Source organism: Mesorhizobium sp. M0184, from assembly GCF_040322215.1.
GTDB lineage: Bacteria > Pseudomonadota > Alphaproteobacteria > Rhizobiales > Rhizobiaceae > Mesorhizobium.
In genome coordinates this window covers 1-55,349 of the sequence record NZ_JAMYSZ010000021.1, presented here as the reverse complement: position 1 = coordinate 55,349, position 55,349 = coordinate 1, and the positions used below count along the sequence as shown (strand labels likewise).

At 62.5% G+C, this 55,349-nt stretch carries 55 protein-coding genes and 1 tRNA gene (1 of these 56 running past the window's edge); 34 read left to right on the top strand and 22 right to left on the bottom strand.

The window, feature by feature from the left end:
• The 3 genes in view from NKJ23_RS23085 to NKJ23_RS23075 are tightly spaced (at most 40 nt apart) and all read right to left on the bottom strand, a layout consistent with a single transcriptional unit that may run on beyond the window.
• A protein-coding gene (locus NKJ23_RS23085) for an NAD(P)/FAD-dependent oxidoreductase (protein WP_352682684.1) crosses the window boundary here: on the bottom strand, nt 1–1,022 show its 5' portion. Its footprint begins 208 nt before the window's first position; 1,022 of the gene's 1,230 nt are visible here — the first part of the coding sequence; its start codon is at nt 1,020–1,022; the stop codon falls past the left edge of the window.
• 2 nt (nt 1,023–1,024) lie between these two features.
• On the bottom strand, nt 1,025–1,339 hold the full coding sequence (locus NKJ23_RS23080) for a MocE family 2Fe-2S type ferredoxin (RefSeq protein ID WP_352454826.1): 315 nt from the start codon (nt 1,337–1,339) through the stop codon (nt 1,025–1,027).
• Between the two features lie 40 nt (nt 1,340–1,379).
• Nucleotides 1,380–2,510, bottom strand: coding sequence for a fatty acid desaturase family protein (locus NKJ23_RS23075; RefSeq protein WP_352682620.1), 1,131 nt, complete (start codon nt 2,508–2,510; stop codon nt 1,380–1,382).
• 134 nt (nt 2,511–2,644) lie between these two features.
• Here NKJ23_RS23075 and NKJ23_RS23070 point away from each other — a divergent pair, with 134 nt between their 5' ends.
• From NKJ23_RS23070 to NKJ23_RS23040, 7 genes are all read left to right on the top strand, one after another.
• Nucleotides 2,645–3,676 (top strand): LacI family DNA-binding transcriptional regulator, encoded by a 1,032-nt coding sequence (locus tag NKJ23_RS23070; RefSeq protein WP_023677522.1) that lies wholly within the window; start codon nt 2,645–2,647, stop codon nt 3,674–3,676.
• Between the two features lie 309 nt (nt 3,677–3,985).
• Nucleotides 3,986–4,927 (top strand): sugar ABC transporter substrate-binding protein, encoded by a 942-nt coding sequence (locus NKJ23_RS23065; protein ID WP_352451673.1) that lies wholly within the window; start codon nt 3,986–3,988, stop codon nt 4,925–4,927.
• 114 nt (nt 4,928–5,041) lie between these two features.
• Nucleotides 5,042–6,118: an ABC transporter permease gene (locus tag NKJ23_RS23060; protein WP_292655972.1), complete on the top strand. Its 1,077-nt coding sequence runs from the start codon at nt 5,042–5,044 to the stop codon at nt 6,116–6,118.
• A gap of 2 nt (nt 6,119–6,120) precedes the next feature.
• Nucleotides 6,121–6,888 carry an ATP-binding cassette domain-containing protein gene (locus NKJ23_RS23055; protein WP_254815918.1) on the top strand — a complete coding sequence of 256 codons (768 nt, stop codon included), beginning with the start codon at nt 6,121–6,123 and terminating at the stop codon, nt 6,886–6,888.
• 68 nt (nt 6,889–6,956) lie between these two features.
• Complete coding sequence (iolG, locus tag NKJ23_RS23050) at nt 6,957–7,958, top strand: inositol 2-dehydrogenase (protein WP_352682618.1); 1,002 nt, start codon at nt 6,957–6,959, stop codon at nt 7,956–7,958.
• Nucleotides 7,959–7,981: 23 nt separating this feature from the next.
• Nucleotides 7,982–8,776: an SDR family oxidoreductase gene (locus NKJ23_RS23045; RefSeq protein ID WP_352682616.1), complete on the top strand. Its 795-nt coding sequence runs from the start codon at nt 7,982–7,984 to the stop codon at nt 8,774–8,776.
• A 502-nt stretch (nt 8,777–9,278) separates the two neighbouring features.
• Nucleotides 9,279–10,370 carry a 3-deoxy-7-phosphoheptulonate synthase gene (locus tag NKJ23_RS23040; RefSeq protein ID WP_352682614.1) on the top strand — a complete coding sequence of 364 codons (1,092 nt, stop codon included), beginning with the start codon at nt 9,279–9,281 and terminating at the stop codon, nt 10,368–10,370.
• Nucleotides 10,371–10,584: 214 nt separating this feature from the next.
• Here the strand turns inward: NKJ23_RS23040 and NKJ23_RS23035 are convergent, their stop codons facing one another.
• Nucleotides 10,585–11,694, bottom strand: a complete 1,110-nt coding sequence (locus NKJ23_RS23035; RefSeq protein ID WP_352682612.1) for a Gfo/Idh/MocA family protein — start codon at nt 11,692–11,694, stop codon at nt 10,585–10,587.
• Nucleotides 11,695–11,847: 153 nt separating this feature from the next.
• On the opposite strand from NKJ23_RS23035, the gene NKJ23_RS23030 reads away from it, so the two are divergent.
• Nucleotides 11,848–12,693, top strand: a complete 846-nt coding sequence (locus NKJ23_RS23030) for a MurR/RpiR family transcriptional regulator (RefSeq protein WP_352682682.1) — start codon at nt 11,848–11,850, stop codon at nt 12,691–12,693.
• On the opposite strand, the gene NKJ23_RS23025 is transcribed toward NKJ23_RS23030, so the two are convergent.
• On the bottom strand, nt 12,690–13,580 hold the full coding sequence (locus NKJ23_RS23025) for an AraC family transcriptional regulator (RefSeq protein WP_352682610.1): 891 nt from the start codon (nt 13,578–13,580) through the stop codon (nt 12,690–12,692). The two genes, NKJ23_RS23030 and NKJ23_RS23025, sit on opposite strands and share 4 nt — an antisense overlap.
• Nucleotides 13,581–13,718: 138 nt before the next feature.
• Between NKJ23_RS23025 and NKJ23_RS23020 the strand changes: the two genes are divergently transcribed.
• From NKJ23_RS23020 to phnN, 9 genes are all read left to right on the top strand, one after another.
• Entirely contained in the window at nt 13,719–14,447 is a 729-nt protein-coding gene (locus NKJ23_RS23020; RefSeq protein ID WP_352682608.1) for an SDR family oxidoreductase, read from the top strand.
• 200 nt (nt 14,448–14,647) lie between these two features.
• A complete protein-coding gene (locus tag NKJ23_RS23015) occupies nt 14,648–16,582 on the top strand; it encodes a bifunctional 5-dehydro-2-deoxygluconokinase/5-dehydro-2-deoxyphosphogluconate aldolase (RefSeq protein WP_352619344.1) in 1,935 nt (644 codons plus the stop codon).
• A gap of 34 nt (nt 16,583–16,616) precedes the next feature.
• Entirely contained in the window at nt 16,617–18,461 is a 1,845-nt protein-coding gene (iolD, locus tag NKJ23_RS23010) for a 3D-(3,5/4)-trihydroxycyclohexane-1,2-dione acylhydrolase (decyclizing) (RefSeq protein WP_352682606.1), read from the top strand.
• A gap of 44 nt (nt 18,462–18,505) precedes the next feature.
• Nucleotides 18,506–19,423 carry a myo-inosose-2 dehydratase gene (gene iolE / locus NKJ23_RS23005; protein WP_352682604.1) on the top strand — a complete coding sequence of 306 codons (918 nt, stop codon included), beginning with the start codon at nt 18,506–18,508 and terminating at the stop codon, nt 19,421–19,423.
• 27 nt (nt 19,424–19,450) lie between these two features.
• Nucleotides 19,451–19,669, top strand: coding sequence for a DUF3329 domain-containing protein (locus tag NKJ23_RS23000; protein ID WP_352682602.1), 219 nt, complete (start codon nt 19,451–19,453; stop codon nt 19,667–19,669).
• 2 nt (nt 19,670–19,671) lie between these two features.
• Nucleotides 19,672–20,484, top strand: coding sequence for a 5-deoxy-glucuronate isomerase (iolB, locus tag NKJ23_RS22995; protein WP_352682600.1), 813 nt, complete (start codon nt 19,672–19,674; stop codon nt 20,482–20,484).
• Between the two features lie 148 nt (nt 20,485–20,632).
• Nucleotides 20,633–21,340: a DUF1045 domain-containing protein gene (locus NKJ23_RS22990; RefSeq protein ID WP_352619339.1), complete on the top strand. Its 708-nt coding sequence runs from the start codon at nt 20,633–20,635 to the stop codon at nt 21,338–21,340.
• A gap of 79 nt (nt 21,341–21,419) precedes the next feature.
• A complete protein-coding gene (locus NKJ23_RS22985) occupies nt 21,420–22,559 on the top strand; it encodes an alpha-D-ribose 1-methylphosphonate 5-triphosphate diphosphatase (RefSeq protein WP_352464729.1) in 1,140 nt (379 codons plus the stop codon).
• On the top strand, nt 22,556–23,185 hold the full coding sequence (phnN, locus tag NKJ23_RS22980; protein WP_352464731.1) for a phosphonate metabolism protein/1,5-bisphosphokinase (PRPP-forming) PhnN: 630 nt from the start codon (nt 22,556–22,558) through the stop codon (nt 23,183–23,185). Before NKJ23_RS22985 ends, phnN begins: the two co-directional genes overlap by 4 nt.
• A 91-nt stretch (nt 23,186–23,276) precedes the next feature.
• On the opposite strand, the gene NKJ23_RS22975 is transcribed toward phnN, so the two are convergent.
• The 4 genes from NKJ23_RS22975 to NKJ23_RS22960 form a co-directional block, all read right to left on the bottom strand.
• A complete protein-coding gene (locus NKJ23_RS22975; protein WP_352682598.1) occupies nt 23,277–23,807 on the bottom strand; it encodes a DUF2231 domain-containing protein in 531 nt (176 codons plus the stop codon).
• 153 nt (nt 23,808–23,960) lie between these two features.
• Nucleotides 23,961–24,956: an ABC transporter permease gene (locus NKJ23_RS22970; protein WP_023677502.1), complete on the bottom strand. Its 996-nt coding sequence runs from the start codon at nt 24,954–24,956 to the stop codon at nt 23,961–23,963.
• A gap of 23 nt (nt 24,957–24,979) precedes the next feature.
• Entirely contained in the window at nt 24,980–26,524 is a 1,545-nt protein-coding gene (locus NKJ23_RS22965; RefSeq protein ID WP_352682596.1) for a sugar ABC transporter ATP-binding protein, read from the bottom strand.
• A 112-nt stretch (nt 26,525–26,636) separates the two neighbouring features.
• Nucleotides 26,637–27,599, bottom strand: coding sequence for a sugar-binding protein (locus NKJ23_RS22960; protein ID WP_352682594.1), 963 nt, complete (start codon nt 27,597–27,599; stop codon nt 26,637–26,639).
• A gap of 543 nt (nt 27,600–28,142) precedes the next feature.
• Between NKJ23_RS22960 and NKJ23_RS22955 the strand changes: the two genes are divergently transcribed.
• Nucleotides 28,143–29,165 carry a LacI family DNA-binding transcriptional regulator gene (locus tag NKJ23_RS22955; protein ID WP_502902563.1) on the top strand — a complete coding sequence of 341 codons (1,023 nt, stop codon included), beginning with the start codon at nt 28,143–28,145 and terminating at the stop codon, nt 29,163–29,165.
• A 69-nt stretch (nt 29,166–29,234) separates the two neighbouring features.
• Nucleotides 29,235–30,377 carry an alpha-hydroxy acid oxidase gene (locus tag NKJ23_RS22950; RefSeq protein WP_352682589.1) on the top strand — a complete coding sequence of 381 codons (1,143 nt, stop codon included), beginning with the start codon at nt 29,235–29,237 and terminating at the stop codon, nt 30,375–30,377.
• Nucleotides 30,378–30,424: 47 nt separating this feature from the next.
• Here NKJ23_RS22950 and NKJ23_RS22945 read toward each other — a convergent pair whose 3' ends face one another.
• The 3 genes from NKJ23_RS22945 to NKJ23_RS22935 form a co-directional block, all read right to left on the bottom strand.
• Entirely contained in the window at nt 30,425–30,739 is a 315-nt protein-coding gene (locus NKJ23_RS22945) for an antibiotic biosynthesis monooxygenase family protein (RefSeq protein ID WP_352455991.1), read from the bottom strand.
• Between the two features lie 638 nt (nt 30,740–31,377).
• A tRNA-Arg gene (locus tag NKJ23_RS22940) sits at nt 31,378–31,454 on the bottom strand.
• A gap of 325 nt (nt 31,455–31,779) precedes the next feature.
• The gene (locus NKJ23_RS22935; RefSeq protein WP_023677495.1) at nt 31,780–33,267 is read right to left on the bottom strand and encodes an ATP-binding protein; all 1,488 of its coding nucleotides are present in this window, start codon (nt 33,265–33,267) and stop codon (nt 31,780–31,782) included.
• A gap of 334 nt (nt 33,268–33,601) precedes the next feature.
• On the opposite strand from NKJ23_RS22935, the gene rpmH reads away from it, so the two are divergent.
• The 5 genes from rpmH (at nt 33,602) to yihA (ending at nt 37,377) form a co-directional block, all read left to right on the top strand.
• Complete coding sequence (rpmH, locus tag NKJ23_RS22930; RefSeq protein WP_008833937.1) at nt 33,602–33,736, top strand: 50S ribosomal protein L34; 135 nt, start codon at nt 33,602–33,604, stop codon at nt 33,734–33,736.
• Nucleotides 33,737–33,759: 23 nt separating this feature from the next.
• A complete protein-coding gene (gene rnpA / locus NKJ23_RS22925; RefSeq protein WP_352517615.1) occupies nt 33,760–34,113 on the top strand; it encodes a ribonuclease P protein component in 354 nt (117 codons plus the stop codon).
• A 13-nt stretch (nt 34,114–34,126) separates the two neighbouring features.
• Nucleotides 34,127–35,938 carry a membrane protein insertase YidC gene (gene yidC / locus NKJ23_RS22920; RefSeq protein WP_352517616.1) on the top strand — a complete coding sequence of 604 codons (1,812 nt, stop codon included), beginning with the start codon at nt 34,127–34,129 and terminating at the stop codon, nt 35,936–35,938.
• Nucleotides 35,939–36,082: 144 nt separating this feature from the next.
• On the top strand, nt 36,083–36,721 hold the full coding sequence (locus NKJ23_RS22915; protein ID WP_023677492.1) for a CatB-related O-acetyltransferase: 639 nt from the start codon (nt 36,083–36,085) through the stop codon (nt 36,719–36,721).
• Entirely contained in the window at nt 36,718–37,377 is a 660-nt protein-coding gene (gene yihA, locus NKJ23_RS22910) for a ribosome biogenesis GTP-binding protein YihA/YsxC (protein ID WP_031193748.1), read from the top strand. Before NKJ23_RS22915 ends, yihA begins: the two co-directional genes overlap by 4 nt.
• A 21-nt stretch (nt 37,378–37,398) precedes the next feature.
• On the opposite strand, the gene NKJ23_RS22905 is transcribed toward yihA, so the two are convergent.
• Nucleotides 37,399–38,148: a TetR/AcrR family transcriptional regulator gene (locus NKJ23_RS22905; RefSeq protein WP_352682587.1), complete on the bottom strand. Its 750-nt coding sequence runs from the start codon at nt 38,146–38,148 to the stop codon at nt 37,399–37,401.
• Between the two features lie 143 nt (nt 38,149–38,291).
• Between NKJ23_RS22905 and NKJ23_RS22900 the strand changes: the two genes are divergently transcribed.
• Nucleotides 38,292–39,470, top strand: a complete 1,179-nt coding sequence (locus tag NKJ23_RS22900; RefSeq protein ID WP_352682585.1) for an HlyD family secretion protein — start codon at nt 38,292–38,294, stop codon at nt 39,468–39,470.
• Nucleotides 39,471–39,537: 67 nt separating this feature from the next.
• A complete protein-coding gene (locus NKJ23_RS22895; protein WP_352682680.1) occupies nt 39,538–41,091 on the top strand; it encodes a DHA2 family efflux MFS transporter permease subunit in 1,554 nt (517 codons plus the stop codon).
• A gap of 126 nt (nt 41,092–41,217) precedes the next feature.
• Here the strand turns inward: NKJ23_RS22895 and msrB are convergent, their stop codons facing one another.
• The 4 genes from msrB to NKJ23_RS22875 all read right to left on the bottom strand — a co-directional run bounded on the left by msrB (nt 41,218) and on the right by NKJ23_RS22875 (nt 43,895).
• Nucleotides 41,218–41,718: a peptide-methionine (R)-S-oxide reductase MsrB gene (msrB, locus tag NKJ23_RS22890; RefSeq protein WP_352682583.1), complete on the bottom strand. Its 501-nt coding sequence runs from the start codon at nt 41,716–41,718 to the stop codon at nt 41,218–41,220.
• A gap of 174 nt (nt 41,719–41,892) precedes the next feature.
• Complete coding sequence (locus NKJ23_RS22885; RefSeq protein WP_352682581.1) at nt 41,893–42,450, bottom strand: fasciclin domain-containing protein; 558 nt, start codon at nt 42,448–42,450, stop codon at nt 41,893–41,895.
• 204 nt (nt 42,451–42,654) lie between these two features.
• Nucleotides 42,655–43,359, bottom strand: a complete 705-nt coding sequence (locus tag NKJ23_RS22880; RefSeq protein ID WP_023677485.1) for an anti-sigma factor — start codon at nt 43,357–43,359, stop codon at nt 42,655–42,657.
• Nucleotides 43,356–43,895, bottom strand: coding sequence for a sigma-70 family RNA polymerase sigma factor (locus NKJ23_RS22875; protein WP_023677484.1), 540 nt, complete (start codon nt 43,893–43,895; stop codon nt 43,356–43,358). The genes NKJ23_RS22880 and NKJ23_RS22875 overlap by 4 nt, the downstream gene beginning before the upstream one ends.
• Before the next feature lie 126 nt (nt 43,896–44,021).
• Here NKJ23_RS22875 and NKJ23_RS22870 point away from each other — a divergent pair, with 126 nt between their 5' ends.
• Together NKJ23_RS22870 and argB are read left to right on the top strand one after the other, a co-directional pair.
• Nucleotides 44,022–45,518: an amidase gene (locus NKJ23_RS22870; RefSeq protein ID WP_352682579.1), complete on the top strand. Its 1,497-nt coding sequence runs from the start codon at nt 44,022–44,024 to the stop codon at nt 45,516–45,518.
• A 96-nt stretch (nt 45,519–45,614) separates the two neighbouring features.
• Nucleotides 45,615–46,508: an acetylglutamate kinase gene (gene argB / locus NKJ23_RS22865; protein ID WP_023677482.1), complete on the top strand. Its 894-nt coding sequence runs from the start codon at nt 45,615–45,617 to the stop codon at nt 46,506–46,508.
• Nucleotides 46,509–46,527: 19 nt separating this feature from the next.
• Here argB and bchE read toward each other — a convergent pair whose 3' ends face one another.
• Nucleotides 46,528–48,066 carry a magnesium-protoporphyrin IX monomethyl ester anaerobic oxidative cyclase gene (gene bchE, locus NKJ23_RS22860; protein WP_352682577.1) on the bottom strand — a complete coding sequence of 513 codons (1,539 nt, stop codon included), beginning with the start codon at nt 48,064–48,066 and terminating at the stop codon, nt 46,528–46,530.
• 102 nt (nt 48,067–48,168) lie between these two features.
• Nucleotides 48,169–48,645, bottom strand: a complete 477-nt coding sequence (locus tag NKJ23_RS22855) for an Lrp/AsnC family transcriptional regulator (RefSeq protein ID WP_023677481.1) — start codon at nt 48,643–48,645, stop codon at nt 48,169–48,171.
• Between the two features lie 140 nt (nt 48,646–48,785).
• Between NKJ23_RS22855 and phhA the strand changes: the two genes are divergently transcribed.
• Entirely contained in the window at nt 48,786–49,619 is an 834-nt protein-coding gene (gene phhA, locus NKJ23_RS22850) for a phenylalanine 4-monooxygenase (protein WP_352682575.1), read from the top strand.
• On the opposite strand, the gene NKJ23_RS22845 is transcribed toward phhA, so the two are convergent.
• Nucleotides 49,614–50,114: a MarR family winged helix-turn-helix transcriptional regulator gene (locus NKJ23_RS22845; RefSeq protein ID WP_023677479.1), complete on the bottom strand. Its 501-nt coding sequence runs from the start codon at nt 50,112–50,114 to the stop codon at nt 49,614–49,616. The genes phhA and NKJ23_RS22845 overlap by 6 nt on opposite strands.
• A 93-nt stretch (nt 50,115–50,207) precedes the next feature.
• On the opposite strand from NKJ23_RS22845, the gene NKJ23_RS22840 reads away from it, so the two are divergent.
• On the top strand, nt 50,208–50,375 hold the full coding sequence (locus tag NKJ23_RS22840; RefSeq protein WP_352588558.1) for a hypothetical protein: 168 nt from the start codon (nt 50,208–50,210) through the stop codon (nt 50,373–50,375).
• A gap of 49 nt (nt 50,376–50,424) precedes the next feature.
• On the opposite strand, the gene NKJ23_RS22835 is transcribed toward NKJ23_RS22840, so the two are convergent.
• Complete coding sequence (locus tag NKJ23_RS22835; protein ID WP_023677477.1) at nt 50,425–51,186, bottom strand: GGDEF domain-containing protein; 762 nt, start codon at nt 51,184–51,186, stop codon at nt 50,425–50,427.
• Between the two features lie 161 nt (nt 51,187–51,347).
• On the opposite strand from NKJ23_RS22835, the gene NKJ23_RS22830 reads away from it, so the two are divergent.
• Nucleotides 51,348–52,055 (top strand): pyrimidine 5'-nucleotidase, encoded by a 708-nt coding sequence (locus tag NKJ23_RS22830; RefSeq protein ID WP_023677476.1) that lies wholly within the window; start codon nt 51,348–51,350, stop codon nt 52,053–52,055.
• 34 nt (nt 52,056–52,089) lie between these two features.
• Here NKJ23_RS22830 and NKJ23_RS22825 read toward each other — a convergent pair whose 3' ends face one another.
• Nucleotides 52,090–52,929 (bottom strand): LOG family protein, encoded by an 840-nt coding sequence (locus tag NKJ23_RS22825; protein ID WP_352588564.1) that lies wholly within the window; start codon nt 52,927–52,929, stop codon nt 52,090–52,092.
• A gap of 145 nt (nt 52,930–53,074) precedes the next feature.
• Between NKJ23_RS22825 and dapD the strand changes: the two genes are divergently transcribed.
• From dapD to NKJ23_RS22810, 3 genes are read left to right on the top strand one after another with little or no spacing between them, the layout of a single operon-like run.
• Nucleotides 53,075–53,929 carry a 2,3,4,5-tetrahydropyridine-2,6-dicarboxylate N-succinyltransferase gene (dapD, locus tag NKJ23_RS22820; RefSeq protein WP_023677474.1) on the top strand — a complete coding sequence of 285 codons (855 nt, stop codon included), beginning with the start codon at nt 53,075–53,077 and terminating at the stop codon, nt 53,927–53,929.
• Nucleotides 53,930–53,959: 30 nt separating this feature from the next.
• Nucleotides 53,960–54,337, top strand: coding sequence for a DUF805 domain-containing protein (locus NKJ23_RS22815; RefSeq protein ID WP_352455974.1), 378 nt, complete (start codon nt 53,960–53,962; stop codon nt 54,335–54,337).
• Between the two features lie 21 nt (nt 54,338–54,358).
• The gene (locus tag NKJ23_RS22810; RefSeq protein WP_352682573.1) at nt 54,359–55,147 is read left to right on the top strand and encodes a hypothetical protein; all 789 of its coding nucleotides are present in this window, start codon (nt 54,359–54,361) and stop codon (nt 55,145–55,147) included.
• Nucleotides 55,148–55,349 lie beyond the last annotated feature (202 nt).

Sequence of the window (55,349 nt, the reverse complement as noted above, 5' to 3'; positions counted from 1 at the left end):
ATGCTGCGGCCTTCGTCCGACAGGCCGGCGATCTGCAAGGTCAGGCCGTACTGATCCGACCAGAACCACGGCACCGCCGCATGGGACTCGCCGGCGCCAAGCATATTCCTTGCGGCGAGCGCGCCCTGCTCCTGTGCATTGCGCCAAGCTTCGAGCCGCACGCGCCGGCCGCCATAGATGGCGAGCGGAAACGAACAGCAATCGCCGGCGGCAAAGATATCCCGGTCGCTGGTGCGAAGCTCGGCGTCGACGGCGACACCGTTGTCGACGGTCAGCCCCGCCTCCGCGGCAAGTCCGGTCACCGGCACGGCGCCGATGCCGATCACGGCAAGATCGGCGACAATGTCGTGTCCACCGGCGAGCGCGATGCGCACTTCGGCGCCATCATCGGCAATGGCGGCGATGCCCTCGCCGCACAGGATTTTCACGCCTTCGGCTTCATGCGCCTGATGGATGATTTGCGCGATCTCGGCCGGCACGCCGCGCATCAAGATGCGCGGCTGCGCCTCGATAACTGTGACCGCCGCACCCAGTCTGCGTGCCGCCGCGGCAAGCTCAAGCCCGATGAAGCCGCCGCCAATGATGGCGATGCGATTTCCGGCGCTGAGATGGGCGCGAATGGCCAGCGCGTCGTTGAAGGTCCGGAGGTAGACGCAGCGCCCGCCAAGGCCCGGCATCGGCAGCTTGCGCGGCACCGAACCGGTCGCCAGCAGGAGCTTGTCGTAGGCCAGGACGGAACCGTCCGAGAGGCGCACGACATGCGCCGCGCGGTCGATCGCCACCGCCTGAATCGAATGGATATGTCTGATCGATCTTTCGGCCAGGATCGCGTCGGTGGCGATTGCCTTGAGCAGGGGCGCGTCGGCAACCATCGTGTCTTTCGACAGCGGCGGGCGCTCATAGGGCAGATGCGGCTCGTCGCCGACCAGCGTCACCGGTCCATTAAAGCCGAGCTCGCGCAGCGCAAGGGCGGCGCGCCCGCCGCATTCGCCGGCGCCAATGATTACCATTCCCTTCGTCATCATCAACCGATCCGGACAAGGACTTTGCCGGCGTCGACCTTGACCGGATAGGTCCTGAGATCGACGCAGACCGGCGCGCCCCTGGCAGCCCCTGTCTTGTAGTTGAAGCGGCCATTATGCTTCGGGCATTCGATGATATCGTCCATCACCAGCCCGTCGGCCAGATGCACCTTCTCATGCGTGCAAAGCCCGTCGGTGGCGAAATACCCGTCGTCGGGGCTGCGATAGATGGCAAAGGTGCGGCCGCCATGGTCGAAGCGCATCACGTCCTCTTCGTCGATGTCCTCGGCGTCACAGGCCTCGACCCAGTCGCTCATTTACGCGTCCCTCGATGTTTGGTGCCTTGGCATGGGCTTGTCATTCAGCAGCCACCGCAACAGCAGCGTTATCGCTGTGGAAATCCTCGCGATAGGGCCTCGCCGTCGGCGGCAGTTCGCGCTTGATGAAATAATCCTCAGTGCGCAGCTGGCGCAGGAAAGCCGGTATCATCTCGCGGTAGCCGGCCAGGATGGACGGTGTCGGCGTCGGCAGATCGTGCTTGATCAGTTCGTGCAGCCTGGGCAGCGCGTGATAGGGCACCATGGGAAACATGTGATGCTCGACATGGTAGTTCATGTTCCAGTAGATGAAGCGGCTTATCGGGTTCATGTAGACGGTGCGGCTGTTGAGCCGGTGATCGGTGACGTTTTCAGCCAGGCCGCCATGCTGCAGCAGGCCGACCATGACATGGTGCCAGGCACCGTAAAGCCTGGGCAGACCGACCAGCATCAGCGGCAGGAACGAGCCGGTATAGAGCGCCAGCGCAATGGTCGCGGCATAGATTGTCGTCCAGATGCGGGCAATGCGAATTGCCTTCGGCTGCTCCTGGTCGGGAATGAAGGTTCTTTCGGCCGGGCTGACGATGCCGGCTGCATTGCGCAGCATGTCGCTCATCGCGTGCCAGGCGTCGAGAATGCCGACGAAGTTGAGCCCCACGCGCAGAAGATCGGGCGGACGCATCACCGATATCTCCGGATCGCGGCCGACCATGATGGTATCGGTATGGTGGCGCGTATGGCTCCAGCGCCAGGTCACGGGATTGCGCATGATCATGAAGCAGGCGACCTGATAGACCACGTCGTTCATCCACTGCGTCCTGAAAGCGGTGCCGTGGCCGCATTCGTGCCAGCGTGAATCGGTGGAGGAACCGTAGAGGACGCCATAGACGAAGAAGAACGGCACGCACCACCAGCTGCCCCAGAACCAGGCGGCGCCGGCGCCGCTGAGAATCATGGTGCCGAGCCAGATGATGGTATCGCGGATCGCCGGGCCGTCGGAGCGCTGCATCAGCTCCTTCATCTGCTTGCGCGGCACGTCGGTGTGATACCACTCGGCCGCCGCCAGCCCGCTCTCGACGGCAAGCTTCGCGTCGCGGCCGATCAGGCTATAGTCGCGTCGGGACGCTGTTGCGGAACTCGTATTCCCGGTTCGGAGTCCAATATCCACCATAGCGAAGGCCTCGATCATATTCGGTCAGCGTTCAAAATAACGCCGAGCCCTGATAGGCTCAATATCACAAAGATAGTTTCTATCATTTTCCATCAGAATGGTGTAAAAGGGCCAAACAGTGGAGTAAGGCAGCGATGGCGAAACGGCCGACGATCACCGACCTGGCGCGCATTTCGGGGGTCAGCGTTGCCACCGTCGACCGGGTGCTGAACAACCGCTTGCCGGTGCGCGAGGAAACCGCGCGCCGCGTCTATGAGGCCGCGACCAGCATCGGCTATCACGCAGCCGGATTGATCAAGCAGCGGATGCGCCATGAATTGCCCGAATACCGGCTCGGGTTCCTGCTGTTGAGACGGGAGGACGTCTTCTACAGTGAATTTGCCCGCGAGCTTGAACTGGCGGTATCGCAGTCGCCGCGCTTTCGCGGCGTGGCCACCATCGACTTCGCCGCTTCGCTGGCGCCGGACGAGATCGTCGAGCGGATGCGCAAGCTGGCCGCCAAATCCAGGGCCGTCGCCCTGGTCGGGCCTGATCACCCGACGCTGACGGTCGCCGTCGAGGCTCTCAAAGCCAATGGCGTACCGGTGTTCTCCCTGCTTTCCGACTTTGCGTCCGGTATTCGCGAGGGCTATGTTGGCCTGGACAATCGCAAGGTCGGCCGCACCGCTGCCTGGATGATCTCGAAGGCCGCGAAGAGACCTGGCAAGGTTGCCCTCTTCGTCGGCAGCCATCGCTTCCATGGCCATGAGCTTCGCGAGATCGGTTTTCGCTCCTTCTTTCGCGAGCAGGCGCCGGAATTCACTCTCCTCGAGACGTTGGTCAATCTGGAAGCGAACCAGATCACGCATGATGCAATGATCGAGCTTCTGGCCCGCCACCCTGATCTCGCCGGTTGCTATGTCGCCGGTGGCGGCATGGAAGGCGCGATCTCGGCGCTGAGGGAGGCAAAGCCGGCTGAGATGCCGGCGGTCGTCTGCAACGAGATCACGCCCGACTCCCGCGCGGCGCTGGCAGATAATTTCCTGACCATGGTGATCTCGACGCCACTGGCGGCGCTTTGCCGCGAGCTTGTCGGGCTGATGGCGCATGCCATCGAGACCGGCGCTGCGAATGCGCCGGGCCAGACCTTTCTGCCCTTCGACATTTATCTGCCGGAAAACATCTGACGTCGCGGTCATCGGCGGCAGACATGATGTAATCTATCAGAACGCTTTCAGGCCTGGCTTGCGTTAGCGTCCGTCTAAAAGCGCTCGAAATGCCGAAAATCCATTCCTCATGGCGAAATCTCGCTTGACGCCCAAGCGAAATGGAATAAATATTTCACCAACTGAGAATTTTGGTTCTTTCGTTCCGGAAGATCTGTTTCAGGCAAATGCCTCCGGAACTAAAAATGGCAATCGGGAGAGAATTCCCTGCGAGATCGGGGATTCCGGGTAGATCGGTGCAGCCGGACACCAATGTGGAGGAGAAATAAAATGAAAAAACTGCTTTTGGGCGTCGCGTTCGCGGCGCTGATGAGTTCGTCCGCCTTTGCTGCCAAGATCGGCGTGTCGATGGCGTTGTTCGACGACAATTTTCTCACCGTGCTGCGCAACGGCATGATTGAACAGGCCAAGGGCATGGACGGCGTCGAGCTGCAGGTGGAGGATGCGCAGAACGACGTCGCCAAGCAACTCGACCAGATCAAGAACTTCGCCGCCTCAGGCGTCGACGCCATCATCGTCAACCCGGTCGACACCTCGGCGACTCAGGCGATGTCGGACGCAGCCGCCGCTGCCAAGATTCCACTGGTCTATGTCAATCGCGAGCCGGTCAACGTCGACACGCTGCCCGAAAACCAGGCCTTCGTCGCCTCGAACGAAGCCGATTCCGGCACGCTCGAGACCAAGGAGGTCTGCCGCCTGTTCAAGGAGGCCGGCAAGACTGAAGCCAACGTCTATGTGATCATGGGCGAGCTGTCGAACCAGGCAGCGGTGCAGCGCACCAAGGACATTGACGACGTGATCGCCACGCCGGAGTGCAGCTTCATCAAGATCATCGACAAGCAGACGTCGAACTGGAAGCGCGAAGAAGCGCAAAACCTGATGACCAACTGGCTGTCGACCGGCAAGCCGTTCGACGGCGTCATCGCCAATAATGACGAAAGCGCCATCGGCGCCATCCAGGCGATGAAGGCCGCCAACATCGACATGAAGTCGGTTGTCGTCGGCGGGGTCGACGCTACCCAGGATGCGCTTGCCGCGATGCAGGCGGGCGACCTCGATGCGACGGTGTTCCAGGACGCGGCCGGCCAGGGTGCCGGCGCGCTTGACGCAGCGCTCAAGCTGGCGAAGGGCGAGAAGGTCGAGCACAAGGTCTACATCCCGTTCCAGCTGGTCACGCCGGCAAACATCGACAAGTTCCTGAAGAAGAACTGAGGCGGACCTGTCCGATACGGAGCGGCGCGCCAAAGTAAGACAGCGCCGCTCCGCTTTTTCCCTCTCGGCCTGAACAGCGCCGAGTGGAGACCGTGGCTGACGGAGGAAGCACGATTGGCACAGACATCTCACGGCGTCGGCGGGCTCAGCTATGATGCGAAACGGCGCGCATGGCCGGCCGAATTCAACGTCTTCCTGGCGCTCGTCATCCTGGTCGGCGCTTTCGAGCTGATCGGCCGGGTTTTCCTGGGCGACAGCTTCCTGTTCAACACCCGCGACAATATCGATGCGATCTTCAACGAAGCGCGCCTGCAGATCATCATCCTGCAGGTGTCGATAGTCGGCATCATTGCCATCGGCGTGACGCAGGTGATCATTACCGGCGGCATCGACCTGTCCTCAGGTTCGATCGTCGGCGCCACGGCGATGATAGCCATGAGCTTCGCCCAGGTGGCGACCGTCAATGGCAACCCGAACCCGAAGGCGATGTTCATCGCCCAGGGCTGGACCGACCTGCCGGTGATCGTGCCCGTGCTGGTCGCGATCGGCTGCGGCCTGCTGGCCGGCCTGGTCAACGGCGCTTTGATCGCCTACACGCGCATCCCGCCGTTCATCGCCACGCTCGGCATGATGGTCACCGCGCGCGGCATCGCCAAATGGTGGTCAAAGGGGCAGCCGATCTCGTTTCCGACCGAGAGTTTCGCCGCCATCGGCAAGGGGCTGATGCCGGTCATCATTTTCATATCGCTCGCAGTGCTGTTCCAGCTGATCCTGAGTTACACCAAATATGGCAAGCACTGCTATGCAATCGGCTCCAATGAGGACGCCGCGCGCATGTCCGGCATCAACATCGCCAACCACAAGATCCTCGTCTACGTCATTGCCGGCGTCCTCGCCGCGCTCGCCGCCGTGGTGCTGAGCTCCAAGAATCTCACCGCCCAGGCCGGCATGGGTGTAATGTACGAGCTCGACGCGATCGCCATGGCGGTTATCGGCGGCGTCTCGCTGTCGGGCGGCCGCGGTTCGATTATCGGGACAGTGATCGGCTCGCTGATCTTCGGCGTCATCATCTCCGGCTTCACCTTTCTGCGCCTCGACGCCTATTATCAGGAGATGGTCAAAGGCGTGATCATCGTCGGCGCAGTCGTACTCGACCAGTGGCGCCAACGCCTGCGGGCGATGAGGGCTTGATCATGTCAGACATCGTCCTGAAGACCGAAAACCTCACCAAGTATTATGGCGGCGTCCATGCGCTGGAGGGTGCCAACTTCGAGCTGCGCAAGGGCGAGCATGTCGCCATCATGGGCGACAACGGCGCTGGCAAATCGACCTTCGTACGCCAGATCACCGGCGTCGAGCAGCGCACCAGCGGCAGGATGTGGTTCGACGGCAAGGAAGTGAATTTTGCCGGCCCCATCGAAGCCCGCGAGGCAGGCATCGAGACGGTGTTCCAGAACCTGGCGCTCGCCGACGACCTCGACGTGCCGTCGAACCTGTTCCTCGGCCGCGAGCGGGTGCTTTTCAATCTCGGGCCCTTCTCGATCCTCGATCGCAAGTTCATGCGCAAGGCGACCGAGGCAGCCTTGGTCCGGACAGCGGTCAAGATCCCCAATCTTTCCAATACTATCCGCCACATGTCGGGCGGCCAGCGCCAGTGCGTAGCAATTGCCAGAACCGCGACCTTTGCTTCCAAGCTCATCATCATGGATGAGCCGACGGCGGCACTCGGCGTGCAGGAGACGATGCAGGTCGAAAACATCATCCGCACGCTGAAGGAGAATGGCGAACCGCTGATCCTGATCTCTCACAACATGCGCCAGGTGTTCGACCTGGTCGACCGCATCGTCGTTTTCCGGCGCGGCCGCATCGTCGCCAATTTGCGCAAGCAGGACACCGACGGCAACGATATCGTCTCCTACATCACCGGCGCCAAGACCGGGCAGGCGGAACTTGCGGCGTAACGGCCAACGCCGAGCCACAGGCGCTGACGCGCCCTCCCTTCCGAACCATCCTCAAAGGAAAACTCTTCATGCCTCTTCGCTTTGCTCTTCTCGGTGCCGGCCGTATCGGCAAGGTCCATGCTCGCGCCGTCGGTTCCAATCCTGAGGCCAGGCTGGTCGCAGTTGCCGACGCCTTCGAGAAGGCGGCGACCGATCTGGCCTCTGCCTATGGCGCCGAAGTGCGCAGCATCGATGCCATCGAGAAGGCCGGCGATATCGACGCGGTCGTCATCTGCACGCCGACCGACACTCATGCCGACCTGATCGAACGCTTCGCCAAAGCGGGCAAGGCGATTTTCTGCGAAAAGCCGATCGATCTCGACGCCGGCAGAGTGGAAGAATGCCTGGCCGTCGTCGACAAGGCCGGCGCCACCCTGATGGTCGGCTTCAACCGCCGCTTCGATCCGCATTTTGCCGCCGTGCGCAAGGCGATCGACGACGGCGCCATCGGCACTGTCGAAATGGTGACAATCACCTCGCGCGATCCCGGCCCGCCGCCGCTCGACTATATCGGCCGCTCGGGCGGCATCTTCCGCGACATGACCATTCATGATTTCGACATGGCGCGCTTCCTGCTCGGCGAGGAGCCGGTGGCGGTCAGCGCGCATGCTTCGGTGCTGGTCGACAAGAAGATCGGCGAGGCCGGCGACTTCGACAGCGTCAGCGTCATCCTCGAAACTGCCTCCGGCAAGCAATGCGTTATCTCCAACTCACGCCGCGCCACCTACGGCTACGACCAGCGCATCGAGGTGCATGGCTCCAAAGGCATGATTGCGGCCGAGAACCAGCGGCCGGTGTCGATCGAACTGGCCAATGAGAAAGGCTATACGCGGCCGCCGCTGCACGATTTCTTCATGACCCGTTATCTCGACGCTTATGCCAACGAGATCGCTGCCTTCATCGCGGCAGCGACGTCAGGCAAGAAGGCGACGCCGAGCGGCAAGGACGGGCTGGTGGCGCTCAGGCTGGCGGATGCGGCGCTGAAATCGGCCAAGGAAGGCAAGACCGTCCGCCTCCACAAAACAATCTGACTATCAAGCACAGGAGCAAGGCGATGAACGGTTCAGCCGGTCGCAATTCCGAAACACGCGCCATCGTCACCGGCGGCGCACAAGGCATCGGCTTTGCCGTCGCCAAAGCGCTGGCCGATGAGGGTTGCCGGGCGCTGGCGCTGATCGGCCGCTCGCAGGAGAAGGGCGACAAGGCTGTCGCCATCCTTAAGGGGGCAGGCGTCGATGCCATCTTCATCAGCGCCGACGTCTCAAAAGTGGCCGACTGCAAGCGTGCGGTCGAAACGGCGATTGGCCATTTTGGTACCGTCAACGCGCTGGTCAACGCCGCTGCCACCTCGGCTCGCGGCTCGCTGGTCGAGACCTCCGAGGATCTGTTCGACCAGATATTCCAGACCAATGTGCGCGGCCCGTTTTTCCTGATGCAGGGCGTGGTGGCGCATTTGCTGGCGCGCCAGGTACCGGGCTCGATCGTCAACGTGCTGTCGATGTCGGCGCATTGCGGCCAGTCGTTCCTGGCGCCCTATTCGTCGAGCAAGGGAGCGCTGGCGACACTCACCAAGAATGTCGCCAATGCCTATCGCGGCAATCGCATCCGCTGCAACGCGGTGCTGCCCGGCTGGATGGACACCGAGGGCGAGGCGATCGTGCAGAAGAAATGGCATGACGCGCCAGACGACTGGTTGGAAAAGGCCGAAGCCGCGCAGCCGATGGGCCAACTGGTGAAGCCGGCGCAGCTTGCCCGGCTGATCAGCTATATGATCAGCCCGCAGTCCGGCGTCATGACCGGGTCGCTGGTCGACTACGACCAGAGTATCGCAGGGTCGTCACCGGAGTAGCATCAGTTGAAAACGTCGGGGCCTCAGGTCCGGTGTGCATTGTGCAACCCCGCCAACTCGACCTGAACGTCGGCCAGCTCTTGCTTCCAGTAGGCAATATCCTCCGGCGTAGCTGGCGTCCCGAAGGCGTTGGCCTCGTAGGCGCTCAACATAGCTTTGGCTGATCTTAGGCGTGCGTCTGCCGCCGCTCGCAGCAGCGCATAAACATCGACGGGTTCTTCGGGATCTTGGTCCATATCGTTGAGCGTATAAGAGTTCGGGCTGGATCGCGACGGGCAGGGCCGTCAAAATTCAAACTGAGGGGAGCGTGACAAGCACCTCGGCTTCGGCTATAGGGCTGGCATGATCAACCCGACCGCCTCGTTTTGGTACTTTAGCTACTCGCTGGCGGCGGGAGGATTGCGCTCGATCTGAAGATTGCAGCATCAACATCCGAACAGCCGCCAGACCTGGCGGCTTTTTTGTTTCAGCCGGCAGGTCTCCCAATCAGGAGCAGAAAGCCGTGTTGACCACCACAGATGATCTTCGGGTCAAGGAACTCAAAGAACTGAGCACGCCGGAAGAGGTGATGCGCGAGATACCGCGCACGCTGACGGCGACGCGCACCGTTACCGCCTCACGCAACGCGATCCATTCCATCTTGACCGGCGCCGCCGACCGGCTGGTGGTCATCGTCGGCCCTTGTTCGATCCACGACCCGGTCGCCGCCGTGGACTATGCCAGCCGGCTAGCGGCGCTGCGCGAGACCCTGTCGGACCGGCTGGAGATCGTCATGCGCGTCTATTTCGAGAAGCCGCGCACTACGGTCGGCTGGAAGGGCCTGATCAACGATCCCGACCTCGACGGCAGCTTCAACATCGACAAAGGACTGAGGATGGCCCGCAACGTGCTCTCGGCGGTCAACAATCTCGGCCTTCCCTCAGCGACCGAGTTCCTCGACATGACAACTCCGCAATACATCGCCGACCTCGTCGCCTGGGGCGCGATCGGCGCGCGCACGACAGAGAGCCAGATCCATCGCGAGCTCGCATCGGGCCTCTCCTGCCCCGTCGGTTTCAAGAACGGCACCGACGGCAATCTGCGGATTGCCGCCGAGGCGGTGAAGTCCGCCGCCCAGCCGCATCATTTCATGGCGGTGACGAAGGGCGGGCGCAGCGCCATCGCGACGACCACCGGCAACGAGGACTGCCACGTCATCCTGCGCGGCGGCATTGTGTCCAACTATGACGCGGCAAGCATAGCTGCTGCCTCAGCTGAGCTCGGCCGGATCGGCGTGGCACCTCGGCTGATGATCGATGTCAGTCACGCCAACAGCAACAAGAAGCCGGAAAACCAGCCGCTGGTGGCGGCAGACGTGGCGGGCCAGATCGCGGCGGGCGACGAGCGCATCATCGGCATCATGATCGAGAGCAACCTCGTCGCCGGCCGGCAGGACGTCGTGCCCGGCAAGCCGCTCGTCTATGGCCAGAGCATCACCGACGGCTGTATCGACTGGGAAACCACCGAAACGGTGCTGCACGGCCTTGCCGACGCCGTCGAGCAGCGCCGGTCGGTGCGACGCGCCATGATCGCTGGCCGTCCGGGAGCCGCCTGAGGCAGCCAATGCCGGCCCTGTCCCTTCTCCCCTTGTGGGAGAAGGTGGATCGGCGCGCAGCGCCGAGCCGGATGAGGGGTGCCGGAAGGATCTCGGCGCAAAAATATTGAGGGATTTGAAGCGCTTATTTCTTTGCTGTAGCGATCCGTCCAACACCCCTCATCCGACCGAGCTTCGCTCGGCCACCTTCTCCCACAAGGGGAGAAGGGGCTTATTACCGCACCTCCACCCAGCGCTGTTCCGCGAACGAGCGCGCCATCGCGTGCACCGTGCGCTCGATCTCCAGGCCTTCGTCGAAATCGATGATCCGCGCCGGCTTGCCGGCAAGTCGCGTCAACAGTTCCCGGCATTCGATAATCTTGAGGTCATTAAAGCCAAGGCCGTGGCCGGGCGCCGGCAGGAAGGCGTCATAAGGCTTATGATGCGGCGCCACCAGGATGGTGCGGTAGCCTTGCTCGGTCGGCCGGTCGGCCGTCAGATAGAGTTGGAACTCATTCATCCGCTCCTGGTCGTACAGGATCGAGCCCTTCGAGCCAAAAATCTGGATGGCGATCCGGCCTTTGCGGCCCCAGGCCGAACGGTTGACCAGCAGCGTGCCGGCGATGCCGTTTTCGAGATGCATCAGGATGCTGGCGATGTCGTAGGTCTCGACCGCGCGGCGCCCGCCCGAGGCGACGCGGCGGTCGGCATAGGGTTTGGCCATGTCGCACATGACGCGGGCAACGCGGCCGAACAGTACGGCGATGAGCGACAGCGGATGCACGGCGAAATCGTCGAGCGCGCCGTAACCGGACGCCGCCTCGTGCTTCCAGAAGAACAGCGCCTCCGGATCGGCCATGAAGTCCTCGTCCATCTCGATACGGAGATGGTTAACCTCGCCGATGATCTTCTCGTCGAGCAGCGCGCCGATATGGCGGATCGCTGGGTTCTGAATATAGTTATAGCCAAGCGCGGCCACCTTGCCGGACTTTTGGGCCGCCGCAGCCATTGCTTGCGCCTCCGCAAAACTTGGCGCCATCGGTTTTTCACACCACAGATGCTTGCCGGCTTCGAGGATGGCGATGGCCATTTCCGGGTGGAACTGGTTCGGCGTGGTCAGCGAGATGACATCGACATCCGGGTCGTCGACGACGGCGCGCCAGTCACCGGACGCCTTGGCGAAGCCGAATTCGCTGGCACGGCGTTTGGCAAGATCCTCGTTGACCTCGCCCAGATGGACCAGCCTTGGCTTGGCCACATCGGGAAAGACGGTGCCGACCGCGTTCCAGGCAATGGCGTGGCACTTGCCCATGAAACCCGTGCCGATAAGACCTACCCCGACCATCCGCTTGCCTCCCTGTGTGCAAAATTTGTGTGGATGAATTAGTCCATTTTGTCTGCAGATGGAACGCTTGTCTCATTTTTTATGGTGTTCTTGCACAGGCCCGCTATGATGGGGCACAGAGGGAACCAGACGATGAGCCTGGGCGGAGCGACGATGGACGAACGGGTGCCGCGCGATTTCGAGACGCTGCGGGCGACGATCCTGGAGCGGCGCCACAGCCTGCCGAAACGTATCGCCCAGATCGCCGCCTATGCGCTCGACAACCCAGACGATATCGCCTTCGGCACCGCTGCCAGCATCGCCGCTTCCGCCGGTGTCCAGCCTTCGACCCTGATCCGCTTTGCCCAGCAGCTTGGTTTTGATGGTTTCACCAGCCTGCAGTTGGTGTTTCGCGAGCGCCTGCGCGAGCGCAACTCATCCTATGATGAAAGGCTGGCGGCATTGCGCGCCAAGGCCGAGGAAGGCGCCGGCCACCGCGCGATTTTCGACGGTTTTGTTGCCGCAGCCAGTACCTCGCTCAACGACATTTCGCGCACGCTGAATGAAGACCATTTCGAAGATGCAATCACCGTGTTGGCCAAGGCCGAAACCATTTACGTGCTGGCCAAGCGGCGCTCCTACCCGGTCGCCTCCTATATCGCCTATGCATTGGGCAAGCTCAAGATCCGCAACCAGCTGATCGAATCGGCCGCCAGCCTCAATGCAGAGATGATCGGCTTTGCCTCTCCAAGGGACGCAGTGATCGCCATCAGCTTTTCGCCCTATGCCCCGGCCACCATCGAGGAGGCGCGCGTCATTTCGGAGCAAGGCGTGCCGATCGTGGCGATTACCGACAGCTCCTTTTCGCCACTCGCCCAATTCGCCAGGGTCTGGTTCGAGGTCGCCGAGGCCGATTTCGCCGGCTTCCGCTCGCTGTCGGCGACGATGGCTTTGGCTATGGCGCTGACCGTCGCGGTCGGCGAGAAGCGGCGCGATACTGGCAAGAAGCGCAAGCCTTAGATCACCTCTATTGCCGTTTCGCCTTCTGCCGAAAGCCGCGCTGCGTCGCGGACAGGCGGCGACCCGAACTGGCGGGCATACTCCCGGCTGAACTGGGAAGCACTCTCATAGCCGACGGCGAAGGCGACACGTGCGACGTTGCCCGGCTGGGCAATCAGCAGATGGCGGGCTTCCAGCAAGCGGATTTGCTTTTGATACTGGATTGGGCTCATGGCCGTCGCCGCCTTGAAGTGACGATAAAACGCAGCACTGCTCATACGGGCAATCTCGGCCAGATCGCCGACCCGGACCGGCTGATGGGGATGCGAACGGATCCAGGCGATCGCCCGGCCAATCCGGGACAGATGGCCATCGGCGCGCGCAAGTTCACGAAGCTTTCCGCCTTGGGGGCCTTGCAGGAGCCGAAACAGCATCTCTCGCTCGATCATGGTCGCGAGCACGGGAATCTCCGCTGGCCGGTCAAGCAGCCGCATCATTCGACGCAACGCGTCGAGCAGATCGTCATCAGCGGGAGAGGTGGAGAAACTGTCGCCACTGAGGGCCGGCGCGTGCTCGACGAGGAGCGCGGCGACGGCCTGCAGGTCAAGGGTCAAGCCAATGGCCAGGTAAGGACGCGCCGCGCTCGCTTCGATTATCTGGCTGATGGTGGGCGTCTCGACAGTATAGATGAAATAGCTGGCCGGATTGTAACGAAGAGCCCGGTCGCCGATCAGAACCGTCTTCGCGCCCTGCAATACGAATAAGATCCCCGACCCCCACACCCCTGGCATTGGCGCCGTGGCGACTTCGCTGCGGCCTATCGAAACGCGGGGAACCGCCGTTCTTGTTCGTCGCCCGCGCGCATGGCGGCTGGCGATCTCGATCAACTCCTGCAGCGCTTCGCTCATTGCGCCAGCATCGCGCATTCGCACCGGCGGCGCAACAGCGTGAGAGGATTAGGCAAGAGCCGGAGAATTTCCGGCGCGCAACCCCCGCTGCCTCGCACCATTTGTGGGTCTTCCACAAGAAAAATGGAGACACCGATTATGAGAACATCGAAAAGCGCGCTGGTGACCGGCGCCAACAAGGGTATAGGCCGTGAAATCGCCCGGCGACTGGCGACCATGGGCTTCAAGGTCTGGCTCGGCGCCAGGAGCGCCGAACGCGGCATGGCGGCGGCGCAGGCATTGCGCGCCGAAGGCCTCGACCTGGAGTGGCTTGAGCTGGACGTCACGCGGGATGACAGTGTGAAGGCGGCAGCCGAGGCATTCAGGCAGGCCAGCCCCTGCCTCGACGTGCTGGTGAACAACGCCGGCGTCGCCATCAATTACGACCTGCCGCCGAGCCAGCAGCGGATCGCCGACATCCAGGCCACCTACGACGTCAATGTCTTCGGCCCGATCCGCGTGACCCAGGCATTCCTGCCGCTGCTGCTAGCAGCACCTGCTGCCCGGATCGTGATGGTGAGCAGCTCCACCGGGTCCATCGGCCGGGCGCTCGATCCCGCCAGCGCGAATCACGCCGTCAACATTATGGGCTACGGCAGCTCCAAGACGGCCTTGAACGCCATCACCGTGGCCTTCGCCAGGGAGCTCGCGCCGCAAGACATCAAGGTCAACGCCGCGGCGCCCGGCTATACCGCCACCGATCTCAACGGGTATAGAGGTCACCGCACGGTGCAGCAGGCGGCCGAGATCGTCATTCACCTGGCGACCCTGGACGCCGATGGCCCGACCGCCGGGTTCTTCAACGATGATGGCCCGCTTCCTTGGTAAATCAGCTGGTTTCAGTGGTAGACACTTGACGTTCGTCTGACTTCAAAGTTTCTGAACGCGCGAGCCTTGCACAGCACTTTTCAGCCTTGGGAATGCTCGTTCCATATTGACTATGGATTGGAATTATTATTTCATATTGCCGGCGCCACGCTGCCGCTCGCGCGTGTTACCCAAGACAACAAAGCCGATGGGAGGTTCGAATGGGCGAAGCCGTGGAAGCGAAATATTCGCCGCTCGACATCATCACCATCGGCCGCGCTTCCGTCGATCTCTATGGTCAGCAGATCGGCTCGCGCCTCGAGGACATTACTTCCTTTGCCAAGTCAGTCGGCGGCTGTCCGGCCAATATCGCGGTCGGTACTGCCAGGCTCGGCCTGCGCTCGGCGCTGCTCACCCGCGTCGGCAATGAGCAGATGGGCCGCTTCATCCGCGAGCAGCTGACCCGCGAGGGCGTTTCGGTCCAAGGCCTCAAGACCGATCCGGAGCGGCTGACCGCCCTGGTGCTGCTGTCGGTCGAGGATGAAGGCGTCTCGCCGATGATCTTCTATCGCAGCGATTGCGCCGACATGGCGCTTTCGAAAGACGATATCGATGAGGCGTTTATCGCTTCGGCACGCGCGGTCGTCGTCACCGGCACGCATTTTTCACGGCCCAACAGCGACGCCGCCCAGCGTAAGGCGATCCGTGTCATGAAAGCCAAGGGCGGCAAGGTGGTGTTCGACATCGACTACCGCCCCAACCTCTGGGGTCTCGCCGGCCACGCCGAAGGCTTCGAGCGCTATGTGAAATCCGACCGCGTCTCGGCGCAGTTGAAGACGGTGCTGCCCGATTGCGATCTCATCGTCGGCACCGAAGAGGAAATCATGATCGCCTCGGGTGCAGACGATTGCCTGAGCGCGCTGAAAACCATCCGCTCGCTGTCGGCGGCAACCATCGTGCTGAAACGCGGCGCCATGGGCTGCATCGTCTATGACGGGCCGATCAGCGACGACCTCGAGGACGGTATCGTCGGCAAGGGATTTCCAATCGAGGTCTACAATGTGCTCGGCGCCGGCGACGCCTTCATGTCGGGCTTCCTGCGCGGCTGGCTCGGCGAGGAAGGCCTGGCGACGGCGGCGACCTGGGCCAATGCCTGCGGCGCCTTTGCCGTGTCGCGGCTGCTCTGCGCACCGGAATACCCGACTTTCGAGGAATTGCAGTTCTTCCTGAAAAACGGCAGCAAGCATCTGGCGCTGCGCAAGGACGAGGCGATCAATCACATCCATTGGGCGACCACGCGCCGGCGCGACATCCCCTCGCTGATGGCGTTCGCCTGCGACCACCGCGTCCAGCTGGAGGATGTCGCGGCAAAAGCCGGCGCCGATCCGTCGCGAATCCCAGCTTTCAAGGTGCTGACGGTCAAGGCTGCGGCCAAGGTCGCGGCTGGCCGCGCCGGCTACGGCATGCTGCTCGACGAAAAATACGGACGCGAGGCGATGTTCGAATTCGCCCACCATTCCTTCGCCTGGCTCGGCCGGCCGGTCGAGTTGCCGGGTTCGCGGCCGCTTCGCTTCGAGTTCTCGCAAGACATAGGTTCGCAACTGACCGAATGGCCGGTCGACCACTGCATCAAGTGCCTGTGCTTCTATCATCCCGACGATCCCGCGGCGCTGAAGAGCGAACAGCAGCAGAAACTGCGCGCTTTGTTCGAGGCCGCGCGGAAAGTGGGCAGAGAACTTCTGGTCGAGATCATCGCCGGCAAGCACGGCAGGCTCGACGACATGACCATCCCGCGCGCGCTCGAGGAACTCTACGCACTCGGCATCAAGCCCGATTGGTGGAAGCTCGAACCGCAGGCATCGGCCGGCGCATGGGCAAAGATCGAGGCGGTGATCCTGAAGAACGATCCGTGGTGCCGCGGGATTGTGCTGCTTGGCCTCGAAGCGCCGCAGGACGAATTGGAAGCGGCCTTTGCTGCCACCGCCAAGGCGTCTATCGTCAAGGGCTTTGCCGTCGGCCGCACCATCTTCATCAACGCGGCCGAACAATGGCTTGCCGGCAAGATGTCAGACGATGAAGCGGTTGCCGACATGGCATCTCGCTTCGAGAGACTGACAGAGGCATGGCTTGCGGCGCGCGGCCGCAAAGCAGCATAAGAAGGCGCGGCATAAGGACTGCGGAGGAACCGACATGACCAAGACAATCCGCCTGACGATGGCGCAGGCGCTGACCCGCTTTCTTGCTCGACAGATGACCGAGATGGACGGGAAGAAAGTGCCGATCTTCGGCGGCGTCTGGGCGATCTTCGGCCACGGCAATGTCGCCGGCGTCGGCGAGGCGCTCTACCAGGTTCGCGACGAACTGCCGACCTTCCGTGCCCATAACGAGCAGGCAATGGCGCATGCGGCGATCGCCTACGCCAAGGCCAATTTCCGCCGTCGCTTCATGGCCGCAACCACTTCGATCGGCCCCGGCGCGCTCAACATGGTGACCGCTGCGGCACTTGCGCATGTAAACAGGTTGCCTGTCCTGTTTCTGCCCGGCGACGTCTTCGCCAATCGCATTCCCGATCCCGTCCTGCAGCAGGCCGAGGATTTTTCCGACGGCACGGCGACGGTCAATGACTGCCTCCGCCCGGTGTCGCGCTATTTCGACCGCATCACGCGGCCGGAGCAGATCATGCCGGCGCTCAACCGCGCCATGCAGGTGCTGACCGATCCCGCCGAATGCGGCCCGGTGACGCTGGCGCTGTGCCAGGACGTGCAGGCCGAGGCCTATGACTACCCCGAAAGTTTCTTTGCCGAGCGACTCTGGACGCCGCGACGGCAGCGCCCGGACCGCAACGAACTGGCGGCCGCAGTCGCGGTACTCAAAGCGGCGAAAAAGCCGCTGGTGATCGCGGGCGGCGGCGTACTCTATTCGCAGGCGTCCGAGGAGTTGGCAAAACTGGTGCAAGGCGCCGGCATTCCAGTTTGTGAGACGCAAGGCGGCAAATCCTCGCTCCCGGACGATCATCCGTTGAATATGGGCGCGGTCGGCGTTACCGGCACTTCGGCGGCCAACAGGCTGGCCGAAGAGGCCGACGTCGTGCTTGCCGTCGGCACCAGACTGCAGGATTTCACCACCGGCTCCTGGGCATTGTTCAAGCATGCCGGCAGGACCATCATCGGGCTCAACGTGCAGCCTTTTGACGCCGGAAAGCACCAGGCGCTGCCGCTGGTCGCCGATGCGGCGGAAGGGCTCGCCGAACTCGCTGCGGCGCTGAAAGGCTGGAAAGCCCCTTCAGGCTGGACCGACAATGCGATCACGGGCAAGAAGAACTGGCAAGCGGATGCCGACAAGGTGACGGCGTCGACCAATGCCGCCTATCCGTCCGACGCGCAAGTGATCGGCGCAGTACAGCGCGCCATGGGCTCCGGCGTGGTACTGCTTCATGCCGCCGGCGGCTTGCCCGGCGAATTGCACAAGCTATGGCAGGCGGGCGCGCCCGGCTCCTATCACGCAGAATACGGCTTCTCGACAATGGGCTACGAAATCGCCGGCGGGCTTGGCGTCAAGATGGCCAAGCCGGACGAAGAGGTCGTGGTGATGATCGGCGACGGATCTTACCTGATGCTCAATTCCGAGATCGCGACCTCGGTGATGCTCGGCCTCAAGCTGACCATCGTGCTGCTCGACAACCGCGGCTATGGCTGCATCAACCGGTTGCAGATGGCGACCGGCGGCGCCAACTTCAACAATCTGCTGAAGGACGCCCGTCACGAAACCTTGCCCGAGATCGACTTCGCCGCGCATGCTGCGAGCATGGGTGCGATTGCCGAAAAAGTGCCATCGATCGCCGGGCTGGAAACGGCGCTGGCGCAAGCGAAGAAGAACACGCGAACGACCGTGCTGGTCATCGACACCGACCCGCTGGTTTCGACCGAGGCCGGTGGAAGCTGGTGGGATGTCGCAGTGCCGGAAGTCTCGGCACGGCCGCAAGTGAATGCGGCGCGCAAGAAATATGAGGAAGCGCTGAGCGGGCGGGTTCTTTAGCCATCCGCGAACGCGCCTCGAATGTCTGAAACTGGAGTGACGACTTGAAAGCCAAACTGGGCATGTCCCCCATTGCATGGTGGAACGACGATCTTGCCGAACTCAGCGATGATGTGTCGCTGGAGGAGTGCCTGCGCCAGTCGCGCTCGGCTGGCTTTACCGGAATGGAAATGGGCCGCCGCTTTCCCAACGATCCGCAAATCATGCTGCCGATCCTGAAAGAGGCCGACGTGACGCTTTGCGGCGGCTGGTTCTCGGGGACGCTGGTCGACGAAGACATGGCGAAGAACAAGGATCGTATCCAGCCGATGATCGACCTGTTCAAGGCGGTGAACGCGCCATGCATCGTCTATGGTGAAGTCGGCCGCTCCATCCAGGGCGACCGCTCGAAGCCGCTCGCCAGCAAGCCCAGGCTTTCGGACGAGGAAATGAAAGCCTACGCCCGGCGGCTCACGCAGTTCGGCGAATGGTGTGCAGAGCAAGGCATGCCGCTCTCCTACCATCATCATATGGCGGCGGTGATCGAGACCGAGCCGGAGCTCGACGCTTTCATGCGCTATTCGGGCGAAGGCATTCCGCTGCTGCTCGACGCGGGTCACCTGGCCTTTGCCGGCGGCGATGTGCTGCGCGCTATTGATAACCACCACCCGCGCATCAACCATGTGCATGTGAAAGATGTGCGCATGGAGGTGATCGCGGGACTGGATCGCGAGAAGCAATCGTTCCTCGACGCGGTGGCACTTGGCGCCTTCACCGTGCCGGGAGATGGCTCGCTGGATTTTGGCGCCATCGTCCAGAGGCTCGCCGACCATGGCTATGAAGGCTGGTTCGTGGTCGAGGCCGAGCAGGATCCGAAGAAGAACCCGCCGCTCAAGATGGCGCAGGTCGGCTACAAGGAATTGATGCGGGCTATGACGGCGGCCGGCTATACGGTGGAGACACAGGGCTTTCCCAATGCTTGAGAGTTCGCGAGGAAAGGTGTTGATCCGATGAAAGACTCCGAGCACCCGTTTTTCCGGCCGCTGTGGCGGCGCGTCGCCGTTGTCGCGGTCTGCCTGGTCTGGTCGGTGATCGAATTCGCCACCGGCACGCCGTTCTGGGGCGTGATCGCGCTCGGCTTCGCCGGCTATGCCGTCTGGCAGTTTTTCTACCTCTACAAGCCGGCTGACGAGGACGAGCCATTGGCAGACGCCAAACCGAAGGAATGACCATGTCGAAACTGCTCGTCAAAGCCAATAAGGGCCACGGCCGCATCGCCCATGTGACGCCGCAAAGCGCCGGCTGGACCTATGTCGGCTTCGATCTGCATCGGCTCAGGCCCGGCGAGAGCGCTTCCGGGCAAACCGCGGATCGTGAGGTCTGCCTGGTGTTCGTCACCGGCAAGGGCAAGGCCAAGGCCGGCGGCAAAGATCTCGGCTTGCTCGGCGAACGCATGTCGCCGTTCGAGGGCAAGCCGTGGTCGGTCTATGTGCCGCCGGGGTCGGAGTGGTCGGTGAGCGCCGATACCGATCTCGAACTTGCCGTCTGCTCGGCGCCAGGACTGGGCGGCGGTCTGCCGGTCCGTGTCATCGGGCCCGACGATCTCGGGCAGGAGGTTCGCGGCAAAGGCACCAACACGCGCTATGTCACCAACATCCTGCCGGAGGGCAAGCCGGCCGATTCCTTGCTGGTGGTTGAGGTCATCACACCCGGCGGCCACACATCGAGCTATCCGCCGCACAAGCACGACCAGGACAATCTGCCGGCTGAATCCTATCTCGAGGAGACCTATTACCACCGTCTCAACCCGCCACAGGGCTTTGCTTTCCAGCGCGTCTACACCGATGCCGACGAGAACGGTGCTCGTTCGCTCGACGAGACGATGGCGATCGAGGACGGCGACGTCGTGCTGGTCCCCAAGGGTTATCACCCCTGCGCAGCCTGCCACGGCTATGATCTCTATTATCTCAACGTCATGGCCGGACCGAAGCGGACGTGGAAATTCCATAACGCGCCCGAGCACGAATGGCTGATGAAGGCCTAACCACTTCCCCTTCGCCCCAACCGCTGGTCCAAGCGAAAAATCGTCGGCTAACGACCCGGCTGTGTGGTTTTGTTACCGAAAACGCCGCAAAGCTTCGTCAATTCGTCATGGAAATCACCTATGGCAGCGGGGCTGACGAGGACTTTCGATGCGCTACGCGATCTATTTCACCCCCCGACAAGACGAACCGCTGGCACGTATCGCCGCCAACTGGCTCGGCCGCGACCCATTCGGTGCCGCCACAAAGCCGGTCGAGGCTGCGGGCGAGTTGTCGGCGGCAGAAGTTGCCTTCCATACCGCCTCGGCGCGCCGCTATGGCTTTCATGCGACACTGAAGGCGCCCTTCAGACTGGCCTCCAACGAGACGGAAACGTCGCTTCGTGCAGCACTCGACGATTTTGCCGAGGCGACGCCGGTGGTTACGATCCCGCGCCTCATCGTCAGCCAGATCGACGGCTTCTTCGCGCTGTTGCCGGAAGCACCGCTGCCGGCGCTCAACCGCTTCGCCGACGACGTGGTGCGCGACTTCGACCGCTTCCGCGCGCCGTTGACGGAAGCCGAGATCGAACGGCGCAGCCCCGATTCGCTGAAGCCCGACGAGTTCCGCAATCTCTGCCAGTGGGGCTATCCCTATGTCTTCGAGACGTTTCGCTTCCATATGACGCTGTCCGGCCGGGTGTCGTCACAGGAAAGCCCTCGTCTTCGCCTAGCAATCGACAGCCTGTTTGCGGACGTGCTGCAACGGCCGGTGGCGGTGGACGCGCTGACGCTGTTTGTGGAAACTGAACCGGGCGCACCGTTCATGGTGCTGTCCCATCACGCGCTCGGGCGCCGCCCGGCCAGAAGAACTGCCTAAATGACTATTTGCTTTAACCGCATGGTGCGACGCCAATTCATTTTCAATTGGCTGCAAAATGCTGCAAGGACTGCCTGAAATGACTGCCGAGACCGTTCTTGACAATGCCCGTATTGTGCTGGCCGACCAGATCGTCGAAGGGTCGATCGTGCTGCGCGATGGGGTGATCGCCGCCATCGATCCCGGCGCTGGCCGCAGCGGCGAGGACATGGGCGGCGACTTCATCATCCCTGGCCTGGTCGAGCTCCACACCGACCATCTCGAAGGCCATTACGCGCCGCGGCCGAAAGTGCGCTGGAACCCGATCGCAGCTGTGCTCGCGCACGACGCGCAGGTGGCGACCGCCGGCATCACCACCGTGCTCGACGCCTTGCGCGTCGGCATGGACGAGGATGCCGACCTGACGGCCGCCGACATACGCAAGCTGGCCGACGCGATCGAGGACAGCGTGCAGCAGGACCGGCTCAGGGCCGACCATTTCCTCCATCTGCGTTGCGAGGTTTCGGCGCCGGACTGCCTCACGGCCTTCGCCAATTTCGACGGCGACGAGCGGGTCAGGCTGGCGTCGCTGATGGACCATGCGCCCGGACAGCGCCAGTTCGTCAATTTGGAAACCTACGCCTATTACTACCAGCGCAAGCTGAAGCTGACCGATCACGATTTCCAGAAATTCTGCGAAAAGCGGATGGCGGAATCGGCGAGGAATTCGAGCCCGAACCGCAGCTTCATCGCCGCTGCCTGCCAAGAGCGCGGCATCGTGCTCGCCAGCCATGACGACGCAACCGTCGGCCATGTCGACGAAGCGATCGAGCAAGGTGTGCGCGTCGCCGAGTTCCCGACCACTGAGGAGGCGGCGCGGGCTTCAAAAGAGGCAGGGCTCGGCGTATTGATGGGCGCGCCGAACGTCATGCGCGGCGCGTCGCATTCGGGCAATGTCTCGGCCCGCACGCTGGCCGGCGATGGCCTGCTCGATATCCTGTCGTCGGACTACATTCCCTTCAGTCTGATCCAGTCAGCCTTCTTCCTCGGCGACGTGGTCGAGGGCATTTCCTTGCCACAGGCGGTGGCGATGGTCTCGAAGAACCCGGCCGAGGCGGTCGGCCTCAGCGATCGCGGTGTCATCGAGCCCGGCCGGCGCGCCGATCTGGTTCGCGTGCGCGTCGACGACCATGTCCCGGTCGTCCGCACGGTCTGGCGGCAGGGACGCCGAGTCGCATGATGGTATCGGCATCGGTCGAGCGTGAATTGTCCGCTACGGGATTTCCGATCCGCGACGGTGTCTTCGTCGCCGTCGTCGGGCCGAGCGGTGCCGGCAAGGACACGGTGATCGGCTATGCGCGCGCCGTGTTTGCCGACGAGAGCCGGCTGGAGTTCGTGCGCCGGGTGATCACCCGGCCGAGCGATGCGGCCACCGAGGATCACGACACGCTCGCCGACGTTGCCTTCGTCGAGGCCGAAGCGGATGGCGCCTTCGCGATTTCCTGGGAGGCGCATGGCCTGCGCTATGGCATCCCGGCCGAAGTCGATTGGTCGGTCTCAAACGGCCGTGTCGCGATCGCCAACGTCTCGCGCGCGATCATCCCGGCGCTGCGGGAGCGCTACGCCAATCTGGCTGTCGTCGAGATCACGGCTACACCGGATATCCTGGCCGAGCGGCTGGCATTGCGCGGTCGCGAATCGCGCGGCGAAGTGCTGGCACGGCTGGCGCGCAGTGCCAATGTGGCGCTGTCCGGACCGGGTGTCACCTCGATCGACAATAGCGGCCCTCGTGAAGCCGCCGGCGAGCGCTTCGCCGAGGTGCTGCGCAAGGCCATGGCCTTCTCCGACATGTCGGGCCTTATCTAAAGTAGCGCCCATCCGATGCATTCGGTATGGGCGCTACTTGTCTAACCGATATCTTTTTGGAAACCGGTATCCACTTTTCGGGATTATGGCCTCATGCGGCGTGCCGGCCCCGACCAGCGTGACGAGTATCCGTGGCAGTGGTTGTCGAAGGCTTCGCTGGCGCATCCGCTGGTGTGTCCAGAACTGCAACGTGGTGCCGATACACCATCTCCCAGCCCTTCCAGCCGGTGAACAGCAGTATGCAGACCACTATGAACGACAAGAGCGCACCCCATGGGCGGACCGCGGCTTCGGCGCCTTGCGCATAGCGAAGGTAGAAATTGATCAGTGCCACAACGACCGCGGTCAAGTTGCCCAGCATGTGGTACCAGGCGTCGGACAAGGCGCGAATGCGCGGCTCGTTGAGGAAGTCGATAAAACCGGCTGTCGCAGCGAGAAGGGCCATTACTATGGCTGCCCCGATCAGCCACATCGATGCCCGTGCCCAGAAGGCATCGGCAGTCCCCCAGAAAACCAGGTCGGTGACAAACGCACCGACAAGAAACGCGACGGGAAAAGGTATCAGCATCGGGTGGAGGGGGTGAGTTCCTACTTTGGCGGTACTAACTGGATTCGTGGGCATGAAACGCCTCCGCGTAGCAAAGCTTAAATAAACGCTCAGATACGGGTTTCGTTCCAAATAGAGACCGACCTGAACTGCTGTCGCGAAGCTCCGGCTGACTCTTTCACGCCACCTGCCATGGCAGTCGGCGTATTTCATCCAGCTATTTTTGCGTCACTCAGCGGCAGCACCCGCCACGCCCTTGCGTGTGGCTTCCAGCATCCGCCGTCGCGCCCTGAACACGCCCCATTGCTGGTCGACCAGCACGCCGATGAGGATCACCCCGCCCATGACGGCGAAGTTGAGCGAGGACGGGATGCCGAGCAGGTTGACGAGGTTCTGCAGCTCCTGCAGCAGCACCGTGCCGAGCAGGACGCCGATCAGCGAGCCTTCGCCGCCACGCAACGAGAAGCCGCCGAGCACCGCGGCCGCGATGGCATAGAGCTCGTAGAACTGGCCGTGGCTCGCCGGCGAGATCGAACGTGTGTACATGGCGAAATAGATAGCCGACAGCGCCGTCAGCACGCCGCAGATGACATAGGCGGCCATGACGATGCGGCCGGTGCGGATGCCGGAATATTTCGCCGCTTCCTCATTCTTGCCGATGGCGTAGAGATAGCGCCCGAACACCGACCGGTGCAACACCACCCACATGACGACGGCGATGACGATCAGCGCGATGAAACTGTTCGGCACGCCCCAGGACCGCCCGGCCGTCAGGAACTCGAGTTCCGGGAAGTTCTGCCCAAAGGCAAAGCCGGCGGTGCCGTCGGCGGTGTAGAAGCGCGCCACGCCGCGATAGATCAACAGGCCGCACAAGGTCACCACGAAAGGCTGCAATTTGAGCCGGGTGATCAGCCAGCCATGCGCCAGCCCGATGATGCCGCCGAGCACCAGGATCAGCGGCAGGGCGACCGGCCAGGCCATGCCGCGCGTGGCGATGAAGTCGATGAACAGCACGCCGAGCAGCGCAACCACCGAGCCGACCGACAATTCGATGCCACCGGTGATGATGACGAAAGCCTGGCCAATCGACAGGATGCCGAACAACCCGATCAGGTTCGAGGTGTTGGCGAGATTGATCGGCAGCAGGAAGCGTGGGTTGATGATAGCCACCACCGCGCCGACCACCAGGATCAGGATCAGCAGGCCGAGATCTTTCTTGCTCATCGTCTTCTCCCAATGCCTGCGAACTACTTCGGCTGCTTGCCGACCGCCAGCAGCAGCACGTTTTCCTGGCTGAACCGGTCCTTGTCGAGAATGCCGGAGATCTGGCCTTCATGCATGACGGCGATACGGTCGGAAACGCCGATCACCTCCTCCATGTCGCTGGAGATCATCAGCACGGCGACGCCGGCATCGGCCAACGCCCGCATCAGCCCGTAGATCTCGGCCTTGGCGCCGATGTCGATGCCGCGGGTCGGCTCGTCGAGGATCATCACCTTCGGCTTCATCGCCAGCCATTTGGCCAGCACGACCTTTTGCTGGTTGCCGCCCGACAGCGTGCCGGTGCGCGTCTGGACGGAGGGCGCCCTGATGCCGAGATTGGTCTTCTGCTTCTCGGCGGTGGCGGATTCCGCGCCGGCCGAGACCAGCGAGCGCCGCGAATGCGCCGGCAGATTGGGTAGCGAGATGTTCTGGGCAATCGACAGGTCGAGCAGGATGCCGGTCAGCTTGCGATCCTCGGGGACGAGGAAAATACCGTTGGCCACTGCGTCCGCGGCCGAACCAAGAACCAGATCTTTTCCGTCAAGCTGGAACGAGCCGCCAAAGCTCTTGTCGATGCCGAACAGGACGCGCGCCAGCTCCGTCCGGCCGGAGCCGACGAGACCGGCGAGGCCGAGGATCTCGCCATGCCTGACATCGAGGTCGACGGGCCGGTCGGGATAGGCAGCGGTGCGAATGGCCTTGACCGACAGCGCGACAGAGCCCGGCGGGCGCGCCGATTCCGCGGCCTTCTCGCGCTCCTTCAGCATGCGGCCGATCATCAGCTTGACCATCTGGTCGTGATTGATGGCGCTCTTCGGCAAGGTTCCGGCGAGCATGCCGTCCCTGAGCACGACGACGCGGTCGGCGACGCGCTCGACCTCGTGCAGGCGGTGCGAGATGAAAATGACGCTGATGCCGTCTGCCTTCAGCGCCTTGATGACGCCGAGCAGCTTGTCGGTTTCGGCGATCGGCAGGCTCGATGTCGGTTCGTCGAGGATAACCAGCCTTGCCTCGATCGACAGCGCCTTGGCGATCTCGACCATTTGCTGCTGCGCCAGCGACAGCGCCGACACCGGCGTATCGGCCGAGAAATTGGCGCCCACGCGTTTGAGCAGCGGCGCCGCCTGCGCTCGCAGCCTGGCGCGGTCGACGAGCTTGAGCGGCCCGGCGCGCAGCGGTTCGCGGCCAAAGAAGATATTGGCGGCCACGTCGAGGTTTTCGAACAGGTTGAGTTCCTGGTGGACGAAAGCGATGCCCGAGCCGATGCTCGCCTCGACAGTCAGCCCGTCATGGGCGACGCTATCGACGGTGATGGTGCCGGTGTCCGGCCTGGTCACGCCCCCGAGGATCTTCATCAGCGTCGATTTGCCGGCGCCGTTTTCGCCGACCAGGCCGATGACCTCGCCGGGCCTTACGTCCATCGAGAATCCGTCCAGCGCGACGACGCCGGGATAGGTCTTGCGCACACCGTCGAGGCTCAGGAACGGAGCGTCCGTGGATGCAACGATGGATGGGTCGGAATAATTCATCACGCCTGACAGCAGCCGGTGAGCCGTTTGGTCTCAGACTGACGGGCCTCGCGAAGCCCGTCAATAGAACGCCGGCTCAAGGCGAACCTTGAGCCGGCGCAACCTAATTCGCTCAGTTTCCAGACATCGCCTTGAGGCTGGCGGCGTAGGCGTCAACATCGTCCTTGCCGATGATCTTGGTCGGGATGATGATCAGTCCATCGGCGGGAATGCCCGACTTGTCGCCCTCGAGATAGGCAGCCATCAGCTTCATGCCCTGATAGGCCCATTCGAAGGGTTGCTGCACGACGGTGGCGGCGACGGTACCTTCCTTGACGCCGCCCAGCGTGATCGGATCGTCGTCGAAGCCGACGACGGTGATCTGGCCGAGCTTGCCAGCATCGCGCAGCGCCTCATAGATGCGCGGCGTGTTGTAGGAATAGAAGCCGACCATGCAGGTGACGTCGGGGCTGGCGACCAGCGCGTCCTCGACGTTCTTCTTGGCGCGAGCCTGATCGATGTCGTCGCCACGCACGTCGACCAATTCGATCTTGGTGCCCGCGAGGCCGTCCTTCATGCCCTGGATACGTTCCTTAGCATTGTCGGCGCCGAGCAGGCCGACGAAGCCGAGGCACTTGCCGCCGTCAGGCATTGCCTTCTTGGCGATCTCTGCCGCCTGCTTGCCGGCATCGACATTGGAAGAGCCGATATAGGCGACACGCTTGGTCTGCGGTGCGTCGCTGTCGGTGGTGAACAACGCCGTTTCCGAGGCGATCTTGTTCAGCCCGTCGGTCGACGTCTTGGGATCGACGGCCGAGACCATGATCGCCTTCACGCCGGCCGTCACCAGATCGTCCATCAGGCGCTGCTGGATGGCGACCGAGGACTGCTCCGGATATTTGAGTTCCAGATTGTAATTGGGCAGTTCGCCTTGAGCCTTCTTGACGCCGGCTTCGGCCGCCTTCCAGAAATCGGAAGCGCCGTTGACGACGAAGGCCAGAGTCGGCTTGTCGTCGGCCCGCGCAATTGCGCTGGCGGAAAGGCCGAGCAGCAGGGCCGCAGCGGCGACGGACGCATTTCGTATCACAGATTTCATATTCAACCTCCCATTTTGACTCAGTAATTTTCGCTGATGATGAACGTGCCGGCGCGGCTTGGACGCCCTCCTCCTCAAGGGTTTCCGGCAGCGAAGAACGACGCCATTCCAGCCGCTATCGTCGACTTTAGAGACTCATTGGCCGTTCGTAAATAGTCCGATTTGTCTGACATTTCCCGGAGCGGCAGGCAAGCTTCGACTGACGAGAACCGTCCGATACCAGGCTGACTTGCGTTCCGAACATGCGCGGTCTGACGTCGTCCGGGCATGATGGATTGACGTTATAGGGATGCCAGATATTAGTAAAGAGTATTAGTTTGGTCGGGATTCTCGCCACAAACGAGAGAGGCCTCCCCAGTCGCAACCGTTTTGGATCGGGGACTAAATCGCCTAAGAGGGTCGATTATATCTATTAGTATCGCTTCGCCCTATAAATGCGAGATTCGAGGGACCAATGATATGAACGAACCACTGCGTGATCCCGTCCTTGAGGGTACCAGGCGGCGCAAGCTGTCCGGGAAAAACCCCAAGGGCCGCGTTACCATGACCGACATCGCCAGGGCCGCAGGCTGTTCGCAGGCGACGGTTTCGTTCGTGCTCAACAACACGCCGGGCATCAGGCTGTCGCAGCAAACCCGAGAGCGGGTGATCGAGACGGCGCGAACGCTGGGCTATTCGCCGCCCGTGTTTTCTGCCTTGCGAGCCCCGGTTGCCGCATTCGACGGGCTGGATGGCGTGATCGGCTTCGCCGTCGACCAGTTGGCGACCAGCCCGGAGGCGGTCGTCGCCATTGAAGGGGCGCGGCAAGCCTCATGGAACGCCGGCAATGTAGTGTTGGTGGCGCAGACCATGGGCGACGAGGTGATGGAGCCCCGGGCCATCGCGGCACTGACCAAGCGGGGCATTTCGGCGCTGATCTACATGACCATTTTCACCCGCGAGATCGTCGCGCCGGACTATCTCTACGGCCTCGACATTCCGGTCATCCTGCTCAACTGCTACACCGCCGACTATGCCTTCCCCGCCGTGGTGCCGAGCGAGATCGCCGGCGGCCAGAGCTCCACCCGCCACCTGATCAGCCATGGCCACAGACGTATCGCCACCATTACCGGCGAGCCCTGGATGCAGGCGGCGCAGGACCGCCTGAAGGGTTACCGCCGGGCGCTGGCGACAGCCGACATCCCGTTCGACCCGGCGCTGGTCGTCGAAGGCGATTGGTCGGCGAGCGCCGGCTATGCCGCGACCGTCAAGCTCTTGGCGCTGAAGGACCGGCCGACCGCCATCTTCTGCCAGAACGACCGCACCGCGATCGGCTGCTACGAGGCGCTAAAGGAGGCCGGCCTGCACATCCCCCGGGATATTTCGGTGATCGGTTATGACGACGAGGAGATCGCGCGGCATCTGTTCCCGCCGCTGACGACGTCGATCCTGCCGCATATGGCGATGGGACAATGGGCGATCGAGCAGCTCGAAGTCCCCGCTGCTCCCGGTCGTGGCCGCTATCCCATCACCAAGCTCGAATGCCCGCTGGTGGAGCGGGAGTCGGTTGGCGCTCTGGCGGGCTGAGGCGAGAGCGCCGGCGATCGACCATGGCACAGGCTTGACATCGGGCCCGGCATATACCCGATTGATTTCATGAGATTGCAAAGCTGCTACAATTTTCAGGACTTCCGCCGGCTGGCAAAACAGCGCCTGCCAGGTCCGATCTTCAATTATATCGATGGCGGCGCGGACGACGAGACGACGCTGCGGCGCAACACGGCGGCGTTCGAGGACTGCGATCTCGTCCCCAACGTCCTTGCCGGCGTCGGACAGGTCGACATGTCGGTCACCGTCATGGGCCAGAAGCTGGCGATGCCGGTCTATTGTTCGCCGACGGCTCTCCAGCGACTGTTTCACCATAGCGGCGAGCGCGCCGTCGCCGCGGCGGCGGCGAAGTTCGGCACGATGTTCGGCGTCTCGTCGCTCGGCACGGTCAGCCTGGAGGAAGTCCGCAAGCACAGGACGCCGCAGGTCTATCAGTTCTATTTCCACAGGGATCGCGGCCTGAACCGCGCCATGATGGAGCGCGCCAAGGCGTCCGGCGTCGAGGTGATGATGCTGACGGTTGACAGCGTCACCGGTGGAAACCGCGAGCGTGACCTGCGGACCGGCTTTTCAATCCCCTTTCGGCTTACGCTCGGCGGCATGATGCAGTTTGCGATCAAGCCGAGATGGGCTATCGACTATTTGACGCACGAAAAGTTCAGCCTGCCGCAGTTGGACGGCCATATCGATCTCGGCGGCGGAGCGCTTTCCATCAGCCGCTATTTCACCGAGATTCTCGAGCCGTCGCTGGATTGGAAGGACGTCGAAGACATGGTCCGTTTCTGGAACGGCCAGTTTTGCCTGAAGGGGATCATGAGCGTCGCCGATGCCAGAAAGGCGGTCGACATCGGCTGTACCGGCATCGTTCTTTCAAACCACGGCGGCAGGCAGTTGGACGGCTCGCGCAGCCCCTTCGACCAGTTGGCGGAGATCGTCGACGCGGTGGGCGACAAGATCGACGTGATCATCGACAGCGGCGTCCAGCGCGGCACGCATGTCCTGAAAGCCCTGTCACTGGGCGCCAAGGCCGTCGGCGTCGGGCGCTACTATCTCTTCCCGCTGGCCGCCGCCGGACAGGCCGGCGTCGAACGGGCGCTCGGCCTGATGCGAACCGAGATCGAACGCGACATGCGGCTGATGGGATGCAGGTCGGTGGCAGAGCTTTCGAGAGCGAATGTGCGGTTTAGGTGATAGAGCCGGGAAGTGGCGCACGGCATAAGCTTTTTCGAAGTGCGATACTATACCGACCTGCCGCCGCTCCTGCCGTCCGTTTCGAAGACAGTCTCGCCGGAAACAGCATCCGTATATCCGCCCTCAAGCTGCTGCAACGTATGGCGGAACCGATCAAGATTGCCCAGCATTTTGGGCCTGGCATCGACCATGTGCTGAAAAGTGTCCCACTCTCCAATCGAGAAGAAGGCGCCATCTCCCGATTTGATGAGAGCCATTTTTCGCAATCCCTCGAAATTGCGCGGAGCGCTGCTGAACAGGTCGATGAATTCATCTTCACTACCCGGCTTGACCCGGAAGCGGACGCTGTTGAATGCCGTCATGTACGTTCCCCCGTGAAAGAACTCGAATATGCGAGGCCCTAACGCACCTCGAACCCTTCGAACAGGTGTACAGGAAAATCGGAAGGTTGGCTTCAGTCACCTCTGGCCGAAAGCCCCGTTTCTGGCGCTATTTTGTCAGGAAGAGGACGACGCTCGATCTCAATCGGTACGCCTTTCCGACCGGCAATGAAACGCGCTGTTAACGCCGTTCGCGGGTGACAGGATGTTGGCCGCAGTTCGAAGGTATAATCTGCGTCTCGCTGTCAGTTGCGGAGGCGAAAATGAATTTGGTTCGGATTGCGCTCTTGTGCACGGCCATGATCGACCTTGGAATGCCGGCCGTTCGCGCTGAGGATCGGCCTGTGCCGCAGAACAATAAAGCCGCAACAACGCAGCCGCCCGTTCATTGTGAAGGCCAAAATTGTCTCCCGCCGGCGAAAGATCCCGTGCAGGAATGCACTGGCCAGGATTGCACGCCAGGCCCGCCGACTGAACCGGGCCCGGAGATTAAGCAGGCCGACTGAGCAGCATTAGCTGACGATCCCCTTTTTGGCATGGATGGCGCTCAGCCCTCGCGACTTTCCGGCCACCGGTGGTAGATTCTGCTACCTATGTTCCCGGGGTAGGCATGAGTTTAATGGCGCGCCCGAAGAGATTCGAACTCCTGACCCCCAGATTCGTAGTCTGGTGCTCTATCCAGCTGAGCTACGGGCGCGCAACAGGCCATGCTTTGCATAGCCCCGCGATCCGATCCTGGCGACCGGCCGCGAATGTGAGCTGTTCCCTAGCGACTGAATTTGCGAAAAGCAAGCCGATCCTGGCCAAAAGTTTTGCCGTCATGTTTTGCCCTCATGCGCCGGCCGGCGAAGGCAAGATCGCGTCACGCGGCGGCCGAGCCGATAGGTCGTCGTCTTGGATCAGTCATTTGCCAATCGGAACGGCCCGTAACGAAACACGCCGTTGCACAGCGGCCGAGCCGATGGCTCGTAGTCTCGGACCAACCATTTGCGAATTGAAACGGTCCGTAACGAAACGGTTCGTTACGCCGGGCGGCGCAGACCGTTGCGGGCTTGGTCGAGCCGGACCGGCTGGTCGGGAATGGTGACCGCGAATGTGGTGCGGCCGCCGATGCTTTCGACCAGCTCCACCGTGCCGCCATGGGCGCGGATCAATTCATGGGCGATCGCCAGGCCAAGGCCGGTGCCGCCGCTGCGGGCCGAGCCGCGAAATGCCGCGAACAGGTTTTCTCGCGCCTTTGGCGGCAGGCCGGGGCCGGTGTCGGTGACGACGATGCGGCTGACGCTGCCGATGCGCTCGGCCGATATGGTCAAGCGGCGCACCACGGCGCTCTCGGTATCGGCCGCCATCGCCTGCACGGCGTTGCGGCTGAGATTGGTGAGCACGCGGAACAGCTGGTCGGAATCGGCGTCGACCTCGAGCACCGGATCGACGGCGTTGACGAATTCGATGCCGCATTCGATGTCGAGCAGGCCCTGGACGTCCTCGACCAGCTGGCGCAGCCGCAGCCTGCGGCGCGACGGCGGCGGCTCCTGGGTGCGGCCATAGGCCAGCACGCCCTCCGAGTAGGACACCGCACGGTCGAGCGCGCGCAGCAGTTTTGGCGCGAAGGCCTGCACGGTCGGGTCCTTGACCTGGCGCAGGCGGTCCGACATCAGCTGCGCCGAGGCGAGGATGTTGCGCATGTCGTGGTTGATCTTCGACACGGCCAGGCCGAGATCGGCCAGGTGCTTCTGCTCGGTCAGCATCTTCTGCAGCCGCTCCTGCATCTGCGACAGCTCGCGTTCGGCGACGCCGATCTCGTCGGCCCGGGCGGCGGGGTGAATGATGCGGCCGGGATCGTCGGGCGCCTCCGAAAAGGACAGCATCGAGCGTGTCATCGTCCTGATCGGGCCGATCATGATCAGGTCTATCGCGGCATAGACCAGCATGGCGGTGAACAGCGAGATCAGCAGCGAGACGAAGGCGACGTTGCGCGAATAGATCAGCATGGCATTGCGCAGGCGGTGGTCGGGCATGATCAGCTCGAATTCTTTGTCGCTGTCGCCGACCGGCCCGAAAACGCGCAGCATCCGCTTGCCGCCGAAAAACAGCGTGTCCAGCGCGCCGGTCATGCCCTTGATCATGCCGACATTGGCGATATCGATATGCTCGTCGACCTGCGGCGGCATTTCGGCCACGACCAGAAGCCGCGAGACGCCGCCGTCGCGCACGGCGATCGCCTTGGCGCCGATCGCCATCAGTACGTCGTTCTGGGCGGCACGCGACAGCGAGGCAGGTTCGCCCTGCACCAGGACGATGGAAACCGCGGCGGCGGTGCTCAGCCTCTCCTTCAGCCAACTCAGCCTGTAGCTAGCGATCCAGGGCACGAAGATGAGGATTTCGGCCAAGAGCACGAAGACGATGGTGAGCAGCAGCAACTTGGTCGACAGGCCGCGCGCCAGCGGCACCCTGCGGGTGGCCGCCTTCGCCTGGGCGATGCTTTCGTCGGTTGCTGGGACTTCACTCATGCTCGTCGTCACGGCTGCCTGTCATCACGGCTGCTTGTCTTAGGGACTGCTCGTCTTCACGATCGCTTGATCGGGTGAGATTAGGCGATTGCGGCTTTTTTGCCAAATTCATCCTTGGCCGAAGCCGGACAAAGGGCCGCAAGACTCCGATGCCGGTCCGACAATGCCGGCCCGACACGCTGGATTGACTTCCAAAACCCTTCTTTCTATAAGCCCGCTCACGCTCGGGCCATTCGTCCCGGCGCGGTTTCGATCGCGCCAAAACCGGCCCGGCAAAGCTCCTGTTACAAAGTGACAGAATCAAGAAGGGCCGCACCCCGCGGTATTTAAACAAATGAAGCGTACTTACCAGCCGTCCAAACTCGTCCGCAAACGCAGGCACGGTTTCCGCGCCCGCATGGCCACCAAAGGTGGCCGCGGCGTCGTCGCAGCCCGCCGCAACCGCGGCCGCAAGCGTCTCAGCGCCTGAGCACCAAGCGAGAGACAAGATCGTTGCCCGCAACCGGCAAGCCAACGGGTGCCCATCCCAAGCGGCTTCTGAAGCGCGCGGAATTCCTGGCTGTCCGCCGCGGCGAAAAGCGCCGCGGGCGGCTTTTCCTCGTCGAGGTCGTGGGCCGCGGCGACAGCGAGGCGCCGCGCGTCGGCTACACCGTCACTAGGAAGGTCGGCAACGCCGTCGTTCGCAACCGCATCCGGCGGCGGCTCAGAGAGGCCGTGCGCACGCATGCCGCGGATGACATGGCGCCGGGCAATGATTATGTCATCGTCGGGCGCGAAGACGTGCTTACCACTCCGTTCGGCCAGTTGAAGGCCGAACTCTCCCGCAGATTGCGTGGAACACGATAGGCCAAGGGCTTCGATGGAAAACAACCGCAACTTCTTCATCACCATCGCACTGTCGGTGCTGATCCTGGCGCTTTGGCAATATTTCTATGTGATGCCGCGCAGCGAGATGCAGCGCGAAGCCGCCCGCATCGAAGAGCAGCGCGTGGCGGAGCAGAAGAAGGCCGCCCAAGGCACCAGTCCGGGCGCCAGCGAAACACCGGTGCAGCCCGGCGCCATTCCGAGCGCGCCTGGCGGCGAAGCCGTCGCCGCGGCTAGCCGCGACCAGGCGATCGCCTCGACCAAGCGCGTCAAGATCGACACGCCGAGCCTCGAAGGCTCGATCAACCTCACCGGCGCGCGTCTCGATGATCTCAAGCTCAAGCACTACACGGAGACGGTCGACAAAAACTCACCCAAGATCGCGCTGCTCAATCCTGAGTCGCTGCCGAACGGATATTTCGCCGAGATCGGCTTTGTTGGCGAAGACAAGGTGGGAACGCTGCCGGGACCCAAGACCGTTTGGAACGTCGACGGCAATCCGACGCTAACGCCGGCTACACCAGTGACGCTCACCTTCACCAACGACAAGGGCCTGACTTTCAAACGCACACTCTCGGTCGACAACGACTACATGTTCACCGTTTCCGACACCGTGCAGAATTCCGGTAGCAGCTCTGTCTCGCTGTTCAATTACGGCCGCATCACCCGCTTCGACAAGCCGGCGGTCGCCAGCACCTATGTGTTGCACGAAGGCCTGATCGGCGTCACCGGCAGCGAAGGCCTGCAGGAACACAAATACGCCGATCTCGAGAAAAACAAGCAGTACACACCGAGCAAGTCCAAGGACGGTTGGCTGGGCATCACCGACAAATACTGGGCGGCGACGCTGGTGCCGACAGAGGCGCAGGAGTTTCAGCCAAACTTCGCTTATTACGAGGACGGCCGTCATCGCTATCAAGCTGACTTCCGCACGGACGCGATTGCGCTGCAGCCCGGCGAATCCAAGACCATTGAATCGGAGATCTTTGCCGGCGCAAAGGAAGTCAACAAGATCAATGCTTACGAGAAAGATCGCAAGATAAGGCTTTTCGAAAAGCTGATCGATTGGGGCTGGTTCTGGTTCATAACTCAGCCGATGTTCTCGCTGATCGACACGCTTTACAAATTCTTCGGCAATTTCGGTCTGGCGATCCTCGCCACCACCGTCATTGTCAAGGCGCTGTTCTTCCCGCTCGCCAACAAGTCCTATGCGTCGATGGCGAACATGAAGAAGGTACAGCCCAAGATGCTCGAGATCCGCGAGAAATACGCGGACGACAAGATGAAGCAGCAGCAGGCGATGATGGAGCTCTACAAGACCGAGAAGATCAATCCGCTCGCCGGCTGCTGGCCGGTGGCATTGCAGATCCCGGTGTTCTTTTCGCTCTACAAGGTGCTCTACATCACCATCGAGATGCGGCACGCGCCGTTCTTCGGCTGGATCCAGGATCTGGCGGCGCCGGACCCGACATCGATTTTCAACCTGTTCGGGCTGATCCCCGTTACCTTGCCGCACATGCTGATGATCGGCGTCTGGCCGCTGATCATGGGCGTGACGATGTTCCTGCAGATGCGCATGAACCCGACGCCGCCGGACCCGACGCAGGCGGCGATCTTCACCTGGATGCCCGTGATCTTCACCTTCATGATGGCGGGTTTTCCGGCCGGCCTCGTCATCTACTGGGCCTGGAACAACACGCTGTCGATCCTGCAGCAGGGCGTGATCATGAAGCGGCAAGGCGCTAAGATCGAATTGTGGGACAATCTGGTCGCGCTGTTCCGCAAGAAACCGTCGCCGGCGGAATAGCCGGCGCTCCTAGGACGCGAAACCAAAAAGCCCCGGTTCGTCCGGGGCTTTTTGCACAAGCTGCCCGCCTGGATTAAGCGATTGGTACTGCCGGACGGATCGCGCTATTTTGACCTGGCTGGCAGTTGCCCGACGGAGCTCGATATGACCGGACCCAATCCATCGATCAAGCATCCGATCCCGTTGCACACACGCGTCGGCTTTCTGAAACCGCTGGTGACGGCGCCGAATATCGAGATCGGCGACTTCACCTATTATGACGACCCTGACGGACCCGACAAATTCGCCGAAAAATGCGTGCTGCATCATTATCCGTTCATCGGCGACAGGCTGATCATCGGCAAGTTCTGCGCCATTGCCGAGGGTGCGCGCTTCATCATGAACGGCGCCAATCACGCCATGTCCGGCTTTTCGACCTATCCGTTCAACATCTTCGGCCATGGCTGGGAGGAAGGCTTCGACCCGGCGACATGGTCGAAGGAGGTGCGTGGCGACACAATCGTCGGCAATGACGTCTGGATCGGCATGGAAGCGGTGATGCTGCCGGGCGTGAAAATCGGCGACGGCGCTATCGTCGCGGCAAAGTCGGTGGTGACGCACGATGTGCCAGCCTATGCGATTGTCGCCGGTAATCCGGCCAAGGTGGTGAAGATGCGCTTCGATGACAGGACCATCCGGCGGCTGCTGGCGCTGGCGTGGTGGCACTGGCCGGTGGAAAAGATCAGCCGCAATCTCGATGCCATTCGTGGCAGCAACATTTTTCTTCTGGAGGCAGCGGTTTGAACGCGTTGAACAAGACCACGATCGGCATCGAATTGTTCACGCGAGCCTGGATCTTCATCCGCGGCGTGCCGGCGATGAAATTCCTGCCGCCGGAGGGACCGCCCGAGATCGCCTTTGCCGGCCGCTCCAATGTCGGCAAATCGTCGCTGATCAACGCGCTGGTCAACCAAAAGGGGCTGGCGCGCACCTCCAACACGCCGGGCCGCACGCAAGAGCTCAACTATTTCGTGCCTGGCGGATTTTCGGGAGAAGGCGCCGATCTGCCGCCGATGGCGCTGGTCGACATGCCAGGCTATGGCTACGCCACGGCACCGAAGGAAAAGGTTGACGAGTGGACGAAGCTCGTGTTCGACTATCTCAAGGGCCGGGTGACGCTGAAGCGCGTCTACGTGCTGATCGATGCCCGCCATGGCATCAAGGCCAAGGACGACGAGGTGCTGTCGCTGCTCGACAAGGCGGCGGTGTCGTATCAGATCGTGCTGACCAAGACCGACAAGATCAAAGCGGCGGGGGTACCGCGGCTGATCGAGGAAACGCTCCAGAAGATCAAGAAACGCCCGGCGGCATTTCCCTTCGTGCTCGCCACGTCGTCGGAAAAGAGCGAGGGCCTCGAGGAATTGCGTGCGGCGATCGTGCTCGCCGCCAATGGCGGATAGGCCACCGACCCTGGCAGCCTGTCAGGCGGGGCTGGAGGCCCGTTCCTGCTCTGCCAGCTGTTCGGTGCCGTAGGCCTTCAGGAACACGTCGACGCCCGACCTGACGATGTGTTCGATCTCGGCCGCACTTGGCGCCTTGGTGCGATAGGCGAATATGCACTGGCGGAAAAGACCGGCCAGACACAGCTCGGTGAACTGATAGGCGGCAAGTTCGACGTCGTCGATCTTCAGCAGGCCGCGTTCGATAGCCATGTTGAGGAAAACGACGACCCTGTCATGGCCACGCTTCGGGCCGCGTTCGTAGAACCGGGCACCAAGCTCCGGAATGCGTTCCGACGCGCCGATCACCGTCCGCTGCGCCAGGATGACCCTCGCCGAAGTGATCTTCATGGACAGCACGACGCCGAACTTCACCAGCGTCTGGCGAAGGTCGCCAATCTGGTCGAGCACTTCATACATGTTCTTGAAAATCGTGCCGCGCTCTTCCTCGATCAGCGCTTCGAACAGCTCTTCCTTATTGGCGAAGTAGACATAGATGGTGCCCTTGGACACGCCGGCCTCGCGCGTAATGTCGTTCATCGACGCGGCTTCGAAGCCCTTGTCGATGAAGACACGGCGCGCACCCTCGATGATCTGGCTGCGCTTGACCGGGTCTTGCCCCGCGGCCGGGCGGCCGCGCGGCAGACTGTCCAGCAGATCGCACTGGTCCTTGCCGGCGCCGGGCAATGGGCCTGAATCAGGCAAAGGAGCGGCCTTGGGGGCTTCGGCCATAATGTCACACCTCGTAAAATAATTCGAACCATCCGGTTCGATTGCTCTTGATATGGGCCTCTTTAAGCGCTAAGTCAACGTCGAGATCGAACCGAACGGTTCAGTCTGACGAAATTCAGCGCCAGTTAATTTAGAGAGATATCATGTCCTCGAACGCGCCCACCAGTGCCGAAGTCCGCCCGTTCCCCAGTGCCAAGGTCCAGCCTGCGATCGAAGCGCCGGAAGCCCCTCTCAAGCCCGCCGACGTCACCCCGCTGGCTCCCGCCAAGAAGAAGCGCTCGATGCGCTCGATGTTGCTGCCCATCATCGGCCTGGCCCTGCTGGGCGCCGGCGCCTGGTATGGCTATGATTACTGGACCGACGGGCGCTTCATGATCACGACCGACGACGCCTATGTCCAGGCCGACACGGCGTTCATCTCGCCAAAAATCTCGGGTTATGTCGATCAGGTCAAAGTGACCGAGAACCAGCAGGTGAAGGCCGGCGACCCGCTGCTGATCGTCGATGACGGCGACTACAAGATAGCCGTTGCCCAGGCCGAGGCGCAGATCGCCACGTTGAGCAAGACGCTCGACCGCATCGATGCCCAGACCGAGGCGGCGCGCGCCTCGCTCAAGCAGGCGCAGGCGCAGAAGACCGCCGACCAGGCCGCGGCCGATAATGCGAAGCGAGCTCAGGTTCGTGCCGCCCAGTTGCTCAAGACCCGCGTCGGTACTCAGGCCCAGTTGGACGATGCCCAGACGGCGGTCGAGCAAGCCAATGCCGCACTAGCCGGCGCCGACGCGCAGATCGCGGCGGCTCAGGCGAATATCGGCGTGCTCCAGGCGCAGCGGGCGGAATCGGCAAGCACGCTGGCCTCGCTGCAGCTTGCCCACGACAAGGCGGTGCGGGATCTGTCCTTCACCGTGCTGCGCGCACCCTATGACGGCGTGGTCGGCAACCGCTCGGTCGAGCAGGGCGACCTGATCAGCCCCGGACAGAAGCTCGCCGTCATCGTGCCAATGGACAAGCTCTACATCGTCGCCAACTTCAAGGAGACCCAGCTTGCCCGGCTGGTGCCTGGTGAAAAGGTCAGAGTGTCGGTCGACGCGATCGACGGTCAGAACATCGAGGGTACCGTGTCGTCGCTGGCCCCGGCTTCGGGAGCAGTGTTCTCGCTGCTGCCGCCGGAGAACGCCACAGGCAATTTCACCAAGGTGGTGCAGCGTGTTCCGGTTCGCATCGACGTGCCCGCGGATGTGCTGAAGACGGGCAAGCTGCGCGCCGGCCTGAGCGTCGTCGTCGCCGTCGACAGCCGCACGGCGCCTGCGGCATCGAAGTAAAGCGGAACCGGGAGCAAAGGTCATGGCGACCGCAACCCTAACTGCAGGATCGGCGCCGACGCCAGCCATGCCGGCGCCGGTTGACCACATCTCGACACGCCGCGTCATCGCCTTCCTGGCAATGGTGTTCGGCATGTTCATGGCCATCCTGGACATCCAGATCGTCTCGGCCTCGCTGGCCGAGATCCAGGCGGGGCTGAGCGCCAGTTCGGACGAGATTCCGTGGGTGCAGACGGCGTATCTGATTGCCGAGGTGGTGATGATCCCGCTGTCGGGCTTCCTCAGCCGGATGCTGTCGACGCGGGTGCTGTTCACAATCTCGGCGGCAGGTTTCACCGCGGCCAGCGCGCTGGCGGCGACCGCAACCAATATCGACCAGATGATCGTCTACCGCGCCGTGCAGGGCTTCATCGGCGGCGGCATGATCCCGAGCGTCTTTGCAGCCGCCTTCACCATCTTCCCGCCGTCGCGTCGCGCCATCGTCTCGCCGATGATCGGCCTGGTAGCGACGCTGGCGCCAACCATCGGCCCGACCGTCGGCGGCTATATCAGCCATGCCATGTCCTGGCACTGGCTGTTCCTGGTCAACGTCGTGCCCGGCATTCTGGTGACGACGGCCGCCTGGTCGCTGATCGACTTCGACAAACCCAATCTCAAGCTGTTCAGCAAGTTCGACTGGTGGGGGCTTGCCGGCATGGCCGCCTTCCTGGGCTGCATGGAATATGTGCTGGAGGAAGGTCCCAACAACGACTGGCTGCAGGATCAGGCGGTGTTCATCTGCGCCGTCATCATGACCTTCGGCGCGGTGCTGTTCTTCTGGCGCGTGTTCACCGCCGAGGAGCCGATTGTCGATCTGAGGGCTTTCAGCAATATCAATTTTGCCTTCGGCTCGCTGTTCTCCTTCGTCGTCGGCATCGGCCTCTACGGTCTGACCTATCTTTATCCGGTGTTCCTGGGGCGGATCCGCGGCTACGATTCGATGATGATCGGCGAGGCGCTGTTCGTCAGCGGCCTAGCCATGTTCTTCACTGCGCCGATCTCCGGCATCCTGTCGAACAAGATGGACCCGCGCATCATGATGATGATCGGCTTCTTCGGCTTCGCCACGGGGACCTGGTGGATGACGCATCTCACCGCCGACTGGGATTTCTATGAACTGCTGATCCCGCAGATCCTGCGCGGCTGCTCGATGATGCTTTGCATGGTGCCGATCAACAACATTGCGCTCGGAACCTTGCCGCCGGAGCGGCTGAAGAATGCGTCTGGCCTGTTCAACCTGACCCGCAATCTCGGCGGCGCCGTCGGCCTGGCAGTCATCAACACCGTGCTGATCGACCGCAATGCCTTCCACTACGCCAGGCTCTCCGAGCACGTGCAATGGGGAAGTGCCGCTGCACAGCAGAAGCTGCAGAACATGACGCTCAACTTCGAGCAGACCGCCGGGCTCGACGCCTCCAAGGCGGCCATCTCCAAACTGTCAGGCATGGTCCAGCAGCAGGCGTCGCTGCTGTCGTTCATGGACGTATTCTTCATGCTGACGGTTTTGTTCGCGACGCTTGGGCTCTTCACCCTGGTGATCCGCAAGCCAGCCGCTCAGGGCGGCGGTGGCGTAGGCCATTGAGGCGCGCTGGATCCCCCGCCTGGCGCCCTCGCGCATGACCCCGAAAAGCGATTTTCGGGGTCATGCGCAAAATCAACCATTACGAAGTCCTCTCGCGCTCCGACAAAGTCAGGGTCGCAGCCGTCCTCACGCCGTCGCCGGCTTGAAGGTCAAGGCAACGCCATTGATGCAGTGTCGCAACCCGGTCGGCGGCGGACCGTCGTCGAATACGTGGCCGAGATGGCCGCCGCAGCGGCGACAATGGACCTCCGTGCGGGTCATGCCCAAAGACCTGTCCACGGTCTTGCCGACGGACTTCGGGATTTCCTGCCAGAAGCTCGGCCAGCCTGTGCCGGAATCGAACTTGGTCTCTGACGAATAGACCGGCAGGCCGCAGCCGGCGCAAGCGAAGATGCCTTTGCGGTGCTCGTTGAGCAGCGGACTGGTGCCCGGGTATTCCGTGCCCTCCTTGCGCAGCACATTGAAGGCCGCGTCGGACAGGATGGCGCGCCACTCGGCTTCGGTCTTGGTAACCTCGAAAGTCTCAGCCGCGCGTGCATCCTGGGCTCCGCCCATGCGCAGCGCGGTGGCGCCTGCGACAACGCCAATGGCTGCCGCACCACTCAAAAGAAGCTCGCGACGGTTCATGGCCATTCCTCCTGTCATTGCTTGTGCCAAATTCGACCGCCACACGGAAATCAAAAGCCGGTGACGATCGCTGTCCTCAAAGCGGGACTCCGCGCCTATCCACATCTTGCGTGAACGGCGCGGAGTGTGCGCAGGGAGGCCCTTAGCGATATCTTCGCCGGCAGCGTGCGTTTGTTACATCTTCGGCAGGAGAACCTTGTCGACGACGTGGATGACGCCGTTGGACTGCTCGACATCGGCGATCGTCACATTGGCGACGTTGCCGTTCTCGTCGGTCACGGTGACCTTGCCGCCGTCGGCCTTGAGCGACAGTTCGCAACCACCGACCGTCTTGACCTTGTGGGTGCCGCCGTCGTTCTTGACCATCTTGGCGACGTCGGCGGCCATCGCTTTGGCGCCGATGACATGGCAAGTCAGGATCTTGACGAGCTTGTCCTTGTTTTCAGGCCTGAGCAGCGTCTCCACCGTGCCGGCTGGAAGTGCCGCAAAGGCCTCGTTGGTCGGCGCGAACACAGTGAAGGGGCCAGCGCTTTGCAGCGTATCGACCAGGCCGCCTGCCTTGACGGCAGCGACCAGCGTCGTGTGGTCCTTCGAGTTGACAGCATTTTCGACGATGTTTTTCTGGGCATACATGGCGGCGCCGCCGACCATCGGATTTTGAGCATAGGCAATGGTGGCGAGCGCGGAAATGGCGACCGTTCCGGCAAGCAAAAGGGTGGCGGATTTACGCATGATTTCAATCTCCTCGGGTTATCGTTCCCCTCATTTGGGAACGCAAGGAGATACGCGATAGAAATGCTGGAGTTTCGTCCTCTCCGCAAAAAAATATTTGTCGCTGCAATTTGCCCGGCGCGGATCGACAGCCGCCAACAAGCTTTGCAGGCGTTTCAATCGCGGGAGATAGATTTCAGGTCTGCTTCCGGAGATGAGAAGCGGTCAGATGCTCTTCAGATCGCCCGCTGCGACCACCGGTCCAGTCGGCTGGCCGGTCGGTGAACCGCCGGCAGGCTCAACGCTGACCGCAAGCACGGCGCCTTTCGCCAATTTCTCCTGGACGGCGGGCGGGATGGCCAAATGCGCGGTCGCACCGGCCGGGATGACGCCCATCGACACCGGCGCCTTCTTGCCTTCGATCATCCACAGCTCGAAGTCCTTGCCGGCGGCCCGCTCGCCGGAAACGTGGGAAAGACCGACCTCGTGACGGGCGGCATCGTAGACGACGAGATATTTGACGTCGCTGCCTTCGGCCGCCAGCGAGGCGACAAGCCGCGCCTGCGGCGGTTCGGTGGACGGGCGGAAGTAAGGCACGGCGATGTAGATCGCCAGCGCCGCAATGGCGGCGGCGGCAAGACCGCGCCAGAAGCCAAGGCTCGACCACAGGCCGGCGCGCGGCTCTGCAGCGAACAGCCGGCGGTCCAATGCTTCCTTGACCCTGATCGGAGGCTCTGTCTCCGGATAGGCGGCGGCCATCGGCGAAAGATGCGCCTCCCAGGCATCGACAAGGCGCGCGAAGGCGGCGTCCGCATCGATGCGGCGCGACGCGATCTCGCGTTCATCGGCGGCCAGAACGCCAAGAACGTATTCGGCGGCGAACAGGTCGTCGCCCCCACGTTCCGGTCCATTGTCGTCAGCCAGCGTCATCTTTCCAGGCATTCTCTCAGTTTCAACAGGCTGCGGCGCAGCCAGGTCCGCATCGTGTTCAGCGGTACGCCATAGCGCTCCGCCAGTTCGGCATAGCTTTTGCCATCCAGATAGGCGCCCCGGACGGCCGCCGCCCGGTCCTTCTCCAATTCCTTGAGACAATGGTAGATGCGTTCGGACTCACCGCCCGCCACGGCCATGGCCTCCGGCCCCGGCGCCGGATCGGCCACGTCGAGCGCGGCATCGATATAGGCGGCAGGCTCTCGCCGCGCCCTGATCCGATCGATCGCATGATTGCGCGCAATGGCCACCAGCCAGGAGATCGGGCTCAGATCCGAAACGGCGAAACGGTCCGCCTTCGTCCATATCTTGACGAAGACCTCTTGAAGCGCCTCTTCTGCATCTCCCCGATCCTTCAATACACGAAGGCAGACGCCGAAAAGTTTCGCGCTGGTCTGCCGGTAGAGCAGATCGAACGCAGCCCGGTCCTTCATCGAAGTCCGGACAATCAGGTTGCTGATGTCCTGCGGCGTCATCCGCCGCCAAATTAGGCGATTGCAATGTATTTGCAACGACTGAAATGGTCTTGCGCACCGGCAGCGCCAGCGTCGATTGCCAATGAAATCGCAGCCCGCTAGCTTGCAATGAGCGGGAGGGCGACCATGTCGATCGAGCGGGTTCTGTGGGAGCATGACGCAACCGGCCAGGCCGCACTCGTGCACAAGGGAGAGATCACACCGCAAGATCTCGTCGATGCGGCGATCGCCCGGGCCGAGGCCACCCACCCGGAGATCAACGCCATCGCCGAACCGCTCTATGAGGCGGCGCGGGCGCGGGCGAAAACCGTCGACCGCAAGCTGCCGTTTGCCGGAGTGCCCTTTGCGCTGAAGGACCTCGGCATCGCCATGAAGGGCGTGCCGACGCATGGCGGCAGCCGCATCCCGGCCTTCACCCCCGATTTCAGCTCGGTGATGACGGAACGCTATCTGGCCGCCGGCCTGATCCCGATCGCCACCAGCACCGCACCCGAACACGGGCTGAGGCTGGTGACCGAATCGGCGGCTTTCGGCATCACCCGCAACCCATGGGACACCGCGCATACGACCGGCGGTTCCTCAGGCGGTGCGGCTGCGCTGGTCGCGGCCGGCGTCGTGCCGGTGGCGCATGCCTCGGATGGCGGCGGCTCGATCAGGGTGCCTGCGGCCTGTACCGGGCTGGTCGGGCTGAAGACGTCGCGCGGCCGGGTGCCCTTGACGCCGCTCGTCACCGAAAGCTGGTACGGCTTCGTCGTCGACCATGCGCTGGCTCGCTCGGTGCGCGACACGGCCCGGCTGCTCGACCTGACCCACGGGCCGGACCCACTGTCGCCCTATGCGGCACCGCCGCCGAAAGGCAGTTTCGCTGCGGCCGCCGGGCGCGATCCGGGCAAGCTCAAGCTCGCCTTCTATCGAAAATCGCCGCTCGGCCTGCCGATATCGGAAGAGACGTTGAAAGCTCTGGATGCGGCGATCGGGCTGGCGCGCGAAGGCGGACACAGCGTCGAGGAGATCGACCTGCCCTATATCGATCGCGATTTCATCGCCGATTTTGCCAGAACCGTCGCTGCGGCGGTGGCCGGCACGATGCGTGGCGAGGCCTTGCGCGTCGGCCGCTCCATCTCAGGCGACATCGAACGCGCCACGCGCGTGATGAGCGGGTTCGGTGAAATTCTCTCGGCCGGCGAAATCTATGCCGGCCTGCAGCGGCTGCACGCAACCTCGCGCCGGCTTATCGCCGAAACCGCGCATTATGATGCAGTGCTGATGCCTGTCATCGCGCACCCGCCGCTCGCCTGCGGCACCATGGACCCGAAAGGCGCCGACGAATTCATCGAGAATGTTCTGGACAGACTGCGCCTCGCCGGCCTGCTGAAGTTCAAGCCGCTATTCGGCCAGCTGATGGACAAGAGCCTGTGGTTCACCCACTGGCCGGCGATCCAGAACGTCAGCGGGCAACCGTCGATCACGCTTCCGGTTTACGTCACCGATGCCGGCCTGCCGCTCGGCGTCCAGGCCGCCGGCCGCCCCGGCGACGAGGAAACGCTTTTGTCGTTCGCTGCGCAGATGGAAAGGATCTCGGGCTGGCTGGGCCGACGGGCGCCGCTCCAGCGGCCGGCATAGGCGGTGATTTGATCGATCGTGACAGCAAAGCCGTTTGCCCCCTCGTCCAATTCCCGCTAAGACGCCGCCGTTCATGCCAAGCTGGGAACCACGCCGATGACGGATGTCGCCGCCACCGCCGAAATGCAGGCCGCGCTGCTTTCAAGGGCGCTGCCCTATATGCAGCGCTACGAGAACAAGACGGTCGTGGTGAAATATGGCGGCCACGCGATGGGCGACATCGCGCTCGGCAAGGCTTTCGCCCGCGACATCGCACTTTTGAAACAATCCGGCGTCAACCCGATCGTCGTGCATGGCGGCGGGCCGCAGATCGGCGCCATGCTCAGCAAGATGGGCATCGAATCCAAATTCGAGGGCGGCTTGCGCGTCACCGACCAGAAGACCGTCGAGATTGTCGAGATGGTGCTGGCCGGGTCGATCAACAAGGAGATCGTCGCGCTGATCAATGCCGAGGGCGAGTGGGCGATCGGCCTGTGCGGCAAGGACGGCAACATGGTGTTTGCCGAAAAGGCGCGCAAGACCATGATCGATCCGGATTCCAACATCGAACGGGTGCTCGACCTGGGCTTCGTTGGTGAGCCTGTCGAGGTCGACCGCACATTGCTCGACCTCCTGGCGCGGTCCGAAATGATCCCGGTGCTGGCGCCGGTGGCGCCCGGCCGCGACGGCCATACCTACAACATCAACGCCGACACTTTTGCCGGCGCCATCGCCGGCGCCTGCCAGGCGACGCGCCTGCTGTTCCTTACCGACGTGCCCGGCGTGCTCGACAAGGACAAGAAGCTGATCGACGAGTTGACCGTGGCCGAGGCCAAGGCCTTGATCAAGGACGGCACGGTCTCGGGCGGCATGATCCCCAAAGTCGAGACCTGCATCGAGGCAATCGAGCGCGGCGTCGCAGGCGTCGTCATCCTTAACGGCAAGACGCCGCATGCGGTGCTGCTCGAGCTGTTCACCGAACACGGCGCCGGCACGCTGATCGTGCCGTGAGGCCGGGTGTCTGAGGGGCTCAAGCGTTTGGCGAAATAGCGGTCACGGACTGACGCGACAGGCGTTCGACAACCATCGATTCCTCTTCCTCGTCTTGCGGCGCGCCCCAGAATTCGGCGAGCGTCGGGCCATTTTTCAGGCGGCGGTCGCGGACCAGAAAGCCCCAGACTTCGCGGAACCAGACGCGGCGGCCCATTTTGGTGTACCAGCGCATCGAATGCCGTTGCTCCGGATCCTTGTGGAACAGGATGCGCGCCAGCGCCTTGGGCCGCGACTGCACGGCCAGTTCGATCAGCTTAACGGCGAAGAACAACATCCACGGCTTGAGGCGGGTCATCCGCAGCACCTGGTGCTTGTAGTCCCACAGGCGGGCGTCCAGCTGGATCACCTTGCGGTCCCTGGCAATCCTGAAGAACGGCGTCCAGCGATGCGGCGTCACATAGAGCGCCTGGATCTGGTCGGGGTCATAAGCGATCAGCTGGCGGAAGCCGCGCCAGAGGTCGCGCAAACTTTCGTCCTCGAAACCGGCCACCCAGGTCGCCATCGACAAGATGCCGTTGAGGCGCAGCAGCCGTATCGCCTCGCGGTCGGATGAGGTGCTGCCGCCCTTGCGGATCAACTGGAGCGTCTGCTCGTCGGTGTTTTCCATACCAAGCAGCCAGCGGATGACGCCGGCCTTGCGATAGAGATGCAGGCTGTCGGCGTCGCGGACGATGTCGTCGGCGCGGGTGGAGCCGACGATCAGCACCGGCACATTCTCGGCGATCATCGCGTCGAGAAAGGCACGCCAGGCTTTTTTGGAGGATGTCGGGTTCTCGTCGGCGAGGTTGATCAGCTCGACGCCATGCTCGCGGTATAGCCAGGCAATCTCCCGCGCGAACTTCCCGGCGTCCCGGTGCCGCCAGCGCGTCCAGAAGCCGCGCTGGCCGCAATAGTTGCACAGATGCGGACAGCCTCGCGAGAATTGCATGACTACTGCGCGCTTGCCGCCCCAATAGCTGTAGCGACTGAAGTCGATCAGTTCCCAGCCGATGCGGTAATCGTCGAAATTGGTGATCGTCCTTGCCGGCCGGGTGGCAAAAGGACGGCGCAAATCGTCAGGAAAAGCGATCCCCGCCACGTCCGACAGCGGCTTGCGTTTCTCAAGCGCTTCGACCAGCGCGACGATTGTCGCCTCGCCCTCGCCGCGCACGATGACGTCGAAGACATTCGTTTCAGCCAGTATGTCGCGCCAGTGATAGGTCGGAAACACGCCGCCATAAATCAGGATTGTCGCTGGCTCGATGTCCTTGACCATGCCGGCGATCAGCAGGGCTGTCGGATGTGCAGAGGTCGAGCCGGAATGGCCGATCAGAATGCAGTCGGGATGGTCGCTCAAGGCGTCCCGGACCAGCGTGGCAAGCGCCATCGGCCCGAATTCGGCGTCCACAAGCCGTAGTTGATGTCCCGCGTCGATCAGCGGACCGCCCAGTGCCAGCAAGCCGAGCGGCGGCAGATGGTCGTCCGGCACACGGCTGCCGATGGCGGTATGCGGCGGGTTGATCAGGACGATTTTCATGGCGGGCCTTATGCAATGGCGGTCCGCATGTCGTAGTCGGCGATCTAGTTCCGGAGATTGGCTCGCTTCAGCAGTTTGTGTGCAGCTTTTCCGCAGAAATGCCTATCGTCTGAGATGTGCAAGCGGCACATGGCCAGGCCCCTTGATGTTCTGCAGCACAAGCTGCGTGTGTACGTCGCGCACGCCTTCGAGCCGCATCAGCCGGTGCATGACGAAGGCATTGAGCTCGTCGACCGACGGCACCATGACATGCAGCAGGAAATCGTAGTCTCCAGTCATCGTCCAGCACGACGACACCTCGTCCATGCGCTGCACGGCGGCGATAAAGGTTTCGGGCGAACCGTCGCTGTGGGTTACGAGGCGCACCTGGATGAACACTTCGACCATCAGCCCGACGGCGCGGCGGCTGAGCACCGCAGCAAAGCCCTTTATGATGCCCGCTTGCTGAAGGGCCTCGAAGCGCCGCGCGCAAGGTGTCGTCGACAGCCCAATCTCCTGCGCCAATTCGGAGACCGGCTTGCGCCCGTCGCGTTGCAGGATGTCGAGCATCTTGATCTCGAATTCATCAAACTGAGGCATTTTCACTCTCCCAAAGCTCGACCGTGGAGTCTTTTACCTCCAACCCCGCATTTGAGCCACCATCAAAGCTGATTTGCCTCGCGCCATCCCGCTAGAATTTCCGGCAATCCGCTGATCATGATTTCCAGGGAGAGCAAGCCATGACAATGAACGTTGCCGACTATGCCCGCGAATGCGCGGCGCGAGGCCTTCGCGGCGATTATTCGGTCTGCCGTGCCGATTTCACCGTGGCGCAGGGCTACAATTACAGCGACGAAGAACAGGCGGTGTGGCGCACGCTGTGCGACCGCCAGACGAAGCTGACCAGGAAGCTCGCCCACCACTCCTACCTCGATGGCGTTGCGGCGCTCGGTCTTCTCGATAAGATCCCGGATTTCGGTGCGGTCAGCGAGAAGCTGCGCAAGCTCACCGGCTGGGAGATCGTCGCCGTGCCGGGGCTCATTCCCGCCGCGCCGTTCTTCGACCACCTCGCCAACCGCCGGTTCCCGGTCACCAACTGGCTGCGAACCCAAAAGGAGCTCGACTACATTGTCGAGCCCGACATGTTCCACGATTTCTTCGGTCACGTGCCGATCCTGACGCAGCCGGTCTTTGCCGACTTCATACAGATGTATGGCAAGAAGGCCGACAGCGTGATTGCGCTCGGCGGCGACGAGATGATCACCCGGCTTTACTGGTACACCGTCGAATACGGGCTGATGCGCGAGCCGGGCCAGCCGCTGAAGGCTTTCGGTGCCGGGCTGATGTCATCCTTCACCGAGCTTCAGTTCGCGATCGAAGGCGGCGAGGCGCACCATGTCCCCTTCGACCTGGAAACCGTAATGCGCACCGGCTACGAGATCGACAAGTTCCAGCGTGCCTATTTCGTGCTGCCGTCGTTCGACGCCCTGCGTGATGCTTTCGAGACCGCCGATCTTGCGGCGATCGTGGCGCGCCGCAAAGGCGAGCCAGCGCTCGACCCGGCGAGCCTATAGGCTGTCGGCTGTTTCCAACGCCTCGGCCTTCAGCCGGGCCAGTTGGTCGCGCTGAAGGTCGAGGGACGCCGTGACGAAGCGCAGGATCGTGGCGAGCTCAGTGTCGCTGAATGTGGCGATCACCTTTTCCCCCTCCTGCGCGATCGCGCCATAATAGCGCGTCGATAGTTCTCGCGTGAGTTCCGTCGCCTCTATGACCACCTTGCGCCTGTCCTCAAGGCTGCGCGTTCGTGTCAGCAGGCCGCGTGCCTCCAGCCGGTCGATCAGCGCGGTGACCGCGGCCGGCGTCAATCCTGTTGCGGCCGCGACCTCGCCAGCCGATCGCGGGCCGCCATAGAGCAGCGCCAGGCAATGGCGTTCCGCCATACTCAGCCCAAGCCTATCGCCCACTGCCTCGTCATAAGCCTGCGTCGCGTCCTGCCAGCCCATAATGGCAAGGCTGATGGCGGTCTTCATGTCGGCCCGATTCATGCTTGACGAATTTATTTCGACCATCTAACTATCAATCTGCCTAACATTACGTCCATTATAGTAATATGCTGCATCAGGCGCAAGGCAAGGCCTGTCGCAGCCTGCAAGGAGTGAAACATGAATCAGACCCCAACGCGCGGCCTACTCACACCGGCCGAGGAGTTCAAATATGCCAAGCTGGCGATGGAGTGGTATGGCTGGGGCTCTCCCATTGGCCTTGGCATCGCTCTGGTCGCGCTGGCGGCGGCCGCCCTGCTGTTCCGCATCGCCATCTTCGGATTTTGACAGTCTGGCAGCGGCGCGGTTGAATGCAGCAGAAGGCTTAGGGCCGAGCTCAGGCGGCTTCGGAAATATCGCGGTCGATGATCGACAGATTGCGGCCGCGATGCTTGGCCTCGTAGAGCCGCTGGTCGGCGGCGCGCATTAGCTCCGACACTGCGGCGTCTCTGCCGCAGGTGATGCCGCCAATACTGACTGTCAGCGGAACCGTTCGTTCGTCGACGGGCCGGAAACGGATACGCTCGACTTCACGCCGGATGCGCTCGGCGATGCGCCTGGCCTCGTGTTCGGTGGCACCAATCAGAAGGGCGCAGAATTCCTCGCCGCCGATGCGGCCAAGCACGTCGCCGCTGCGCACGCCACGCTCTATTGCGTTTGCGATCAGGAGCAGCGCATCGTCGCCGATCAGATGGCCGTAGCTGTCGTTGATGGTCTTGAAATGGTCGGCATCGACGATCAGCAATGCCCCGCGATCGGATTTGCGCCGGGAGCCGTCGAGAGCGGCAAAGAAACTTTCGCGGTTGAGCATGCCCGTCATGTCGTCGCGGCTCGCCTTTTCCGCCAAGCGCCTGTGCGCGGCGGCGAGTTGGGCATGGGCGCGGGCGAGCTCGCGATGCGCGGTCTGCAACCTTTCGCCCTGCCAGAACGTATAGGCGCCGACGCTCCAGGCAAGCGCGAGCGGGCACACGGTGGATGTCAGCCAGATGGTGCGATTGATCGGAAACCCCATTGCCGGCACGACGATCAGCGTCAGCAAAAGCGAGACCGCGACGGAGGCGAAAGCGATGGCGGCAGACTTTAGAAATATGCGATTCATCGCTTGCTCCCACTGGTCCGTCTTGGTTCCAGCAAAGCGCTGAATGTCACCTTTCGGCGATCCTTAAGATTTTAATCATGGCGCCATTTTTACCACCCAGGGCGCGCATAGGTTGTGGATAAACCTCCTGTTAGAAAGATCGTTTCGTGCCATAAGGACGTATGACCACACTTCCCGACCCCGCCCGCTTTGCCCATGTCACCGACTGGGTGTTCGATCTCGACAACACGCTTTATCCGCATCATTCGAATCTGTTTTCGCAGATCGATGTGAAGATGACCGCCTACGTCGGAGAATTGCTGACGCTGCCGCGCGAGGAAGCACGCAAGCTGCAAAAGGAGCTCTACCGCGAATATGGCACGACGCTGAACGGATTGATGACGCGCCACGGCATCGACCCCGATGATTTTCTCGAGAAGGTCCACGACATCGATTATTCCTGGCTGGTTCCAGATCCCGTCCTAGGCACCGCCATTCGCCAGCTTCCCGGCCGTAAATTCATCTTCACCAATGGCGATCGCCGGCATGCCGAACGCACCGCGCGGCAGTTGGGCATTCTCGAGCATTTCGATGATATTTTCGATATCGTCGCAGCCGGACTGAACCCCAAGCCGGCGCGGCAATCCTATGAGAAATTTGCCGAACTCCACGCCGTTACCGGGCAAAATGCGGTGATGTTCGAAGATCTTGCCCGCAACCTGTCGGTGCCGAAATCGCTGGGCATGACCACAGTGTTGGTGGTGCCGCGCAATTTCGAGCCGACCTTCTCGGAAATCTGGGAACGCGACCCGGCCAACGAGGACGATGTGGACTTCGTCACCGACGACCTCGCCGGCTTTCTCACGGCGATCGTGGAAGTCCCTGCTTGAGGCAGCCGGCGCGCTTCAAGTCCTTGCTTGCATGTCATAGTTTATAGAAGCGGCTGACGATCCCCCAGGCCTCGTCGGCAGTGTCGACGAAATCGATGATATCCTGGTCGCCGGGCGTGATCGTGCCTTGCTCGGCGAGGAAATCGAGGTCGATCGCCCTTGCCCAGAAAGCCTTGCCGAACAGGATGACCGGCACGCGTTCCATGCGGCCGGTCTGGATCAGGGTCAGCGTTTCGAAGAACTCGTCCATCGTACCGAAGCCGCCTGGAAACACCGCAACGGCCTTGGCACGCATGACGAAATGCATCTTGCGGACCGCGAAATAGTGGAAGTTGAAGCAGAGTTCCGGCGTCACGTAGGCGTTTGGCGCCTGCTCGTGCGGCAGCACGATGTTGAGACCGATCGACGGCGCGCCAACATCGTCGGCGCCACGATTGCCGGCCTCCATGACGCCCGGCCCGCCGCCGGTCACCACGACGAATTCGCGATAGTACGAGATGGCCGACTGCTGCGAGCAGAGGCGGGCGAATTTGCGCGCCTCCTCGTAATATTTGCTGTTTTGCTCGAGGTTCTTCTTCTGCGTCTCGTTCTTGGCCGCCCAGGCTTCGCCGCCGGGCTCGGGGATGCGGGCGCCGCCGAACAGGATGACGGTCGATTGGATGCCGCGCTCGGCCAGGATCATCTCCGGTTTCAGCAGTTCGAGCTGCAGCCTGACCGCGCGCAACTCGCGCCGCGTCATGAAATCGGGATCGTTCCAGGCCAGCCGGTATGTCTCCGCGCGCGTTTGCGGCGTGTCCGGCACGCTTCTCGACCGCTCCAGATCCTCGTCCGAATGCGGCAGCGGCGTCCATCCCGTCTTTTCCATGGGAGTCATATTTGCTTTACCCGTCCAATCATTCACCTGCGCCGTCCCGTGACGCTGCCGCGATTGACCCTCCCCAAGCCTTCACATAGGGTCCGCGCGACTTTCAAACAGGTTAAGGCGCCGGCCCTTAACAGCTTGGTAATGGAGCGAATTCATGTCGAAGCCCGATCTCGCGAGCCTCGAGGAGATTATCGAGAACGCCTTCGAGGAACGCGACACGATTTCGACCGCAACCCGCGGCGAGACGCGCGAGGCCATCCAATCGGCGCTCGACCTGCTCGACCGGGGCGTCGCCCGCGTCGCCGAGCGGCAGGCCGACGGCAAATGGCACGTCAACCAGTGGCTGAAGAAAGCGGTGCTGCTGTCGTTCCGGCTCACCCCGATGGAGATCATAAAGGGCGGTCCCGGTCAGGCGGTATGGTGGGACAAGGTGCCTTCGAAGTTCGACGGCTGGAGCGCCGTCGATTTTGAGAAGGCGGGCTTCCGCGCCGTGCCGTCGTCGATCGTGCGCCGCTCCGCCTATGTCGCGCCCGGCGCCGTGCTGATGCCGTCCTTCGTCAATGTCGGCGCCTATGTCGACAGCGGCACCATGGTCGACACCTGGGCTTCGGTCGGCTCCTGTGCCCAGATCGGCAAGAATGTGCATCTGTCGGGCGGCGTCGGCATCGGCGGTGTGCTGGAGCCGATGCAGGCCGGCCCAACCATCATCGAGGACAACTGTTTCATCGGTGCCCGTTCCGAAGTGGTCGAAGGGTGCATCGTTCGCGAAGGCTCGGTGCTCGGCATGGGCGTCTTCATCGGCCAGTCGACCAAGATCGTCGACCGCGCCACCGGCGAGATCTTCTACGGCGAGGTGCCGCCTAATTCCGTCGTCGTCGCCGGCTCGCTGCCGGGCAAGCCTTTTCCAAACAACGAACCCGGCCCCAGCCTCTACTGCGCCGTCATCGTCAAGCGGGTCGACGCCAGAACCCGTTCCAAGACATCGATCAACGAATTGCTGCGCGATTGATCTTTCTCAACGAATACGGACGGAATTCGCTTGCCTGATAGATCCGACCTCATCTGGCTTTTCTTCAAAGCTTCGGGCCGCGTCAGCCGCGCGGCCTATTTTCTTGGAGGACTGCTGGTGGCCATCATACAGGCCTTCCCGCTCTACCGTTTCACGCTGGTGCCGGAAGGCACCACCGAGAGCAACATGTGGTCGTTTATTTTCTTCATCGCCTTCATTGCCTCGCTTTGGTCGAACGTGGTGCTGGCGGTCAAGCGGTTGCACGACCTCGACAAGCCGGGCGTTGCGGCGCTGGTGCTTTTCGTGCCGGTTGTCTCGATCATCGCTTTTCTGGTGCTTTGCCTGTTTCCAGGGCAACCCGGCCCCAACCGCTACGGCAAGCGCACCAATGCCCCGGCTGAACCCTGAGCGCCGATCGGACATTTCGTCATGCGCTACCGCTCGCTTGATCCGAAACTGATCCTCGAAACCGCCGCACGGCTGGAAGGGCGCGTCGCCGAGCGCTTTCCCGATGCAGGCTTGCGCGGCGTTGCCGCCGAGCTCGTGTCGCTGTCGCGCGATCTGGCAAAGGCAGCCAAGGCGCTGGAGGCGCCGATCTGGTGGCTGCGCGGCCTCATCATCGCCGCCTTCGTCGTCGGAGCGCTGATGTTCCTGTTCGTCGGCACAATCCTGCCGCTCGGCCGCATCTCGGGAAACCACGATGCCTTCCAGTCGGTGCAAGGCATCGAAGCCTCCCTCAACATGATCATCCTCGCGGTGCTGGGCTTCCTGGCCCTGATTCGCTCCGAGGAGCGGATCAAGCGCAAGCGGGTGTTTCGCCAGCTCCACGGGCTGCGGTCGCTGATCCACGTCATCGACATGCACCAGCTGACCAAGGATCCGGCAACGCTTTCAGCCAGTTTCAAGCCGACTGCGCATTCGCCAGCCCGCATCACCAACGCCGCCGACCTTGCCCGCTATCTCGACTACTGCTCCGAAATGCTGTCGATCACCGGCAAGATCGCCGCGCTGTTCGCGCAATCAGTGAATGACGCCGTGGTCATCGACGGCGTCAATGACATCGAGAACCTGGCTTCGAGCCTCTCGCGAAAGATCTGGCAGAAGATCACGCTGATCGAAACCCCTCATGGGCAGCCGGCACGTGCGGCGAAGACCGATCCCGAGCCGGGTACGCCGCGTCGGCCTGCAGTCCGCAGACGACCGGGGCCGGCAAGCTAAAACCGGCCACCCGGCGGCAGATCCGCTAGAACGGTTCATCGTTTCGCAGAAACGCCGAACCGCTCTATCTTTTTGTTTTGACGCAATTCCGGACGGAAAACCGCTTCACACTTTTCCTGGAATTGCTTGTCTTATGACTTTCGCTGCCGAATGGGTCAGAAAGGAACGCTGAGAGAGGGTAGCCGCCCTCCCTCAGCGGCGA

Excerpts from the sequence above, each read along its gene's own strand:
- NKJ23_RS23080 (WP_352454826.1), bottom strand. The coding sequence starts at position 1,339 with ATGAGCGACTGGGTCGAGGCCTGTGACGCCGAGGACATCGACGAAGAG.
- NKJ23_RS23075 (WP_352682620.1), bottom strand. The coding sequence starts at position 2,510 with ATGGTGGATATTGGACTCCGAACCGGGAATACGAGTTCCGCAACAGCG.
- NKJ23_RS23070 (WP_023677522.1), top strand. The coding sequence starts at position 2,645 with ATGGCGAAACGGCCGACGATCACCGACCTGGCGCGCATTTCGGGGGTC.
- NKJ23_RS23065 (WP_352451673.1), top strand. The coding sequence starts at position 3,986 with ATGAAAAAACTGCTTTTGGGCGTCGCGTTCGCGGCGCTGATGAGTTCG.
- NKJ23_RS23055 (WP_254815918.1), top strand. The coding sequence starts at position 6,121 with ATGTCAGACATCGTCCTGAAGACCGAAAACCTCACCAAGTATTATGGC.
- iolG (WP_352682618.1), top strand. The coding sequence starts at position 6,957 with ATGCCTCTTCGCTTTGCTCTTCTCGGTGCCGGCCGTATCGGCAAGGTC.
- NKJ23_RS23045 (WP_352682616.1), top strand. The coding sequence starts at position 7,982 with ATGAACGGTTCAGCCGGTCGCAATTCCGAAACACGCGCCATCGTCACC.
- NKJ23_RS23035 (WP_352682612.1), bottom strand. The coding sequence starts at position 11,694 with ATGGTCGGGGTAGGTCTTATCGGCACGGGTTTCATGGGCAAGTGCCAC.
- NKJ23_RS23030 (WP_352682682.1), top strand. The coding sequence starts at position 11,848 with ATGGACGAACGGGTGCCGCGCGATTTCGAGACGCTGCGGGCGACGATC.
- NKJ23_RS23025 (WP_352682610.1), bottom strand. The coding sequence starts at position 13,580 with ATGAGCGAAGCGCTGCAGGAGTTGATCGAGATCGCCAGCCGCCATGCG.
- NKJ23_RS23020 (WP_352682608.1), top strand. The coding sequence starts at position 13,719 with ATGAGAACATCGAAAAGCGCGCTGGTGACCGGCGCCAACAAGGGTATA.
- NKJ23_RS23015 (WP_352619344.1), top strand. The coding sequence starts at position 14,648 with ATGGGCGAAGCCGTGGAAGCGAAATATTCGCCGCTCGACATCATCACC.
- iolD (WP_352682606.1), top strand. The coding sequence starts at position 16,617 with ATGACCAAGACAATCCGCCTGACGATGGCGCAGGCGCTGACCCGCTTT.
- NKJ23_RS23000 (WP_352682602.1), top strand. The coding sequence starts at position 19,451 with ATGAAAGACTCCGAGCACCCGTTTTTCCGGCCGCTGTGGCGGCGCGTC.
- iolB (WP_352682600.1), top strand. The coding sequence starts at position 19,672 with ATGTCGAAACTGCTCGTCAAAGCCAATAAGGGCCACGGCCGCATCGCC.
- NKJ23_RS22990 (WP_352619339.1), top strand. The coding sequence starts at position 20,633 with ATGCGCTACGCGATCTATTTCACCCCCCGACAAGACGAACCGCTGGCA.
- NKJ23_RS22985 (WP_352464729.1), top strand. The coding sequence starts at position 21,420 with ATGACTGCCGAGACCGTTCTTGACAATGCCCGTATTGTGCTGGCCGAC.
- phnN (WP_352464731.1), top strand. The coding sequence starts at position 22,556 with ATGATGGTATCGGCATCGGTCGAGCGTGAATTGTCCGCTACGGGATTT.
- NKJ23_RS22975 (WP_352682598.1), bottom strand. The coding sequence starts at position 23,807 with ATGCCCACGAATCCAGTTAGTACCGCCAAAGTAGGAACTCACCCCCTC.
- NKJ23_RS22970 (WP_023677502.1), bottom strand. The coding sequence starts at position 24,956 with ATGAGCAAGAAAGATCTCGGCCTGCTGATCCTGATCCTGGTGGTCGGC.
- NKJ23_RS22965 (WP_352682596.1), bottom strand. The coding sequence starts at position 26,524 with ATGAATTATTCCGACCCATCCATCGTTGCATCCACGGACGCTCCGTTC.
- NKJ23_RS22960 (WP_352682594.1), bottom strand. The coding sequence starts at position 27,599 with ATGAAATCTGTGATACGAAATGCGTCCGTCGCCGCTGCGGCCCTGCTG.
- NKJ23_RS22955 (WP_502902563.1), top strand. The coding sequence starts at position 28,143 with ATGACCGACATCGCCAGGGCCGCAGGCTGTTCGCAGGCGACGGTTTCG.
- NKJ23_RS22950 (WP_352682589.1), top strand. The coding sequence starts at position 29,235 with ATGAGATTGCAAAGCTGCTACAATTTTCAGGACTTCCGCCGGCTGGCA.
- NKJ23_RS22945 (WP_352455991.1), bottom strand. The coding sequence starts at position 30,739 with ATGACGGCATTCAACAGCGTCCGCTTCCGGGTCAAGCCGGGTAGTGAA.
- NKJ23_RS22935 (WP_023677495.1), bottom strand. The coding sequence starts at position 33,267 with ATGAGTGAAGTCCCAGCAACCGACGAAAGCATCGCCCAGGCGAAGGCG.
- rpmH (WP_008833937.1), top strand. The coding sequence starts at position 33,602 with ATGAAGCGTACTTACCAGCCGTCCAAACTCGTCCGCAAACGCAGGCAC.
- yidC (WP_352517616.1), top strand. The coding sequence starts at position 34,127 with ATGGAAAACAACCGCAACTTCTTCATCACCATCGCACTGTCGGTGCTG.
- NKJ23_RS22915 (WP_023677492.1), top strand. The coding sequence starts at position 36,083 with ATGACCGGACCCAATCCATCGATCAAGCATCCGATCCCGTTGCACACA.
- NKJ23_RS22905 (WP_352682587.1), bottom strand. The coding sequence starts at position 38,148 with ATGGCCGAAGCCCCCAAGGCCGCTCCTTTGCCTGATTCAGGCCCATTG.
- NKJ23_RS22900 (WP_352682585.1), top strand. The coding sequence starts at position 38,292 with ATGTCCTCGAACGCGCCCACCAGTGCCGAAGTCCGCCCGTTCCCCAGT.
- NKJ23_RS22895 (WP_352682680.1), top strand. The coding sequence starts at position 39,538 with ATGCCGGCGCCGGTTGACCACATCTCGACACGCCGCGTCATCGCCTTC.
- msrB (WP_352682583.1), bottom strand. The coding sequence starts at position 41,718 with ATGAACCGTCGCGAGCTTCTTTTGAGTGGTGCGGCAGCCATTGGCGTT.
- NKJ23_RS22885 (WP_352682581.1), bottom strand. The coding sequence starts at position 42,450 with ATGCGTAAATCCGCCACCCTTTTGCTTGCCGGAACGGTCGCCATTTCC.
- NKJ23_RS22880 (WP_023677485.1), bottom strand. The coding sequence starts at position 43,359 with ATGACGCTGGCTGACGACAATGGACCGGAACGTGGGGGCGACGACCTG.
- NKJ23_RS22875 (WP_023677484.1), bottom strand. The coding sequence starts at position 43,895 with ATGACGCCGCAGGACATCAGCAACCTGATTGTCCGGACTTCGATGAAG.
- NKJ23_RS22870 (WP_352682579.1), top strand. The coding sequence starts at position 44,022 with ATGTCGATCGAGCGGGTTCTGTGGGAGCATGACGCAACCGGCCAGGCC.
- argB (WP_023677482.1), top strand. The coding sequence starts at position 45,615 with ATGACGGATGTCGCCGCCACCGCCGAAATGCAGGCCGCGCTGCTTTCA.
- bchE (WP_352682577.1), bottom strand. The coding sequence starts at position 48,066 with ATGAAAATCGTCCTGATCAACCCGCCGCATACCGCCATCGGCAGCCGT.
- NKJ23_RS22855 (WP_023677481.1), bottom strand. The coding sequence starts at position 48,645 with ATGCCTCAGTTTGATGAATTCGAGATCAAGATGCTCGACATCCTGCAA.
- phhA (WP_352682575.1), top strand. The coding sequence starts at position 48,786 with ATGACAATGAACGTTGCCGACTATGCCCGCGAATGCGCGGCGCGAGGC.
- NKJ23_RS22845 (WP_023677479.1), bottom strand. The coding sequence starts at position 50,114 with ATGGTCGAAATAAATTCGTCAAGCATGAATCGGGCCGACATGAAGACC.
- NKJ23_RS22840 (WP_352588558.1), top strand. The coding sequence starts at position 50,208 with ATGAATCAGACCCCAACGCGCGGCCTACTCACACCGGCCGAGGAGTTC.
- NKJ23_RS22835 (WP_023677477.1), bottom strand. The coding sequence starts at position 51,186 with ATGAATCGCATATTTCTAAAGTCTGCCGCCATCGCTTTCGCCTCCGTC.
- NKJ23_RS22830 (WP_023677476.1), top strand. The coding sequence starts at position 51,348 with ATGACCACACTTCCCGACCCCGCCCGCTTTGCCCATGTCACCGACTGG.
- NKJ23_RS22825 (WP_352588564.1), bottom strand. The coding sequence starts at position 52,929 with ATGACTCCCATGGAAAAGACGGGATGGACGCCGCTGCCGCATTCGGAC.
- dapD (WP_023677474.1), top strand. The coding sequence starts at position 53,075 with ATGTCGAAGCCCGATCTCGCGAGCCTCGAGGAGATTATCGAGAACGCC.
- NKJ23_RS22810 (WP_352682573.1), top strand. The coding sequence starts at position 54,359 with ATGCGCTACCGCTCGCTTGATCCGAAACTGATCCTCGAAACCGCCGCA.